General features: G+C 71.7%; 55 protein-coding genes (2 of these 55 cut by a window edge). 23 read left to right on the top strand and 32 right to left on the bottom strand.

Annotated features, from left to right (window positions below):
- A protein-coding gene (argH, locus tag RPQ07_RS30295) for an argininosuccinate lyase (protein ID WP_313947397.1) crosses the window boundary here: on the bottom strand, positions 1–1,027 show its 5' portion. The gene continues 401 nt to the left of window position 1, outside the view; the window shows 1,027 of its 1,428 coding nt (coding positions 1–1,027); the start codon lies at positions 1,025–1,027; its stop codon lies beyond the left edge, outside the window.
- 92 nt (positions 1,028–1,119) lie between these two features.
- The gene (locus RPQ07_RS30290) at positions 1,120–2,313 is read right to left on the bottom strand and encodes an argininosuccinate synthase (RefSeq protein WP_313947396.1); all 1,194 of its coding nucleotides are present in this window, start codon (positions 2,311–2,313) and stop codon (positions 1,120–1,122) included.
- 160 nt (positions 2,314–2,473) lie between these two features.
- Here RPQ07_RS30290 and RPQ07_RS30285 point away from each other — a divergent pair, with 160 nt between their 5' ends.
- The 5 genes from RPQ07_RS30285 (at position 2,474) to RPQ07_RS30265 (ending at position 7,694) form a co-directional block, all read left to right on the top strand.
- Complete coding sequence (locus tag RPQ07_RS30285) at positions 2,474–3,883, top strand: hypothetical protein (RefSeq protein ID WP_313947395.1); 1,410 nt, start codon at positions 2,474–2,476, stop codon at positions 3,881–3,883.
- Positions 3,884–3,891: 8 nt separating this feature from the next.
- On the top strand, positions 3,892–4,485 hold the full coding sequence (locus tag RPQ07_RS30280) for a pyridoxamine 5'-phosphate oxidase family protein (RefSeq protein ID WP_313947394.1): 594 nt from the start codon (positions 3,892–3,894) through the stop codon (positions 4,483–4,485).
- Between the two features lie 166 nt (positions 4,486–4,651).
- A complete protein-coding gene (locus RPQ07_RS30275) occupies positions 4,652–6,019 on the top strand; it encodes a ferredoxin reductase family protein (protein WP_313949082.1) in 1,368 nt (455 codons plus the stop codon).
- Positions 6,020–6,057: 38 nt separating this feature from the next.
- A complete protein-coding gene (locus tag RPQ07_RS30270) occupies positions 6,058–6,924 on the top strand; it encodes an FMN-binding protein (RefSeq protein WP_413777853.1) in 867 nt (288 codons plus the stop codon).
- Positions 6,924–7,694 carry an FAD:protein FMN transferase gene (locus RPQ07_RS30265; RefSeq protein WP_313947392.1) on the top strand — a complete coding sequence of 257 codons (771 nt, stop codon included), beginning with the start codon at positions 6,924–6,926 and terminating at the stop codon, positions 7,692–7,694. Before RPQ07_RS30270 ends, RPQ07_RS30265 begins: the two co-directional genes overlap by 1 nt.
- Before the next feature lie 19 nt (positions 7,695–7,713).
- Here the strand turns inward: RPQ07_RS30265 and RPQ07_RS30260 are convergent, their stop codons facing one another.
- From RPQ07_RS30260 to RPQ07_RS30235, 6 genes are all read right to left on the bottom strand, one after another.
- On the bottom strand, positions 7,714–8,250 hold the full coding sequence (locus RPQ07_RS30260; RefSeq protein ID WP_313947391.1) for an arginine repressor: 537 nt from the start codon (positions 8,248–8,250) through the stop codon (positions 7,714–7,716).
- 7 nt (positions 8,251–8,257) lie between these two features.
- Positions 8,258–9,466, bottom strand: a complete 1,209-nt coding sequence (locus RPQ07_RS30255) for an acetylornithine transaminase (protein WP_313947390.1) — start codon at positions 9,464–9,466, stop codon at positions 8,258–8,260.
- Positions 9,463–10,362 carry an acetylglutamate kinase gene (argB, locus tag RPQ07_RS30250; protein ID WP_313947389.1) on the bottom strand — a complete coding sequence of 300 codons (900 nt, stop codon included), beginning with the start codon at positions 10,360–10,362 and terminating at the stop codon, positions 9,463–9,465. Before argB ends, RPQ07_RS30255 begins: the two co-directional genes overlap by 4 nt.
- Entirely contained in the window at positions 10,359–11,510 is a 1,152-nt protein-coding gene (gene argJ / locus RPQ07_RS30245; protein WP_313947388.1) for a bifunctional glutamate N-acetyltransferase/amino-acid acetyltransferase ArgJ, read from the bottom strand. Before argJ ends, argB begins: the two co-directional genes overlap by 4 nt.
- A gap of 88 nt (positions 11,511–11,598) precedes the next feature.
- Positions 11,599–12,627, bottom strand: a complete 1,029-nt coding sequence (gene argC, locus RPQ07_RS30240; protein WP_313947387.1) for an N-acetyl-gamma-glutamyl-phosphate reductase — start codon at positions 12,625–12,627, stop codon at positions 11,599–11,601.
- Between the two features lie 80 nt (positions 12,628–12,707).
- Entirely contained in the window at positions 12,708–13,199 is a 492-nt protein-coding gene (locus RPQ07_RS30235; RefSeq protein WP_313947386.1) for an RrF2 family transcriptional regulator, read from the bottom strand.
- A 103-nt stretch (positions 13,200–13,302) separates the two neighbouring features.
- Here RPQ07_RS30235 and RPQ07_RS30230 point away from each other — a divergent pair, with 103 nt between their 5' ends.
- Positions 13,303–14,052, top strand: a complete 750-nt coding sequence (locus RPQ07_RS30230) for an SDR family oxidoreductase (protein ID WP_313947385.1) — start codon at positions 13,303–13,305, stop codon at positions 14,050–14,052.
- Between the two features lie 21 nt (positions 14,053–14,073).
- Here RPQ07_RS30230 and RPQ07_RS30225 read toward each other — a convergent pair whose 3' ends face one another.
- A complete protein-coding gene (locus RPQ07_RS30225) occupies positions 14,074–14,478 on the bottom strand; it encodes a DUF5997 family protein (RefSeq protein WP_313947384.1) in 405 nt (134 codons plus the stop codon).
- Between the two features lie 58 nt (positions 14,479–14,536).
- On the opposite strand from RPQ07_RS30225, the gene RPQ07_RS30220 reads away from it, so the two are divergent.
- On the top strand, positions 14,537–15,331 hold the full coding sequence (locus tag RPQ07_RS30220) for a LysR substrate-binding domain-containing protein (RefSeq protein ID WP_313947383.1): 795 nt from the start codon (positions 14,537–14,539) through the stop codon (positions 15,329–15,331).
- Between the two features lie 39 nt (positions 15,332–15,370).
- On the opposite strand, the gene RPQ07_RS30215 is transcribed toward RPQ07_RS30220, so the two are convergent.
- On the bottom strand, positions 15,371–15,742 hold the full coding sequence (locus RPQ07_RS30215) for a hypothetical protein (RefSeq protein WP_313947382.1): 372 nt from the start codon (positions 15,740–15,742) through the stop codon (positions 15,371–15,373).
- Positions 15,739–17,517, bottom strand: coding sequence for a cytochrome c oxidase subunit I (gene ctaD, locus RPQ07_RS30210; protein ID WP_313947381.1), 1,779 nt, complete (start codon positions 17,515–17,517; stop codon positions 15,739–15,741). The genes RPQ07_RS30215 and ctaD overlap by 4 nt, the downstream gene beginning before the upstream one ends.
- 445 nt (positions 17,518–17,962) lie before the next feature.
- Here ctaD and RPQ07_RS30205 point away from each other — a divergent pair, with 445 nt between their 5' ends.
- Positions 17,963–19,006 (top strand): alpha/beta hydrolase, encoded by a 1,044-nt coding sequence (locus RPQ07_RS30205; RefSeq protein ID WP_313947380.1) that lies wholly within the window; start codon positions 17,963–17,965, stop codon positions 19,004–19,006.
- 124 nt (positions 19,007–19,130) lie between these two features.
- A complete protein-coding gene (locus RPQ07_RS30200; protein WP_313947378.1) occupies positions 19,131–19,586 on the top strand; it encodes a carboxymuconolactone decarboxylase family protein in 456 nt (151 codons plus the stop codon).
- On the opposite strand, the gene RPQ07_RS30195 is transcribed toward RPQ07_RS30200, so the two are convergent.
- The gene (locus RPQ07_RS30195; protein ID WP_313947377.1) at positions 19,546–20,844 is read right to left on the bottom strand and encodes an MFS transporter; all 1,299 of its coding nucleotides are present in this window, start codon (positions 20,842–20,844) and stop codon (positions 19,546–19,548) included. The genes RPQ07_RS30200 and RPQ07_RS30195 overlap by 41 nt on opposite strands.
- 56 nt (positions 20,845–20,900) lie before the next feature.
- Between RPQ07_RS30195 and RPQ07_RS30190 the strand changes: the two genes are divergently transcribed.
- The 4 genes from RPQ07_RS30190 to RPQ07_RS30175 all read left to right on the top strand — a co-directional run bounded on the left by RPQ07_RS30190 (position 20,901) and on the right by RPQ07_RS30175 (position 23,685).
- The gene (locus RPQ07_RS30190) at positions 20,901–21,473 is read left to right on the top strand and encodes a CGNR zinc finger domain-containing protein (RefSeq protein WP_313947376.1); all 573 of its coding nucleotides are present in this window, start codon (positions 20,901–20,903) and stop codon (positions 21,471–21,473) included.
- Between the two features lie 80 nt (positions 21,474–21,553).
- Complete coding sequence (locus RPQ07_RS30185; RefSeq protein ID WP_313947375.1) at positions 21,554–21,907, top strand: YciI family protein; 354 nt, start codon at positions 21,554–21,556, stop codon at positions 21,905–21,907.
- 37 nt (positions 21,908–21,944) lie between these two features.
- Positions 21,945–23,180 (top strand): RNA polymerase sigma factor, encoded by a 1,236-nt coding sequence (locus tag RPQ07_RS30180; protein WP_313947374.1) that lies wholly within the window; start codon positions 21,945–21,947, stop codon positions 23,178–23,180.
- A 97-nt stretch (positions 23,181–23,277) separates the two neighbouring features.
- Complete coding sequence (locus RPQ07_RS30175; RefSeq protein ID WP_313947373.1) at positions 23,278–23,685, top strand: PPOX class F420-dependent oxidoreductase; 408 nt, start codon at positions 23,278–23,280, stop codon at positions 23,683–23,685.
- Positions 23,686–24,008: 323 nt separating this feature from the next.
- Here the strand turns inward: RPQ07_RS30175 and RPQ07_RS30170 are convergent, their stop codons facing one another.
- Complete coding sequence (locus RPQ07_RS30170) at positions 24,009–24,584, bottom strand: histidine phosphatase family protein (protein ID WP_313947372.1); 576 nt, start codon at positions 24,582–24,584, stop codon at positions 24,009–24,011.
- A gap of 94 nt (positions 24,585–24,678) precedes the next feature.
- Complete coding sequence (locus RPQ07_RS30165) at positions 24,679–26,112, bottom strand: PLP-dependent aminotransferase family protein (protein WP_313947371.1); 1,434 nt, start codon at positions 26,110–26,112, stop codon at positions 24,679–24,681.
- Here RPQ07_RS30165 and RPQ07_RS30160 point away from each other — a divergent pair.
- A complete protein-coding gene (locus RPQ07_RS30160; protein WP_313947370.1) occupies positions 26,111–27,007 on the top strand; it encodes a DMT family transporter in 897 nt (298 codons plus the stop codon). The two genes, RPQ07_RS30165 and RPQ07_RS30160, sit on opposite strands and share 2 nt — an antisense overlap.
- A gap of 83 nt (positions 27,008–27,090) precedes the next feature.
- Positions 27,091–27,282 (top strand): DUF1918 domain-containing protein, encoded by a 192-nt coding sequence (locus RPQ07_RS30155; RefSeq protein WP_313947369.1) that lies wholly within the window; start codon positions 27,091–27,093, stop codon positions 27,280–27,282.
- 39 nt (positions 27,283–27,321) lie between these two features.
- Here the strand turns inward: RPQ07_RS30155 and RPQ07_RS30150 are convergent, their stop codons facing one another.
- Positions 27,322–28,569: a glycoside hydrolase family 10 protein gene (locus RPQ07_RS30150; protein WP_313947368.1), complete on the bottom strand. Its 1,248-nt coding sequence runs from the start codon at positions 28,567–28,569 to the stop codon at positions 27,322–27,324.
- Positions 28,570–28,740: 171 nt separating this feature from the next.
- Here RPQ07_RS30150 and RPQ07_RS30145 point away from each other — a divergent pair, with 171 nt between their 5' ends.
- On the top strand, positions 28,741–29,601 hold the full coding sequence (locus RPQ07_RS30145) for a 3-hydroxybutyryl-CoA dehydrogenase (protein ID WP_313947367.1): 861 nt from the start codon (positions 28,741–28,743) through the stop codon (positions 29,599–29,601).
- 139 nt (positions 29,602–29,740) lie between these two features.
- Positions 29,741–29,998, top strand: coding sequence for a hypothetical protein (locus tag RPQ07_RS30140; protein WP_313947366.1), 258 nt, complete (start codon positions 29,741–29,743; stop codon positions 29,996–29,998).
- A gap of 113 nt (positions 29,999–30,111) precedes the next feature.
- Here RPQ07_RS30140 and RPQ07_RS30135 read toward each other — a convergent pair whose 3' ends face one another.
- The 9 genes from RPQ07_RS30135 to infC form a co-directional block, all read right to left on the bottom strand.
- A complete protein-coding gene (locus RPQ07_RS30135) occupies positions 30,112–30,642 on the bottom strand; it encodes an NUDIX hydrolase (RefSeq protein ID WP_313947365.1) in 531 nt (176 codons plus the stop codon).
- A 51-nt stretch (positions 30,643–30,693) separates the two neighbouring features.
- On the bottom strand, positions 30,694–32,034 hold the full coding sequence (locus RPQ07_RS30130) for a transcriptional regulator (RefSeq protein ID WP_313947364.1): 1,341 nt from the start codon (positions 32,032–32,034) through the stop codon (positions 30,694–30,696).
- 449 nt (positions 32,035–32,483) lie between these two features.
- On the bottom strand, positions 32,484–35,012 hold the full coding sequence (pheT, locus tag RPQ07_RS30125; RefSeq protein ID WP_313947363.1) for a phenylalanine--tRNA ligase subunit beta: 2,529 nt from the start codon (positions 35,010–35,012) through the stop codon (positions 32,484–32,486).
- Positions 35,012–36,139: a phenylalanine--tRNA ligase subunit alpha gene (pheS, locus tag RPQ07_RS30120; protein WP_313947362.1), complete on the bottom strand. Its 1,128-nt coding sequence runs from the start codon at positions 36,137–36,139 to the stop codon at positions 35,012–35,014. Before pheS ends, pheT begins: the two co-directional genes overlap by 1 nt.
- Positions 36,140–36,253: 114 nt before the next feature.
- A complete protein-coding gene (locus tag RPQ07_RS30115; RefSeq protein WP_313947361.1) occupies positions 36,254–37,375 on the bottom strand; it encodes an ATP-binding protein in 1,122 nt (373 codons plus the stop codon).
- Between the two features lie 100 nt (positions 37,376–37,475).
- A complete protein-coding gene (locus tag RPQ07_RS30110) occupies positions 37,476–38,315 on the bottom strand; it encodes an RNA methyltransferase (protein ID WP_313947360.1) in 840 nt (279 codons plus the stop codon).
- 110 nt (positions 38,316–38,425) lie between these two features.
- Positions 38,426–38,812, bottom strand: coding sequence for a 50S ribosomal protein L20 (gene rplT / locus RPQ07_RS30105; protein ID WP_114037952.1), 387 nt, complete (start codon positions 38,810–38,812; stop codon positions 38,426–38,428).
- A gap of 112 nt (positions 38,813–38,924) precedes the next feature.
- The gene (gene rpmI, locus RPQ07_RS30100) at positions 38,925–39,119 is read right to left on the bottom strand and encodes a 50S ribosomal protein L35 (RefSeq protein ID WP_313947359.1); all 195 of its coding nucleotides are present in this window, start codon (positions 39,117–39,119) and stop codon (positions 38,925–38,927) included.
- Positions 39,120–39,236: 117 nt separating this feature from the next.
- Entirely contained in the window at positions 39,237–39,905 is a 669-nt protein-coding gene (gene infC, locus RPQ07_RS30095; RefSeq protein ID WP_313947358.1) for a translation initiation factor IF-3, read from the bottom strand.
- A gap of 401 nt (positions 39,906–40,306) precedes the next feature.
- On the opposite strand from infC, the gene RPQ07_RS30090 reads away from it, so the two are divergent.
- Positions 40,307–40,669 carry a DUF1844 domain-containing protein gene (locus tag RPQ07_RS30090; protein WP_313947357.1) on the top strand — a complete coding sequence of 121 codons (363 nt, stop codon included), beginning with the start codon at positions 40,307–40,309 and terminating at the stop codon, positions 40,667–40,669.
- On the opposite strand, the gene RPQ07_RS30085 is transcribed toward RPQ07_RS30090, so the two are convergent.
- On the bottom strand, positions 40,660–41,412 hold the full coding sequence (locus tag RPQ07_RS30085; protein ID WP_313947356.1) for an SseB family protein: 753 nt from the start codon (positions 41,410–41,412) through the stop codon (positions 40,660–40,662). The two genes, RPQ07_RS30090 and RPQ07_RS30085, sit on opposite strands and share 10 nt — an antisense overlap.
- Before the next feature lie 95 nt (positions 41,413–41,507).
- Here RPQ07_RS30085 and RPQ07_RS30080 point away from each other — a divergent pair, with 95 nt between their 5' ends.
- Positions 41,508–42,407, top strand: a complete 900-nt coding sequence (locus RPQ07_RS30080; protein ID WP_313947355.1) for a serine hydrolase — start codon at positions 41,508–41,510, stop codon at positions 42,405–42,407.
- A 106-nt stretch (positions 42,408–42,513) separates the two neighbouring features.
- On the opposite strand, the gene mycP is transcribed toward RPQ07_RS30080, so the two are convergent.
- Both mycP and RPQ07_RS30070 read right to left on the bottom strand, forming a co-directional pair.
- Positions 42,514–43,689 carry a type VII secretion-associated serine protease mycosin gene (gene mycP / locus RPQ07_RS30075; protein ID WP_313947354.1) on the bottom strand — a complete coding sequence of 392 codons (1,176 nt, stop codon included), beginning with the start codon at positions 43,687–43,689 and terminating at the stop codon, positions 42,514–42,516.
- Positions 43,686–44,471 carry a hypothetical protein gene (locus RPQ07_RS30070; protein WP_313949081.1) on the bottom strand — a complete coding sequence of 262 codons (786 nt, stop codon included), beginning with the start codon at positions 44,469–44,471 and terminating at the stop codon, positions 43,686–43,688. Before RPQ07_RS30070 ends, mycP begins: the two co-directional genes overlap by 4 nt.
- A gap of 1,445 nt (positions 44,472–45,916) precedes the next feature.
- Between RPQ07_RS30070 and RPQ07_RS30065 the strand changes: the two genes are divergently transcribed.
- Positions 45,917–47,119, top strand: a complete 1,203-nt coding sequence (locus RPQ07_RS30065; RefSeq protein ID WP_313947353.1) for an amino acid deaminase/aldolase — start codon at positions 45,917–45,919, stop codon at positions 47,117–47,119.
- A 58-nt stretch (positions 47,120–47,177) separates the two neighbouring features.
- On the opposite strand, the gene RPQ07_RS30060 is transcribed toward RPQ07_RS30065, so the two are convergent.
- The 4 genes from RPQ07_RS30060 to RPQ07_RS30045 form a co-directional block, all read right to left on the bottom strand.
- Positions 47,178–48,113 carry a DUF2510 domain-containing protein gene (locus RPQ07_RS30060; RefSeq protein ID WP_313947352.1) on the bottom strand — a complete coding sequence of 312 codons (936 nt, stop codon included), beginning with the start codon at positions 48,111–48,113 and terminating at the stop codon, positions 47,178–47,180.
- Positions 48,114–48,181: 68 nt separating this feature from the next.
- A complete protein-coding gene (locus RPQ07_RS30055; protein WP_313947351.1) occupies positions 48,182–48,967 on the bottom strand; it encodes a 3-oxoacyl-ACP reductase in 786 nt (261 codons plus the stop codon).
- Between the two features lie 6 nt (positions 48,968–48,973).
- Positions 48,974–50,341, bottom strand: a complete 1,368-nt coding sequence (locus tag RPQ07_RS30050; RefSeq protein WP_313947350.1) for an aldehyde dehydrogenase family protein — start codon at positions 50,339–50,341, stop codon at positions 48,974–48,976.
- Between the two features lie 8 nt (positions 50,342–50,349).
- On the bottom strand, positions 50,350–51,714 hold the full coding sequence (locus tag RPQ07_RS30045) for a glutamine synthetase family protein (protein ID WP_313947349.1): 1,365 nt from the start codon (positions 51,712–51,714) through the stop codon (positions 50,350–50,352).
- Between the two features lie 78 nt (positions 51,715–51,792).
- Here RPQ07_RS30045 and RPQ07_RS30040 point away from each other — a divergent pair, with 78 nt between their 5' ends.
- From RPQ07_RS30040 to RPQ07_RS30030, 3 genes are all read left to right on the top strand, one after another.
- Positions 51,793–52,521 (top strand): FadR/GntR family transcriptional regulator, encoded by a 729-nt coding sequence (locus RPQ07_RS30040; protein ID WP_313947348.1) that lies wholly within the window; start codon positions 51,793–51,795, stop codon positions 52,519–52,521.
- A 134-nt stretch (positions 52,522–52,655) separates the two neighbouring features.
- Entirely contained in the window at positions 52,656–54,101 is a 1,446-nt protein-coding gene (gene eat, locus RPQ07_RS30035; protein WP_313947347.1) for an ethanolamine permease, read from the top strand.
- 38 nt (positions 54,102–54,139) lie between these two features.
- The gene (locus RPQ07_RS30030; protein WP_313947346.1) at positions 54,140–54,820 is read left to right on the top strand and encodes a gamma-glutamyl-gamma-aminobutyrate hydrolase family protein; all 681 of its coding nucleotides are present in this window, start codon (positions 54,140–54,142) and stop codon (positions 54,818–54,820) included.
- Between the two features lie 87 nt (positions 54,821–54,907).
- On the opposite strand, the gene RPQ07_RS30025 is transcribed toward RPQ07_RS30030, so the two are convergent.
- Positions 54,908–55,680, bottom strand: the 3' portion of a protein-coding gene (locus tag RPQ07_RS30025; protein ID WP_313947345.1) for a LysR family transcriptional regulator. Its footprint extends 166 nt past the window's final position; 773 of the gene's 939 nt are visible here — the last part of the coding sequence; its start codon lies off the right edge, out of view; the stop codon is at positions 54,908–54,910.

The following is a 55,680-nucleotide window of genomic DNA, read 5'->3' as shown; positions in this document are numbered from 1 at the left end:
GCTGGTCGCAGGAGTCGAAGACCGGCTCCTTGTCCTCCTGGAGGTCGCGGTTGTACGCCAGCGGCAGCGCCTTGAGCGTCGCCAGCAGGCCCGTGAGGTTGCCGATGAGCCGCCCCGACTTGCCGCGCGCCAGCTCCGCGATGTCCGGGTTCTTCTTCTGCGGCATGATCGACGAGCCGGTGGAGAAGGCGTCGTGGAGCGTGACGAAGGAGAACTCCTTCGTGTTCCAGATGATGATCTCCTCCGCGATGCGCGAGAGGTTCACGCCGATCATCGCGGTGATGAAGGCGAACTCCGCCACGAAGTCACGCGACGCCGTGCCGTCGATCGAGTTGCCCGCCGACCCGTTCTCGAAGCCGAGGTCCTTCGCCACCGCCTCCGGGTCGAGCCCCAGCGAGGACCCGGCGAGCGCGCCCGAGCCGTACGGGGAGACGGCCGTCCGCTTGTCCCACTGCCGCAGCCTCTCCGCGTCCCGGGAGAGCGACTGCACATGAGCGAGGACATGGTGGGCGAACAGCACGGGCTGGGCGTGCTGAAGGTGCGTACGGCCGGGCATCGCGACATCGGGATGCGCCTCGGCGAGGCCCACCAGCGCGTCCTGGAGTTCGGCGACGAGGCCGCCGATGATCCGGGCGTGGTCGCGCAGATACATCCGGAACAGCGTCGCGACCTGGTCGTTGCGGGAACGGCCGGCGCGCAGCTTGCCACCGAGGTCGGGACCGAGCCGCTCCAGCAGCCCCCGCTCCAGCGCGGTGTGGACGTCCTCGTCGGCGATGGTGCCGACGAACGAACCGTCCGCGACGTCCGTCTCCAGCCGGTCGAGCCCCGCGAGCATGCGCGTCAGCTCGTCCTCGGTGAGCAGCCCCGCCTTGTGGAGCACCCGGGCGTGCGCGCGGGAGCCGGCGATGTCGTAGGGCGCGAGACGCCAGTCGAAGTGCACCGACGCGGACAGCTTCGCCAGCGCCTCTGCCGGGCCGTCGGCGAACCGGCCGCCCCAGAGCCGGACGTCACCGTTGTTGCTGCTCACAGCTGAAGCTCCTCAGGAGGATGGATGAACCACTGCCTCCCCGCCGCGGAGGAACGGGGAGGCAGATGTCGCGTGCACGGGGAACCAGGGAATCAGGCGAGGTCGCGCTTGGCGGCGATCTTCGCGGAGAGTCCGAAGAGCTCGATGAACCCCTGCGCCTTCGACTGGTCGAACGTGTCGCCCGAGTCGTAGGTGGCGAGGTTGAAGTCGTACAGCGACTCCGTGGACTTCCGGCCGGTGACGACGGCGCGGCCGCCGTGCAGCGTCATCCGGATGTCGCCCGTCACGTGCTGGTTGGCCTCGTCGATGAAGCCGTCCAGGGCGCGCTTGAGGGGGGAGAACCACAAGCCGTCGTAGACGAGCTCGCCCCAGCGCTGCTCGACCTGCCGCTTGTACCGGGCCAGCTCGCGCTCGACCGTGACGTTCTCGAGCTCCTGGTGCGCGGTGATCAGCGCGATCGCGCCCGGGGCCTCGTACACCTCACGGGACTTGATGCCGACGAGCCGGTCCTCGACCATGTCGATCCGGCCGATGCCCTGGCCGCCGGCCCGCTCGTTGAGCTGCTGGATGGCCTGGAGGACGGAGACGGGCTTGCCGTCGATCGCGACCGGGACGCCCTCCTTGAAGGAGATGACGACCTCGTCGGCCTCACGCTGCTCGGCGGGGTTGGAGGTGTACTCGTAGATGTCCTCGATCGGACCGTTCCAGATGTCCTCCAGGAAGCCGGTCTCGACGGCCCGCCCGAAGACGTTCTGGTCGATGGAGTACGGCGACTTCTTGGTGGTCGCGATCGGGAGCTGCTTGTCCTCGCAGAAGGCGATCGCCTTGTCCCGGGTCATCGCGTAGTCACGGACCGGGGCGATGCACTTCAACTCGGGGGCGAGGGCGACGATGCCGGCCTCGAACCGCACCTGGTCGTTGCCCTTGCCGGTGCAGCCGTGGGCGACCGTGGTGGCGCCGTGCTTCTTGGCGGCGGCGACGAGGTGCTTGACGATCGTCGGCCGGGAGAGGGCGGAGACCAGCGGGTAGCGGTCCATGTAAAGGGCGTTGGCCTTGATCGCCGGGAGGCAGTACTCCTCGGCGAACTCGTCCTTCGCGTCGGCGACCTCGGCTTCCACAGCACCGCAGGCGAGCGCGCGCTTGCGGATGACGTCCAGGTCCTCGCCGCCCTGGCCGACGTCCACGGCAACGGCGATGACCTCGGCGCCCGTCTCCTCGGCGATCCAGCCGATGGCGACGGAGGTGTCCAGACCGCCTGAGTAGGCGAGTACGACGCGCTCGGTCACGGGTTTCTCCTTACGATGCATTCGGTGATGGGTATAACTATGCAAGGCACCGTATGTTTTGTCAAAGAGGTTCCACCCCTCGCCCCTGACCTGCGGTAATCAAGATGCCCCCAGCGCCTGCGGCCCCTTACTCTCCACGCAACGGACCTGGGGAGGGGCCATGGAAGCGGTGGACGTGAGCGCCGGGCAGAGGGCGGCGCGCCTGGCCGCCGGGGCGCGCCCGGCCGGCGCAGGAAACGGTGAGGACCCGGCCGCCTGGCTCGCGTTCGACCTCGGTGTGCGATCGTCCGGCCGGAACGGCTACGGCACCGACGACGCCGTACGCGCCAGGCCCGAGACCGCGCTCTGTCACAGGGACGGCCGGCGCCGCCGAGCCGCGCTCGTCGAGGCCGCCGGCGATACCGCCCTGCTGCCCCTGGTCGCGATCCGGTGCGCGGACTGGGCCGAGCCCGTCAGGGAGACCGCGCGCGATCTGCTGTCGGCCGCGCTGGCATCCGATCCCGGGACCGTACTGCGCACCCTGACCCCGCTCATACTGCGGCTCGGCGGGCGCGAGCAGGGCCGGTGGGCACGGGACCGGTTCGAGGAGGCACTGCGGAGGCAGCCGTACGCGGTCACCGCCCGGCTGCTGGACAGCGGCGACCGGGCCACGCGACGGCTGGCCGCCGGCATTCTGCTGGATGCGCAGGCCCTGGGCGCGGTGGAACTGGCCGGGCGGGCCGCCGTCGAGCGGGACACGGCGCTCGCCGGGCGCTGGGCCGATGCCGCCGTCGCCACCATGGACGCGGCGGACCACGACGAGGTCGTCGCCGTGCTGCTCGGCGGCCGGCTGCCCTTCGTACGGTCGGCCGGTGTCACGTCGCTGCACCGCACGGGCCGCGGCGCCGACGCGGCATCCTGGCTGACCGACCGGTCGGGGCTCGTACGGGCCTGCGCGCGCTGGGCCCTGCGGCAGAGCGGGACCGATCCGCACGCGCTCTACCGCGGTCTGTGCGCCGACCCGGCGACCGTGACCCCCGGCGCCGCGATCGGGCTGGCCGAGTGCGGGGACAAGGCCGACGCCGACCGGCTGACGACCCTGGCCCGGCACCCGGACGGTGCCGTAAGGGCCAGGGCGCTGGCGGGACTTCGCCTGCTCGAGGCGACCCGGACGCCGTTGATGCGGGCGCTGCTCGACGACCCCCACCCGGGCGTCGTACGGGAGGCGTCACTGGCCCTCCTGCCGTCCGCCGGCACCCTCCCCGAGGCCTGGCTGCGCGAGCGGCTGGCTCCCGGGCGGGCGCGGGCCTCCCGGATCGCGGCCTTCCGGCTGCTCAGTGCGCAGGGCGGGACGGCCGCGCTGCGGGCCGCCGTGGACCTGCTGGCCGACGAAGACGCCACACTGCGCCGCAGGGGCGGGGAACTGGCGCTGAGATGCCTGTTCCCCTACCCGGATCCGCGACTGCCGCGTCACGACCCCGAGGTCGGGGAGCTGGTGGACCGCAGTGCGGCTCTGATGAGCAACTACGTACGGGACAGGGTGCGTTCACACCTCGGACTCGGCCGCTCGGAGCCGTCCGCAGGCGGATAATCTTCCGTATGGGACAGCGTTACGCACGTATCGACGGCCGTATCCGCACCTTCATCGAGCAGCAGCCGGTGTTCTTCACCGCCACGGCGCCCCTGGCCGCCGACGGGCACGTCAACCTCTCCCCCAAGGGCCGCAGCGGCAGCCTCGTGGTCATCGACGAGCAGACCCTCGCCTATCTGGACTTCGGCGGCAGCGGCGCTGAGACCGTCGCCCATCTGCGGGAGGAGGGCAATGGCCGGATCACGCTGATGTGGTGCGCGTTCTCCGGCCCGCCGAAGGTGCTGCGGGTGCACGGCACCGGGGAGGCCGTGTTCCGCGACGACCCCCGCTGGTCCGCGTACATCGGCCACTTCGCGGAGGTCGACGGGCCGTCCGCCCGCGCGATCGTGGTCGTCCACGCCCGCCGCATCAGCGACGCCTGCGGCTTCGCGGTGCCCTTCATGGACTACCGGGAGGAGCGCACCCAGCACGCGGAGCACTTCGGCCGGAAGACGGACGAGGAGTTCGCCGCGTACTGCGCGAAGAAGGACCACGTGGGGGTGAGCCTGGACGGGCTGCCGGCGCTGCCGCTGCCTCTCGCGGCCCGGACGGACACCGTCTGACGCGGGACACCGTCCGGGACAGGGGCCCGGACGCACGGCCCCCACACGTTACCGACGCCCGCGCCCGCGTCACGGCAGAACCCGGAACCCCACCGGTTGAACTCCCGCCGCTCCGCATCCGTATCCAGGTACGCGAACGAGGCGCAGCCGAGGAGCAGTCGTGACGATGTTGCAGAACGGTCGGGCCGCCAGACGCCAGACCATGCGGGCGATCCGGCCCCAGCGTGACCCGGCGGTGGTGTTGTTGGCCATCGCTTGGGTGGGGGCGGCGGCCGTGCTGTCCCTGTGGTGGCAGAACACGGCCGTGGTGCACATGGACACCGCCGAGTGGCTGGTCGGGGCCGGCCGGCTCACCGGTCTGCTCGGCGGATACATGATCGCGCTGGTGGTCCTGCTGATGGCGCGCGTTCCCGCGCTGGAGCGGCGGGTGGGTTCCGACAGGGTGACGCGATGGCACGCGATGAGCGGCCGTTATGCGATCTGCCTGATCGTCACGCATGTCGTGATGACCGTGTGGGGCTACTCCGTGCAGGCCGACACGGGTGTGGTCGAGCAGACCGTCACCGTCGTCGTCGACTTCCCCGAGATGATCAAGGCGACGATCGGCACCGGTCTCCTGCTGTTCATCGGCTTCGTCTCGGCCGGCATGGTGCGGCGGAAGATGGCGTACGAGACCTGGTACTACCTGCATCTGCTGACGTATGTCGCGGTGTATCTGACCTTCTGGCACCAACTCGCCACCGGGGCCGAGTTCGTCGCCGACTCCACGGCCCGCACCGTCTGGTACGCCCTGTACGGGACCGTCGGCGCGCTGCTGCTCTGGTACCGCGTGCTGGCGCCGGTCCGGCTGAACCTCTGGCACCGCATGCGGGTCGAGTCGACGGTGGACGAGGCCCCCGGGGTGGTCTCCGTGCTGATCAGCGGCCGCCGGCTGCACCGGCTCGGCGCCGAGGCGGGGCAGTTCTTCCGCTGGCGCTTCCTCACCAAGGGCCTGCGCTGGAGCGCCAATCCGTACTCGCTCTCGGCCCCGCCCCGGCCCAATCTGATGCGGATCACCGTCAAGGCCGTCGGCAAGCACAGCACGGCGCTGTCCCAGCTGGAGCCCGGGACGCGGGTCTGGGCGGAGGGTCCGTACGGCGCGATGACCGCCGGCCGGCGCAGCCGCAACAAGGTGCTGCTGATCGCGGGCGGCGCCGGAATCACCCCGCTCCGGGCGCTGTTCGAGACGCTGCCCGGCGGGCCGGGGGATCTGACGCTGCTCTACCGGGCCAGCAAGACCCAGGACCTGGCGCTGTGGAGCGAGCTCAAGGAGATCGCCCGCAACCGCGACGCACAGCTGATGTACGCCGTGAACGGTCCGGACGGTGCCCGGCCCGAGATCACCGCCGAGCGGCTGAAGGAAGTCCTGCCCGACATCGACAGTCACGACGTATACCTCTGCGGACCGCCCGGTCTCGCCGAGGAGTCCTACCAGGCACTGCGTGAAGCCGGAGTGCCGTCCCGCCGGATCCACCACGAGTCCTTCGAGATGTGAGGCCGTCCGTGAAGAGGAAACACCCGCTGCGCCGGGTCATGATCGGCATCGCCGCCACGGCGTCCGGCGTCGTGCTGCTGCTGGCGCTCAAGCAGCCGGGCACCACGGTCGCCGAGGCGTCCGCCGGTTCCCAGGTTCCGCCGGGCGGTTCGGCATCGGCCGCCGGTGGACAGACGGTGCTCGGGGACGCCGCCGGTACGCAGTACGGCGACGTCCAGGTCCAGCTGACCCTCAGCGGCGGCAGAATCACCGGCGCACAGGCGGTGAAGGCGCCCGACGCCGACGCCAACAGCCGCCAGATCGCCGCCAGCGCCATCCCCAAGCTCAACCAGGCGGTGATGGCGGCCCAGAGCGCCGACATCGACGCGGTATCCGGCGCCAGCTACACCAGCAAGGGCTACATCACGTCACTCCAGAGCGCGCTGGACAAGGCCGGGGCGGCCGCCCCGGGCGCGGGGGCCTCGGGCGGTACGGGAAGCGGCGAGGCGGCGGCACCGCCGCCCGCGGCGGACCCGGGAGCCGGCGCTGACACGGGAGCCGGCGCGGATCCCGGCGCGGGAGCGGATTCCGGCTCCGGCGCAGGTGGGGATTCCGGCTCCGGCGCAGGTGCGGGAGCCGGCGACGCGGCGCCGAAGACCGTGCTCGGCGACGTGGCCGACACACAGTACGGCCCGGTGCAGGTCAAGATCACGGTCAGCGGCGGCAGGATCACCGCGGCGGACGCGGTGAAGGCACCGGACAGCGACGCCAACAGCCGCCAGATCGCCGCCAATGCCGTACCCAAGCTCAACCAGGCCGCGGTCACGGCGCAGAGCGCCGGCATCGACGCCGTATCCGGCGCCAGCTACACCAGCAAGGGCTACATCACGTCCCTTCAGAGCGCCATCGACAAGGCGGGCCTGTGATGTCCGGCGGGACGCGGCTGCGCCACGTCGAGCACTCGATGGGCACGGTCTTCTCGTTCGACATCCGGATGGCCGCCGCCGACTCCCCGCGGGTGCGTGCCGGGCTCGCGGCCGCCGTCGCCGGTCTGCACCGCGTCGACGAGATCTTCTCGACGTACCGCGAGGACAGCCAGATCAGCCGGCTGGCCCGGCACGAGATCACGCTCGACGACTGCGTCACCGAGGTCGCCGAGGTCTTCCGGCTGTGCGAGGAGGCCGAGCGCGAGAGCGACGGCTGGTTCACCGCCCGCTACGCCGGCGGCGTCGATCCGACCGGCGTGGTCAAGGGCTGGGCCGTGGAGTGCGCCGTCCGCATGCTCGCCTCCTCCGGCGCGGACGCGGTCTGCCTCAACGGCGGCGGTGACATCCAACTGCACGGGGGCCCCTGGCGGGTGGGGGTGTCGGACCCGCTGCACCCCGGTGAGCTCGTCACCGTGATCGAGGCCGACGACGGTCTGGCCGTCGCCACCTCGGGCCCGGCCGAGCGCGGCTGCCACATCCTCGACCCGCACACCCGCCGGCCCCCGGCCGACGGCATCGCCTCGATGACGGTCGTCTGCCCGGGGCTGACGGAGGCGGACGCCCGGGCGACCGCCGCGTACGCGATGGGCGACCGGGCCCGCGGCTGGCTGGAGGACCTCGCCGGCACCGAGGCCTTCGCGGTCCTCGCCGACGGCAGCACCTGGCAGACCAGCGGATTCGCCCGCCACTGCGCGCAGTTGCCCGCCTGACGGCCCGATCGGGCCCCCGTCAGCGGTCGTTCTGGGCCAGGCGCAGCAGATGGTCGGCGAGCGCCTGGCCGCCGAGCGGGTCGCGGCTGATCAGCAGCAGGGTGTCGTCACCCGCGATCGTGCCGAGGATGTCGCGCAGTTCGGCCTGGTCGATGGCCGAGGCGAGGAACTGGGCCGCCCCGGGGGGTGTGCGCAGGACGACGAGATTGGCCGACGCCTCCGCGGAGATGAGCAGTTCACCGGAGAGGCGGCGCATCCGCTCCTCCTTCGCCGACTCCCCCAGCGGCACGTGCGGGGTGCGGAAGCCGCCCTCGCTGGGTACCGCGTAGATCAACTCACCGCCGGTGTTGCGGATCTTCACGGCGCCGAGCTCGTCGAGATCCCGGGAGAGCGTCGCCTGGGTGACGCTCAGCCCGTTGTCGGCGAGGAGCTTGGCCAGCTGGCTCTGCGAGCGCACCGGCTGCCGGTTGAGGATGTCCACGATCCGGCGGTGGCGGGCCGTACGGGTCTGCGGCACGGCCGGCCCGCCGTGCTCGGTGTCCTGCGCATCGCTCATCGTCGTCTCATTCTCCGGATCGTCCTTCCCCGCCTGCCGCGTCGAGAACACCGGGCAGTGCCCGGATGAACGCGTCCACATCGGCCTCGCCGATGGTCAGGGGCGGCATCAGCCGTACGACATCGGGGGCCGGGGCGTTCACCAGGAAACCGGCGCTCTGAGCCGCCTGCTGCACCTGGGGCGCGAGGGGCTCGTTGAGCACGATACCCAGCAACAGGCCCGCACCACGGACATGGGAGATCAGAGGATGGCCCGGCCGGTCCGCGGAGCCCTCGATTCCGTCGCGGATCCTCTCGCCGAGGCGCTTGACCTCGTCGAGGACTCCGTCGGCCGCCAGTGTGTTCAGGACGGCGAGGCCCGCGGCGCAGGACACCGGGTTCCCGCCGAAGGTCGTGCCGTGGTGACCGGGCTTGAGCAGGTCCGCGGCCTCACCGAAGACCACGGTCGCACCGAGCGGCAGACCTCCGCCGAGCCCCTTGGCGAGGGTGACGATGTCCGGCTCGACCCCCTGGTGGGCCTGGTGTTCGAACCAGTGGCCGGTGCGGCCGATGCCGGTCTGGACCTCGTCGAGGACGAGGAGCGTGCCGGTGGCCCGGGTGATCTCCCGGGCGGCCTCCAGATATCCCTTGGGCGGTACGACCACGCCGTTCTCGCCCTGGATCGGCTCGATGACGACGAGTGCGGTCTCCTGGGTGACGGCGGCCCGCAGCGCGTCCGCGTCGCCGTACGGGACGTGGGTGACATCGCCCGGGAGCGGCAGGAACGGCTCCCTCTTGCCCGGCTGGCCGGTGAGGGCGAGGGAGCCCATCGTCCGGCCGTGGAAGCCGCCGTCGGTGGCCACCATGTGCTGACGGCCCGTCAGGCGACCGATCTTGAAAGCGGCTTCGTTGGCCTCGGCGCCGGAGTTGCAGAAGAAGACGCGTCCGGGACGCCCGAAGAGCTGGATGAGGCGTTCGGCGAGCGCCAGCGGCGGCTCGGCGGTGTAGAGGTTGGAGACATGGCCGAGGGAGGAGATCTGCCGGGTCACGGCCTCCACGACGGCGGGGTGCGCGTGGCCGAGCGCGTTGACGGCGATGCCGCCGACGAAGTCGGTGTACGCCGTGCCGTCGGCGTCCCAGACCGTGGCGCCCTCTCCGCGGACCAGCGACAGCTGGGGCGTGCCGTAGTTGTCGGTCATCACGTCCCGCCACCGCTGGGCGAGTTCCTGGTTGGTCATGGTTCCCCCTGTCCGTCGGGCACGACCATCGTGCCGATGCCCGAGTCGGTGAAGATCTCCAGCAGGATCGAGTGCGGCACCCGGCCGTCGATGACGCGGGCGGTGTTGACACCGTTGCGAACGGCGAACAGGCAGCCCTCCATCTTGGGGACCATGCCGCTCGCGAGCTCCGGCAGCAGCTTCTCCAGCTGACCGGCGGTGAGTCTGCTGATCACCTCGTCGCTGTTGGGCCAGTCCTCGTAAAGACCCTCGACGTCGGTGAGGACCATCAGCGTTTCGGCACCCAGCGCCGCAGCGAGTGCCGCAGCCGCCGTATCAGCATTGACGTTGTAGACATGTCCGTCGTCCTGTGAGCGGGCGATCGAGGAGACGACCGGGATCCGGCCGTCGGCGAGGAGTGCCTCGATCGCGCCGGTGTCGATCGCGGTGATCTCGCCGACGCGTCCGATGTCGACCAGTTCGCCGTCGATCGTGGGCCGGTGCTTGGTGGCGGTGATGGTGTGGGCATCCTCGCCGGTGAGGCCGACGGCGAGCGGACCGTGCTGGTTCAGCAGGCCGACGAGCTCGCGCTGGACCTGGCCGGACAGGACCATCCGTACGACGTCCATCGCCTCCGGCGTGGTGACCCGCAGACCCGCCTTGAACTCGCTGACCAGCCCGTGCCGGTCGAGCTGGGCGTTGATCTGGGGGCCGCCGCCGTGCACGACGACCGGTTTGAGGCCGGCCTGTCGCAGAAAGACGACGTCCTGGGCGAAGGCTGCCTTGAGGTCCTCGTCGACCATCGCGTTGCCGCCGAACTTCACGACGACGATCTTGCCGTTGTGCCGGGTCAGCCAGGGCAGGGCCTCGATGAGGATCTGCGCCTTCGGCAGCGCGGTGTGCTTGCGGGTGCTCATGACGAGTACGCGCTGTTCTCGTGGACGTAGTCGGCCGTCAGGTCGTTGGCCCAGATGACGGCGGACTCGGAGCCGGCTGAGAGGTCGGCGGTGATCCGCACCTCGCGGTAGCGCATGTCGACGAGGTCGCGGTCCTCGCCGACTCCGCCGTTCTTGCAGACCCACACGCCGTTGATGGCGACGTTCAGCCGGTCGGGCTCGAACGCGGCGCGGGTGGTGCCGATCGCCGAGAGCACCCGGCCCCAGTTCGGGTCCTCGCCGTGGATGGCGCACTTGAGAAGGTTGTTGCGGGCGATGGACCGCCCGACCTCGACGGCGTCGTCCTCGGTGGCGGCACCGGTGACCTCGATACGGATGTCCTTGGAGGCGCCCTCGGCGTCACCGATGAGCTGACGGGCCAGGTCGCCGCAGACCGTGCGCACTCCCTCGGCGAACGCGTCGTACTCCGGCGCCGTCCCGGACGCGCCGGATGCCAGCAGCAGCACGGTGTCGTTGGTGGACATGCAGCCGTCGGAGTCGATCCGGTCGAAGGTGAGCCGGGTCGCGTCCCGCAGTGCCGTGTCGAGCGTGGAGCTGTCGAGGTCGGCGTCGGTGGTGAGCACCACGAGCATGGTGGCGAGCCCCGGCGCGAGCATGCCCGCGCCCTTCGCCATCCCGCCGACGCTCCAGCCCTCGCCCTCGTACACGGCGGTCTTGTGCACGGTGTCGGTCGTCTTGATCGCGATGGCCGCCTTCTCGCCACCGTGCTCACCGAGCTGCGCCGCGGCCTTCTCGATGCCCGGGAGGAGCTTGTCCATCGGCAGCAGCACACCGATGAGGCCGGTGGAGGCCACCGCGACCTCGCCGGCGCTGTGGCCGAGGACGTCGGCCGCCTTCTCCGCGGTGGCGTGGGTGTCCTGGAAACCCTGCGGGCCCGTACAGGCGTTGGCGCCGCCGGAGTTGAGAACCACCGCGGTCACCTCACCACCCTTGAGGACCTGCTCGGACCACAGGACGGGCGCGGCCTTGACGCGGTTGGAGGTGAAGACGCCCGCGGCGGCGCGACGCGGCCCGTTGTTGACCACCAGGGCCAGGTCCGGGTTGCCGCTCTCCTTGATCCCGGCCGCGATGCCCGCCGCCGTGAATCCCTTCGCTGCCGTGACGCTCACTGCTTCTCCTCGTTCGCTTCTCCGCCCGTGCGGCACGCGGACGCGGCTGCCGGGTCGCTCTGCAGCCGGCCGGCTGCGTGTCTGCCGCTCACGGAGCGACTCCCGTCAGGGAAAGACCGGTGTCCTCGGGAAGCCCGAGGGCGATGTTCATGCTCTGCACCGCACCGCCGGCGGTGCCCTTGGTGAGGTTGTCGATGGCGCTGATCGCGATGAGACGGCCGGCGGCCTCGTCGTACGCAACCTGGATCTGGACGGCGTTGGAGCCGTACACCGACGCGGTGGCGGGCCACTGCCCCTCGGGAAGGAGGTGGACGAACGGCTCGTCCGCCAGGGCCTTCTCGTAGGCGGCCCGTACGTCATGGGCCGTGGTGCCCGGCTTCGCCTTGGCGGAGCAGGTGGCGAGAATGCCGCGGGGCATCGGCGCCAGGGTCGGGGTGAAGGAGACGGTGACCGGCTCGCCCGCGGCGGCGCTGAGATTCTGGATCATCTCGGGCGTGTGCCGGTGTCCGCCGCCGACGCCGTACGGGCTCATCGAGCCCATCACCTCGGAGCCCAGCAGATGCGCCTTGGGCGACTTGCCGGCACCGGAGGTCCCGGACGCCGCGGTGATCACGGCCTCGGGCTCGGCGAGTCCCGCTGCGTACGCGGGGAACAGCGCGAGCGACACAGCGGTGGGATAGCACCCGGGCACCGCGATCCGCCGGGCACCGGCCAGCAGGGTGCGCGCCCCCGGCAGCTCGGGAAGTCCGTAGGGCCAGGTCCCCGCGTGCGGTGAGCCGTAGAACTTCTCCCAGTCGGCGGCGTCCACGAGCCGGAAGTCGGCGCCCATGTCGACGACGAGAACGTCGTCCCCGAGCTGCTCGGCGACCTCGGCGGACTGCCCGTGCGGGAGGGCGAGGAAGACGACGTCGTGCCCGGCCAGCACATCGGCGGTGGTGGGCTCGAGGACCCGCCCGGCGAGGGGCAGCAGGTGAGGCTGGAGTCCGCCGAGCCTTTGACCTGCGTTGGAGTGCCCGGTGAGCGCCCCGATCTCGACGTCCGGGTGGCCGAGAAGGAGACGCAGCAGTTCCCCGCCCGCGTATCCACTCGCTCCGGCCACTGCTGCGCGTACTGCCATCGGGTCCTCCTCGTCGATGGCATGACTATACGTATCACCGCAGCTTTATGCAAAGGATTCTGGTGATCAGCCGCTGCCCCTCAGCCGTCGGCACCCCTGTCCGCGTTGAGCCACGCACCGATCGTCGGCAGCGCTTCGGGTCCGCTGTCCCGCTCGACCGACCCCGCGAGGTCGGCCACCGAGACGCTCGCCAGCGACGCTCGCCAAGCAGCGTCCGCCGCACCCATCGCGCGGGCGATGGGACACGCCTTCGCGCACTCCTCCGGCGGCGTCCCGAACGGCCCCCGCTGACGGATCTCCGTGCACACGAACGCCGGGTTCGCCCCGTCGACCGCCTGCACCACGTCCAGGAGCGTGATCTCACCGGCGGCCCTGGTCAGTACGTATCCACCCGTCTTGCCCTGCACGGACTTCACCAGACCCGCCCGGGACAGGGCCTGCATCTGCTTCGCCAGATAGCTGGGCGAGACGTCGTGCAGCTCCGCCAGACGCGCCGCCGGGACCGGCTCGGTCGCCGCGGTCAGCACCACGCAGCAGTGCAGCGCCCACTCCACGCCGCCGGACAGTTTCATGCACCCTCCAGTTGACTCGGACAAAGACTATCCGAGTAGTATCCCGGACATCAGTTATCCGAGTTTGCGCACACAGCGAACCTGTTCACGGAAGGACACCATCATGAAGATCACCGTCATCGGAGCCACCGGGCTGATCGGCTCGCAGCTCATCTCCAGGCTCTGCGACGCCGGACACGAGGTGACCCCCGCGTCCCTGTCGACCGGCGTCGACCTGCTCACCGGCGAGGGGCTCGACCAGGCGCTCGCGGGGGCTGACACGGTCGTCAACGTGACGAACTCGCCCACGTTCGACGAAGCCTCACCGGACTTCTTCCGCACCACCATGGGGAATCTGCTGGCCGCCGGCGAGCGCGCGGGCGTCGGTCACCAGGTGATCCTGTCCATCGTGGGCGTCGACCTGGTGCCGCAGCTGGACTACTACCGCGCGAAGACGCTCCAGGAGGAGCTGCTCCGGAAGGGGCCCACGGCGTACTCGATCGTGCGCGCGACCCAGTTCTTCGAGTTCATGAACGCGGTCATGTCGTGGACCTCCGACGACCGGACGGTCCGGCTGCCGTCCACCCGTATCCAGCCCATCGCGGCGGCCGACGTCGTCGACGCCCTCGCCGACGTCGCCACGGCCCCGCCGCTGGGCGGCTCGGTCGATGTCGCGGGTCCGGATGTCTTCACCCTCGACGAGCTCGGCCGCCTCACGCTCGCCGACCGGCAGGACGACCGCACCGTCGTCACCGACGAGCAGGCGGGCATGTTCTCCGCCACCGACGACGGCGTTCTTGTCCCGGGGCCCGGCGCCCGCCTGGCCGCAACCCACTACAAGGACTGGCTCAGCACCTCTCGCCCGTCCGTCTGACCGGCGATCGCCCGGAGAAGGTCAGGGACGCGGACCGCGAGGCTGCTCGGCTCGCTCCGCGTTCTTCTCCTTGATGCGCACCGCTTCCTTGCGGACCTCGGCCTGAGTGGCACGTTCCTTCTGGAGCCACTCGGGAAGGTCCTCCTTCAGCGCGTCGATCTGCTCCGTGGTGAGCGCGTCGGTCACTCCGCCCCGGGCGAGGCCCGCGATGGAGATGCCGAGCTTGGCCGCGACCACCGGCCGGGGGTGCGGGCCATTGCGCCGCAGCTCCTGCAGCCACTCGGGCGGGTCTGCCTGGAGGGCGTTCAGCTCGGTGCGCGAGACGACACCCTCCTGGAACTCGGTGGGGGTGGCCTCGAGGTACACACCCAGCTTCTTCGCCGCGGTCGCGGGCTTCATCGTCTGGGTGGTCTGGTGCGACGTCATGGTGACCAGGGTATCGAGCGTGTGCGCCCCCTCCGACCACGACCGGTAGCCTGGCCCGGTGACAGGCTCGGAAGCATCCCCTTCGTTCCGGCTGGCGTATGTCCCGGGAGTGACGCCCACGAAGTGGGTGCGGATCTGGAACGAGCGACTGCCCGACGTCCCCCTGACTCTCGTCGCGGTCTCCCCCGCCGAGGCCTTCGACGTGTTGCGCGGCGGCGTCGCCGACGCCGGGTTCGTGCGGCTGCCGGTCGACGGAGCGGACCTCAGCGCGATCCCCCTCTACACCGAGACGACCGTGGTCGTGGTCCCGAAGGACCACGTCGTGGCAGCGGTCGACGAGGTGTCCTCCGAGGATCTGGCCGACGAGATCGTGCTGCACCCCCTCGACGACACCCTCGACTGGGAGCAGCCGCCCGGCCGGCCCGCCTACGAGCGGCCCGCGACGACGGCGGACGCCATCGAGCTGGTGGCGGCCGGGGTGGGGCTGCTCGTCGTGCCGCAGTCACTGGCCCGTCTGCACCACCGCAAGGACCTCACGTACCGGCCGGTGTCCGGCACCCCCGAGTCGCGCATCGCGCTGTCGTGGCCGGAGGACCGGACCACCGATCTGGTGGAGGACTTCATCGGGATCGTCCGCGGGCGGACGGTCAACAGTTCCCGCGGTCGTACTCGGACACCGGCGGAGCCGAAGAAGCGCGCCGAGGCGGGAGACGCACGACGCAAGCCCGCGGCCAGGTCGGGCGGCGGCAGATCAGGCGGTACGTCGACGGGCAAGGGCCCGCGGAGCGGTTCCGGCGGCGCCAAGGGCGGGTCGAAGGGCGGCAAGCGCGGAAAGCCGCGCCGCCGTTCCTAGCCCGACTCCCCGACCCTCCTCGCCACTACCGCGAACTCCTCAGCCACGGACGGTCAGCAGCACCACGCACAGCCACAGAACCGCGAGGCCGGTGAGCGCGGCGACCACCCGGCACAGCAGACGCTGCCGCAGCGCGTCGTACCGCTCGCTGTACTCCGTGCGGAGCTCACCGGCGCGCGCCGTGACCGCTTCCAGCGCCTTCCGGGACACCGCGATGTGTTCCTCGGCGTACAGGCGCACGACCTCGTCGTACTGGGCGGTGGTCAGCCACGGCATACGTCCGGCGAACATCTCGGCCGACACCGCGGCTTCCCGCAGCCGGCTCTGGGCCAGCAGATAGCCCTCCACCTGCGAGATGCCGGCATCGATGTCGAGCGACGGCTGCTGCTGCCGCGACGGCCCGCCGGTCACGACCGGCCCTTGTCGTTCCCGTCGTCGTCACCCAGCGGCGACGCCACGCCCTCCCCGGGCTCGATGACATCCCGGCGGCCCTCGGCGTGTGCGGGATCGAGACTGGCGACTTCGGGGTGATGGAGGTCGAAGGCCGGTGATTCCGAGCGGATCCGCGGCAGGGTGATGAAGTTGTGCCGGGGCGGCGGGCAGGACGTGGCCCATTCGAGCGAGCGACCGAAGCCCCACGGGTCGTCGACCACGACCTTCTTGCCGTACTTGGAGGTCTTCCAGACGTTGTAGAGGAAGGGAAGGATCGACAGGCCCAGGACGAACGAGCTGATCGTGGAGATGGTGTTCAACCCGGTGAAGCCGTCGACGGCGAGATAGTCCGCGTACCGCCGCGGCATCCCCTCCGCTCCCAGCCAGTGCTGGACCAGGAACGTGCCGTGGAAGCCGAGGAACAACGTCCAGAAGGTCATCTTGCCGAGCCGCTCGTCCAGCATCTTGCCGGTGAACTTCGGCCACCAGAAGTGGAAGCCGGCGAACATCGCGAACACCACGGTGCCGAACACGACGTAGTGGAAGTGCGCGACGACGAAGTACGAGTCGGAGACGTGGAAGTCCATCGGCGGCGAGGCCAGGATGACGCCCGTCAGACCACCGAACAGGAAGGTCACGAGGAAGCCGATGGTCCACAGCATCGGTGTCTCGAAGGACAGTGAGCCCTTCCACATCGTGCCGATCCAGTTGAAGAACTTCACACCGGTGGGCACCGCGATCAGGAAAGTCATGAACGCGAAGAACGGTAGGAGTACCCCGCCTGTCACATACATGTGGTGCGCCCAGACCGTCACCGACAGACCCGCGATCGCGATCGTCGCACCCACGAGGCCGATGTAGCCGAAGATCGGCTTGCGGCTGAAGACCGGAATGATCTCCGTCACGATGCCGAAGAACGGCAGCGCGATGATGTACACCTCCGGATGGCCGAAGAACCAGAAGAGGTGTTGCCACAGCAGTGCTCCGCCGTTGGACGAATCGAAGATGTGGGCGCCGAACTTGCGGTCCGCCTCCAGTGCGAAGAGCGCGGCGGCGAGAACCGGGAAGGCGAACAGCACGAGGACAGCGGTCAGCAGCACGTTCCAGGTGAAGATCGGCATCCGGAACATCGTCATGCCGGGTGCGCGCATACAGATGATCGTGGTGATGAAGTTGACCGCGCCGAGGATCGTGCCGAAGCCGGAGAAGGCCAGGCCCATGATCCAGAGGTCGGCGCCGATGCCCGGCGAGCGGACCGCGTCCGACAGCGGGGAGTAGGCGAACCAGCCGAAGTCGGCCGCACCGTTCGGCGTGAGGAACCCACCCACCGCGATCGTCGAGCCGAAGAGGTACAGCCAGTACGCGAACATGTTCAGCCGCGGGAACGCCACATCGGGCGCGCCGATCTGCAGCGGCATGATCCAGTTCGTGAAACCGGCGAACAGCGGCGTCGCGAACATCAGCAGCATGATCGTGCCGTGCATCGTGAACGCCTGGTTGAACTGCTCGTTCGACATGATCTGCGTGCCCGGCCGGGCCAGCTCGGCGCGCATGAAGAGCGCCAGCACCCCGCCGATCAGGAAGAAGACGAACGACGTGGTGAGGTAGAGCGTGCCGATCGTCTTGTGGTCGGTCGTGGTCAGCCACGTCACCACCACTCTGCCGGACTGCTTGCGCCGCAGCGGCAGCTCGTCCTCGTACGCGTCGTCGTCCTTGGACAACACTTCGAGCTCAGGCCCGGACCCTGAAGCCACACGAACTCCCACTCAATCGGCAGCCTTCACCATGCACAGACCGCACCCCCTGAGCAGGCCGCAAATTTCCTCAAAGGCGCACGAAGCGCAATCTAGCGGGCTTACGTCCCGCCTACCTCCATGACATCCACGGGCCGGGCAGTGTCCGGGGCCGCGCGGTTGCCTTCCCACCGGGCCGCCGACCCCGCCGACTAGGCCCTGTTGCCCGCGCCGACCCGCTCGGGCACCGGCAACCGTGCCCTGATGGGGGCGGCCAGAGACCACCCGATCGGCGGCACCCACCGGGCTGCCGACGGCGCCCCGCTACCCACTGACGGCGGATGTGCCGCGGGCGTCACCCGGACGGGCGGCCCTCTTCACCCGCTTGCCTCGCGGGCCGCGCCGCGCCGGCCGTACTCGGAAACGCTGATGGTCCCCCAACCCGTAGCGCAGAAGAGGGAACAGCATGACCATGCCTTCCACCGCCGACCTCATACGCCGGCGCTTCCCGCACGTCTCCGCCGCCGTGCTCACCGTGGCGCTCTGCACCGTCGCGGTACCGGCCTGGGCCGACTCGGGCCCTGCCGGGACGACGGGCGGTGACACGGACGCAGGTGCCAGACCCACCGTGGTCCTGGTGCACGGCGCCTTCGCCGACGCCTCCGGCTGGAACGGGGTCATCGAACGTCTCCAGGCGGACGGCTACACGGTCCTCGCCCCGCCCAATCCCCTGCGCGGGCTGACCAGTGACTCCACCTACATCGCCAGTGTCCTGAAGAACATCAAGGGCCCGATCGTGCTCGCCGGCCACTCCTACGGCGGCGCGGTGATCAGCAGCGCGGCCGCCGGCAACCCGAACGTGAAGTCGCTGGTCTACGTCTCCGCCTTCATGCCGGACAAGGGCGAGGTCCTCGGACAGCTGGCCGCCAAGTTCCCGGGCAGCGAGCTGAACCCCGCCCTGAGTCCGACGCCGTTCGAGACGGCGAGCGGCAAGGGCACCGATCTGTACATCCAGCCCGCCAAGTTCCACGACACATTCGCGGCCGACCTCCCGGCGAAGACCACCGCGGTGATGGCGGCGGCCCAACGCCCCATCGCCGCTTCGGCGTTCACGGACAAGGCCCCCGCCGCGGCCTGGCGGACCATTCCGTCATGGGCCCTGGTCGCCAAGCAGGACAAGAGCATCGCCCCCGACCTGGAGCGGTGGGAGGCCGAACGCGCCGGCTCGCACACGGTCGAGATCGACTCCTCCCACGTCGCGATGATCTCCCACCCCGATGCGGTCACCGACCTCATCCGCGACGCGGCCGGCTCCTCGTCGGCGTCGTCTTCCTCGTCTTCCGCGTCGGCCGGGAAGCCCGCGCTGGCCGACACGGGTTCCCGTTCACTGGCTCTCGCGGGGCTCGGTGCCGTGGCCGCCGCGGCCGTGCTCACCGGCGCGGGGCTCGTGCTGGTCACGCGCAAGCGGCGGGACACACCGTCCGACCCGGACGCGTCCACCGCGCGCTGACCTGCGGTGATCCTCTGCGCCCGCAGCCCGTTCTCCGACCACGGAAAGTATCTCTCCCGGACCGGTCACATCCGTACTCCCGGATCCGTCAGTGCGGTGACGACACCTACTGAGGAGAACGACGATGCAGGCACGTATGAAGAACCCGGCCCAGGTCATCCCCTCCGCGATGCCCGCCATGCTCGATCTGCTCGGCGCCGCCAAGCAGGGGGGCGTTCCGCAGACCACGCTCGACCTCGTCCACCAGCGGGCCAGCCAGATCAACGGGTGCAGCTACTGCGTCGTCGGTGGTGCGGCGAGCGCCAAGAAGAACGGCGAGACCGATGAGCGGCTGCACGCCGTGGCGGCCTGGCGGGAGGCGCCGTTCTTCACCGACGACGAGCGGGCGGCGCTGGCGCTGACCGAGGCCGTGACGCGGCTCAGCGACACGTCCGACGCGGTGCCGGACGCGATCTGGGACGCGGCCGCCGATCACTTCGACGAGAAGCAGCTCGCGTCGATCATCCTCATGATCGGCGTGACGAATCTCTTCAACCGGCTCAATGTGACGACTCGTCAGCCTGCCGGAGCGACCTGGTAGCCGGCGGCTGCGGGGCCCGGTCCGTGCCGGACGGCAAGGACCGGGCCCGCCCGGCAGCAGGCCCGGACGTCAGGGACGGACGGGATACGCGGGCGGCGCCGGGCCACCCGGCGAAGGCGGCCCCCGCGAGGAGGTGCACACCCGCCGCCGCGAGCAGCGCGCCGGTGAGCGACCAGGTGGCCAGGGGCCCGGCGAGTGCCGCGCCGACGGCGAAGCCGGTGAGTTTGAGGCTCGCCCCCGTGGTGAAGATCTGCCCGCGCAGCCGCTCGGGCGCCTCTCGGTGGCGTATCGCGAACAGGGCGGTCAGCTGAGGGCCTTCGCCGATGCCCGCCAGGACGACAGCGGTCAGGACGAACGCCGGCCGGCACGTCGCCGCGAGCGCCGGAGCGACGGCCAGGACGACCGTGCTCCCGACGAGGACCGTGTCCGCTCGCAGCCGTTCGGGCCTGCGGGCGAGCAGCGCGTTCGCCGCGAGCGCGGAGAGGGCGAGACCCGACAGCAGGAACGCCCCCTGGCCGGCCCAGCCGAAAGCCCGCTCCCCCAGCAGCGGGGCGCAGGCCACCAGCATTCCCGCACCCGCGCAGGAGATCACCGAGGTCGCCGTGGCGCGCGCCAGCGGCCGGCTCCGGGCGATCACCCGGAAACCGGCGGCGAGGCCGGCGGCCATCGTGGGGGGCGTCGCTGCGCGGTCCGGGCGACGGCCTGCGGGCAGGGCGAGGGCCGCCGGCAGCGCGAGACAGATCAGTACGGCGGACGCCACCACTCCGGGACGTGCGCCGGCCACGTGGGCCACCGCACCGGCCAGGGCCGGCCCGAGCAGGCCCGCGGCGTCGAAGGTCATCGCGTCGAGAGCGTTCGCCCGGGGCAGGCCGTGCGCGGCGACGACCCGCGGCAGCTGGGAGGTCCAGCCTCCGCCGAGGGCAGGGCACAACAGCCCGGCGCCGACCGCGATCAGCACGGTCAGGGCGATGGGCAGCGTGCCGAGGCACAGCGCGACGACGGCGAGGGCTGCGGCGTAGCCGACGAGGGCCGCCGCCAGCAGTCGGCCCGGGCGGGTGGATCTGTCCAGCAGTACGCCGAGCAGCGGGCCGCCCAACGCCGCCGCGATGGTGATGCCCGCCAGGAGCGACGCGGCAGACGCGGCCGACCCCGTGACCGCGAGACCGGCGAGCAGCAGGGCGGGGCCCGCCATCTCGTCGCCCGTCCGCGCCGCCACCGCTCCCGCCGCGTACGTCCACAGTGCGTAACGCTTTCGCATGCGCTGGACGTTACGCAGGTAACTCAATCCTGCGCCAGGTGCGTTACATTCGAAGGGTGGAGCCTACGAACAGTGACTGGTCGGCCCGGCATTCGGTGCAGGCCGTCGCCCAGCGGACCGCCGCCCTCGTCAACGCCTTGTCGCACGAGGGGGTTTCACCGCAGTCCGTGTCCGCGGTGCTGCGCGCACACGGCGAGGGCGACGCGGTGGAGCTCTCCGGGAGCGATGTCGAGGAGATGCGGGCGGCCGCGCTTCAGGTGCGGGAGGTCTTCGCCGCCGACGGGACCGACGAGGCGGCGGCCCGCCTCAACCGTCTGCTGTCCCTGAGCACCGGAGCGCTGCGCCTCACCTCGCACGGCGGCCGCTCCCCCTGGCATCCGCATCTGGACCGCGACGACGACGGCCCCTGGGGCGAGTGGCTGCTGGCGTCGTCCTGTCTCGCCCTGACCGTCCTGGTCTGGGACCGGCAGCGTCCGCCCGGCGGTGTGTGCGCCTCTCCCGCCTGCGGCAATGTCTTCCTCACACAGGGAAGCGGGCCGGCCCGCCGCTACTGCTCGCGTCGGTGCGCGACCCGCGAACGGGTGGCCGCCCACCGTCGGGCGAAAAGGATTCCGGAACCGGCGCGGTGAGATGTCGAAACGGCGGAAGGCCGTTCGTGTAGAGGGTGAGAGGCGGGCGGCCGGCCCGCCGCACACCGAGGAGAGACACCATGAAGCAGTACCTGCTCAGCATCTACCAGCCCGACGGTGAGCCGCCCGGCCCCGAGATCCTGGAACCGATCATGCGGGATCTCGAGGCCGTCAACGCGGAGATCAGGGAAGCCGGGGCGTGGGTCTTCTCCGGCGGTCTGTACCCGCCGAGCACCGCCACGGTGGTGCGGCTGAAGGACGACGACCTGCTCATGACGGACGGACCGTACATCGAGGGCAAGGAGCACATCGGCGGGTTCACGGTCATCCAGGCCCCCGACCTCGACGCCGCCCTGGAGTGGGGCCGCAAGCTCGCCCGGGCGATCACGCTTCCCATCGAGGTCCGTCCCCTCCAGCACGGAAGCTGTGCCTAGTGCCTCGACCGGCCGACGCCCGCCGGGAGCGGCACTTGTGACCTCCGGCGGGCCCGAGGTGACCGGGGCGGTGATCGAGCGCCACTTCCGCGAGGAGTACGGGCGCGCGGTCGCCGTCCTGGCCCGGGTCTTCGGCGACATCGACATCGCCGAGGAGGCGGTCCAGGACGCGTTCACCACCGCGGTGCAGCGCTGGCCGGCAGCGGGGCTGCCGCCGAGTCCGGCCGGCTGGATCATCACGACGGCCCGCAACCGCGCGATCGACCGGCTCCGCCGGGAGTCCCGGCGTGAGGACCGGCACGCGCAGGCGGCTCTGCTGCACGCCCATGACGTACCGGCCGAGGAGGGTCCCGTGCGTGACGACCGGCTGCGCCTGATCTTCACCTGCTGCCACCCGGCGCTCGCACCGGCGTCCCGGGTCGCGCTGACGCTGCGGCTCCTGGGCGGACTGACCACGGCCGAGATCGCCTCGGCGTTCCTCGTCACCGAACCGGCCATGGCGCAGCGCCTGGTGCGCGCCAAGGGCAAGATCCGGGACGCGGGCATTCCCTACCGTGTGCCGCGTGACGCCGACCTGCCGGACCGGCTGCGGGCCGTCCTGGCGGTCGTGTACCTCGTCTTCAACGAGGGATACACGGCCACGTCGGGCGAGCAATTGGTCCGCGAGGACCTGTGCGTCGAGGCGATCCGGCTGGGCCGGCTGCTGGAACAGCTGATGCCGGACGAGCCGGAGGTCAAGGGACTGCTCGCGCTGATGCTGCTCATCGAGTCCCGCCGCCCGGCCCGGACTTCCCCGGCCGGGGATCTCGTGCGGCTGGCCGACCAGGACCGCGGGAGCTGGGACCGCGCCTTGATCGACGAGGGCCAGGCGCTCGTACGCCAGTGCCTTCGGCGTGACCGGCCGGGGCCGTACCAGATCCAGGCCGCGATCCAGGCGGTGCACAGCGACGCCGCCGTCCCGGCCGCCACCGACTGGCGGCAGATCGTGCTGCTGTACGACCAGTTGCTGGCCCTGGCCCCCAACCCGGTGGTCGCGCTCAACCGCGCGGTCGCGGTGGCCGAGGTCGAGGGGCCGGAGACGGCGCTGGCCCTCGTCGACGCCGTGGACCTGGACGGCCACCGGCTCCACCACGCGATCCGCGCCGATCTGCTGCGCCGGCTGGGCCGCGACGTCGAGGCCCGCGCGGCGTACGAGAAGGCCATCGCGCGTACGGAGAACGCGAAGGAACGCGCGCTGCTGGAACGCAATCTCCGGGCGGTGTCGGGCGGTTGAGGTCCTGAGCACGGCTGGGCGTGTGCGTCAGGTTCGCTGGCCGGGTCTTCGCGGCCGGGTCTTCGCCGCCGCGCCCGTGATCAGTAGGCTCCCGATCATGTCCGCTTCCCTGAGCCCAAGCGCCCACGCGATACTCGACGCCCCCAACCCCGCGGTGCTCGCCACCGTCCAGCCCGACGGCAGCCCGCAGACCTCGGTCGTCTGGGTCGCCCGGGACGGCGACGACCTGGTCATCTCCTCCCAGGCCGGCCGCGTGAAGGACCGGAACATCGCGGCCGATCCACGGGTCAGCCTGACCGTCTACGACCGCGAGGACCCGCTGCGGTACCTGGAAGTGCGCGGGACCGCCACGATCACCGAGGACACCGAGCGCAGGCTGGCCGCCCGCCTGGCGGAGGAGTACGAGGGGAAGGGCGCCGGCGAGGAGTACCTGGAGCTGCCGCCGGAGGTCGTACGCATCGTCATCCGGATCACGCCGCGACGTGTGGTCGGCACGGCCGCCTAGAACGACCGGGGCCGGGCGACTGGGGGCTGGCGCCTTGGCCTGCGCGGCCTGGACCTGGGCGACTTGGACCTGGCTGCGCGGCTCGGGTCCGAGCGGCTGCCCTGTGCGGCCCGGGCCTGCGGGCTGGGTCCTGGGCACCCTGTCCTGCGCGGCCTGTCCGGCGCGGCCCGGGGCCGGGCGACTTGAGGCTGAGGGCTGGGCACCCCGTCCTGCGCGGCCTGTCCTGCGCGCCCCGGCTCCGGGTGACTTGAGGCTGAGGGCTGGGCACCTCGTCTGCGCGGCTTGTTCCGCGCTTCCGCAAGTCGCCGATCCGCGCCCCGGGCTCAGGCCGCCGTCTGGAGGCGCAGGCTCCAGCGGCCCGCGGTGCCCGCCAGGGTGACCGTCGACAGCGAGCGCACCTCCACGTTCCAGTACGACGTCGGCGGCGCCTGGAGGGCGTAGACCAGGGCCGCCCGGACCACCGACGGTTCGGCGACGGCGACGATCGTGCCGCCGTCCTCGGCCGGCCGGGTGTCCAGCCAGCCCCCTATCCGCGAGATGAAGGCGAGCAGTGACTCCCCGCCGTGCGGTGCGGAGCGCGGATCGCCGAGCCACGCGTCCACGGCGCCCGGATCCACGGCGGTCACCTCCGCGAGGGTGTATCCGCGCCAGCGGCCCATGTCGCAGTCGCGCAGGGCCGGCTGCGCCATGGGCGCGAAGCCGAGCGCCTGCGCCGTCGCACGGCTGCGGACCGTCGGCGAGCAGTACCGCAGCTCGGAAGCGTTGAGCTGCACCAGGGCATGCGCGGCGAGCTGCACCTCGTGCCAGCCGGCTTGGTCGAGCGGCCGGTCGTCGTCGAAGCGCTCGGCGAGCAGGGCGGAGCTGCGGGCGGCAGCCACCAGCGTGATCCGAACACTCATGGCGAGATGGTGAGCGGGAAAGCCGCGCAGGTCAAGAGGGGAAATGGACAGCCGCCCGCCGACCCCAAGCCTTTGCCCACAGCATGAAGAAAGGTCAGGTCAGCTCGTCGCAGGCGGTGCGCAGCCGGCGTACTCCCTCGGCGATCTCCGACGTTCCGGCCACCCCCGCGAAGCTCAACCGGAGGTACCCGGCGGGGGGTTCGGCACAGAAGTAGGGGCGGCCGGGGGCGAGTGCGACACCCGCGCGGAGGGCCGCGGAGAGCAGCGCGGACTCGTCCGCGCCGTCCGGCAGCCGCAGCCAGAGGTGGTAGCCGCCGGCGGGGATGTGCGGCAGGGACAATTCGGGCAGTCCGGCCCGCAGGGCCACCGCCATCGCCTCGCGGCGTGCCGTCAACTCGGTGGACACCGTGCGCAGATGACGACTCCAGGCCGGCGCTCCGACCAGTTCGAGGGCCGCCTCCTGGAGCGGGCGGGGCACGAAGAAGGTGTCGACGACGTGAATGGCCCGCAGGCGTTCCGACACGGGCCCGCGTGCCGCCAGCATGCCCACGCGCAGACTGGCCGAGGTCACCTTGGTCAGTGAGCTGACGTGGACGACGACACCGTCGTGGTCGTCGGCGGCGAGCGGGCTCGGCAGCGGACCGGCGTCGTCGTGGGCCATGCGGCGGGCGAAGTCGTCCTCGACGACGAAGGCTCCGGCCTCGCGCGCGATGCGCAGGACCTCGGGGCGGCGCTCGGCGGACAGCACGGCACCGGTCGGGTTCTGGAAGAGCGGCTGGCAGATGAAGAGCCGGGCGCCGGTGGCCCGGAACGCGGCGGCGAGCAGGTCCGGTCGCACGCCCTGCGCGTCCACGGGCACGGGAACCGGCCGCAGCCCGGCCGCGCGCGCGATGGCCAGCATGCCCGGATAGGTGGGCGATTCGACGAGGACGGGTGCTCCGGGCGGCGCGAGCGCCCGCAGGGCGGTGGTCAGCGCGGACTGTCCGCCCGCGGTGATCAGGACGTCCGCGGCCCCGATGCTGCCGCCGAGACCGCGGGCGAACCATTCGCGCAGCTCGGGCAGCCCGTCGGCGGGCGGCCGGCTCCAGGCGCCCGGGCGGCGTCCCGCGCGGGCCAGCGCGTCGGCCATCGCCCGCTCCGGCTGAAGCGACGGATGCAGATAGCCCCCGTTGAACTCGACGACACCCGGCGGCGGTGCGGCGAGGGTGGCGAGGACCCCTGAGGCGTCGACGGTGCGGGGCACGAGCTCGGTCGCGGCGTCGGCGCTGAGGGCGACCTCCTGCCAGGACGTGTCCCCGGGGGCGGGCGCGTGCGTGCGGGGCTCCGTCCGGAATGCCCCCGCGCCGGGGCGGGTGACGACCAGCCCTTCGGCCGCGAGCTGCGCGAGGGCGCGGGAGACGGTGACCGGGGAGACCCGAAAGCGCTCGACGAGCGCCCGGCTCGATGGCAGCTTCCCACCCGGCGAGTAGCGGTCGAGCTCTCGCTTCAGCACATTCGCCAGGTCAGCAACACTGCTACGCTCTTGCATGACAGCACAGGATAGCGCTACTCGCACAATGCCGATAGCGGTCGGTAACGGAACCCTCCTCGCCGCGCTGGGCGTCGTCGCCTTCTCCCTCACCTTTCCGTCCACGGCCTGGGGCCTCGAGTCGTTCGGCCCCTGGTCGCTGGTCGGGGTGCGCAGCGTGCTCGCCGCACTGATCGCGGGAGCCTTTCTGCTGGCGCTGCGCGTACCGCTTCCCGAGCGCCGCCACTGGGGCCCGCTGGCCGTCGTCGCCGGGGGTGTGGTCGTGGGCTTCCCGCTGCTGACCACACTGGCCCTGCAGACGTCCACCACGTCCCATGCGGCCGTCGTGGTGGGTCTGCTGCCGCTCACCACCGCCGCCTTCGCCGCGGTCCGCACCGGGCGCCGCCCCTCCCGCACCTTCTGGCTGGCCGCTCTGGCCGGGGCGGCCGTGGTGATCGCGTTCACCGTCCAGCAGAGCGGCGGAGCGCTGCACACCGGCGATCTGTATCTGTTCGGCGCCCTGCTGGTCTGCGCCGCCGGATACACGGAGGGCGGCAGGCTCGCCCGGCAGATGCCCGGCTGGCAGGTGATCGGCTGGGCCCTGGTGTTCTGTCTGCCCCTGGCGCTGGCGGGCTCGGCCGTCGCGCTCGCCCACGAGCCGGTGCGGATGACGGCCCACGGGGTGATCGGTCTCCTGTGGGTCGCCGCCGGTTCGACCTTCTTCGGCCTGTACGTCTGGTACCGGGGCATGGCGTCGATCGGCATCGCCAAGGCGAGCCAGATCCAGCTGGCGCAGCCGCTGCTCACCCTCGTCTGGTCGGTGGGCCTGCTGGGTGAGGAGATCTCCCCCGCCGCACCGGTGGCCGCGGTCGCCGTCCTCGTCTGCATCGCCGTGACCCAGCGGGCCCGCAGCTGAGACGGGCCGGCAGCTGAGGGTGCAACTCCGGGACCCGGCCGTAAACTCGAACCAGAGACCACCCCTGCGAGGAGGTCACCACGATGCATGCCAACGTAGGCGACAAACTGCTCGTGCACGGCAGGACCGTGGGACAGCACGACCGGACCGCCGAAGTCGTCGAGGTGCTGGGACAGAAGGGCACGCCGCCCTACCGCGTCCGCTACGACGACGGTCACGAGGCGCTCATGTCCCCCGGCCCCGACACCGTCGTCAAGCCGGACGAGCACGCCTGACGGGGCCGCCGCCCGAAAGCACGCCTGAGCCGCCGCCGCTCAGCGCGGCGGCAGCACCCTGGTCGGATAGTGGTCGGCCACGACCCTGGCCATCGCCCCGATCCGATCCGTCATGACTTCCTTGGCCGAGAAGAAGCAGTGGCCGCGGACCCCGTTGTACGTCTTCGCCAGCGTGAGGTGGCGCGAGAGCTCGGCGGGGTCCTGCCACGGCGCGGGCTGAGCCGGGTCGCCCGCCTTGTAGAGGGCCTCCCCGATCACGAGATCGACACCGGTGCCCCGGACGACGTCGTTCCACCAGGGCAGCAGCTTCGCGTAGTCGGCGGCGGCGAACCCGATGTTCCAGTAGACCTGCGGGGAGATGTAGTCGATCCAGCCCTCCTTCACCCAGCGGCGGGTGTCGGCGTGGAGGTCGTCGTAAGTCTGCACTCCGGCGCGGGTGTCCGAACCCAGCGGGTCGGTGGCGCCGTTGCGCCACACCGCGAAGGGGCTGATGCCGAAACCGACGCCCGGCCGTGTCTCCTTGATCCGTGCTGACATCTCCCTGACGAGCCGGTCGATGTTGTCGCGCCGCCAGGCGGCCTTGTCCGGGAAGCCCGCGCCGTACCGGGCGTAGGTCGCGTCGTCGTCGAAGACCTGGTCGACGACCGGATACGGATAGAAGTAGTCGTCGAAGTGGACGGCGTCGACGGCGTAGCGCTTCACGGCGTCGGTCATCGCGTCCTGGACGAAGGCGCGGACCTCGGGGATGCCGGGGTTGTAGTACAGCTTCCCGCCGTAGGGCAGGACCCAGTCCGGGTGGACGCGGGCCGGGTGGCCGGCGACCAGCCGGGACGGGTCGGTGTGAACCGCGACACGGTAGGGGTTGAACCAGGCGTGCAGTTCGAGTCCGCGGGCGTGGGCCTCGCGCACGGCGGTGCCGAGCGGGTCCCAGCCGGGGTCCTTGCCCTGGACGCCGGTGAGGTAGACCGACCAGGGCTCGTACGGCGACGGCCACAAGGCGTCCGCGCTCGGCCGGACCTGGAAGACGACGGTGTTCAGCCTGCGGGCGACCGCGGTGTCGAGATGGGCGAGAAGTTCGTCACGCTGCCGGCTCGCCGTGAGACCCGGACGTGAGGGCCAGTCACGGTTGGTGACGGTCGCCAGCCACGTGCCGCGGAACTCCGGCTCGGCGAGGGGCCGCGGGCGCCTCGGCCGCGGAGGAAAGGCTGCCGCGTCGCCCGCCGTCGCCATCGCGGCAAGCACGCTCACGGCCGTCGTCACGAAACCTCTTCTACCAATACGCCCCATTTGTCGCCTTCGGTGTCATCGTCGCCGGTGGTCGTTTCCGCACAGCATGCCCGCCCCTGACGGTCACGCACCTCCGCATCCGGAGTAACGTCGGGGCGTCGAGGCGGGCACCGGAACCATGCGGACGCTCCGCCGCACTGATTCAGCGAAAGGCACGAGGTGACGGACTCAATGGCCGACATTGCACGCGTCGGAGTGGTGGGCTGTGGCCAGATGGGCGCAGGCATCGCGGAGGTGTGCGCCCGCAGTGGGCTCGAGGTGAAGGTCGCCGAGACCACGGGCGAGGCCCTGGAGATCGGTCGTACCCGGCTGTACAACTCGCTGTCGAAAGCCGCCGAACGCGGCAAGATCAGCGAGGAGGAGCGGGATGCCACGCTGGAGCGTCTGAGCTTCACCACCGACCTCGGGGAGTTCGCCGACCGCGACCTCGTCATCGAGGCCGTCGTGGAGAACGAGCAGGTCAAGACCGAGATCTTCCAGATCCTCGACCAGGTCGTGACCCGCCAGGACGCCATCCTCGCCTCCAACACCTCCTCGATTCCGCTGGTCAAGCTGGCCGTCGCCACCTCGCGGCCCGACCAGGTCATCGGCATCCACTTCTTCAACCCGGCTCCGGTCCAGAAGCTGGTCGAGCTGATCCCCGCGCTCACCACCTCCGAGGAGACGATCAAGCGCTCCGAGGCCGTGGTCCAGCAGGTGCTCGACAAGCACGCCATCCGTGCCCAGGACCGCTCGGGCTTCGTGGTGAACGCGCTGCTCATCCCCTACCTGCTCTCCGCCATCCGGATGTTCGAGTCGGGCATCGCCAGCCGCGAGGACATCGACAACGGCATGGAGCTGGGCTGCGCCCACCCGATGGGCCCGTTGAAGCTCTCCGACCTGATCGGCCTGGACACCGTCGCGTCCGTCGCCGACTCGATGTACGCGGAGTTCAAGGAGCCCCTGTACGCGGCGCCGCCGCTGTTGCAGCGGATGGTGGACGCGGGGCGCCTCGGCCGTAAGACGGGCTCCGGCTTCTACCCGTACTCCTGATTCACACGGAGTGTGAGGGGCGTGCTCGCATATGCCGTGCGCACACGCTCCCGCCCTGTGACCATGGAGAGTTGACTCGGTTCCGCTCAGCCAAGGGTTCGCTGTACACGCCGTACACCTTCTGCAGAGGAGCCGATCCGTGACCACCGACCCAGATCACTTAGTGGTCGTCGAGGAGTTCGCCGAACTGCGCCGCAGCCTCGATGTCGGCCTCGCCCGGATCGACGGGCATCTTGCGCTGCTCGCGCAGCGCAACGACCAGATCGACCGGGAGCTGACCGATCTGGCCGCGCGCGTCGGGGCGTTGGAACATGCCAGGTGGCCGTTGCCGGCCGTGGCCGCACTGACGGCGCTCGGGGCGCTGGCGGTGGCGGTCTGGCAGGCGCTGGCCCGCTAGCCACGCCGGGAACGGGGGGTCGGCAGCCGTCGGCTCCCCGAGCCCGTCGAGGCCGTAGGCGCCGTCCGGGGCCCGTCGTGGCGAGTGCGGCTCCGGCTCCGGCTCCGGGAACGTCAGCCCAGCCGCAGATGGTGGAGCATCAGCAGCCCGGCCGCCATGTTGGCGGCCGGGACCTCACCGCGCGCCACCATGTCGGGCACGAGCTTCAGCGGGACCCACTCGCGCCGCGAGGATTCGAAGTCGTCCGCGGGGTGACCGGTGTACGTCGCGTCCTCGGCCCAGTAGAGATGGTGCCGGGCGTCGGTGAGGCCGTTCGACGGCTCCACGGTCATGAGGTGCTGGAGAGGGCCGGGACGCCACCCGGTCTCCTCCTCCATCTCGCGGGCCGCCGCGGTCTCGATGTCCTCGCCGTCCTCGACGACCCCCGCGGCGAGCTCCCAGCCCCAGGTGTCGGTGATGAACCGGTGCCGCCAGAGCATCAGCACCTCGTTGGCCGCGTTGACCGCCGTCGCCACGGCGACGGGCCTCAGCCGTATCAGGAAGTGATCGAGATGCCGGCCGTCGGGGAGAACGACGTCGGCCAGGTTGACCCTGAACCAACGGTTCTCATACACAGTTTGTTCGCTTAAGTTCGTCCACTGCATCTTTCTGCCACCTTCCGACAAGTAGATGGCAATATCGCAGCAGGAGCTCGGTCAGAGGGGAACGCGCAGCGCCCCGTCGATGAGTTCGGCGGCCTCGTCGGCGTTGGCGCATCCGCTCAGCACGAGATGCTCCCGCACCACGCGCAACCGGTCCCGCAGCCGCTGCGACTCCATGCCCCGAGCCCGCTCCGCCATCTCCACCGCGGTACGGGCCGCGCGGTCGACCTCGCCCTGGCGGAGCTCGATCTGACAGAGCATGGCGAGCCGGTGCACCCGGCCGCGGTCGTGCGCGGGCGTGTCGACGGCGGCCGTGGCGTGCTCACGGGCCGCCTGGAGGTCACCGAGGCTGAGCAGGGCCTCGGCCACCTGGACGTTGACCAGTCCGGGCTGCACATAGCCGGTCTCGTCGGGCTCGTGCCCCGGATGAATGCGCCCGGCCTCCAGCTCGGCGCGCCGTATGCAGCGAAGAGCGCTGCTTCCGTCTCCGAGGTGCGCATACGCCTTGGCCTGCATCGCGTACAGATCGGCTGCCAGGGCGGGGGTGATCCGGTCACCGGCGGACCGCAGTGCCGCCTCCGCGAAGGCCACCGCCTGCCGGTGCTCGGCCATGAACAGCGACTGGTTGACCAGCAGCGCTATCACGTACGCGCCAAGTCCCCTGTCCCCACTGGCCTTTGCCAGGCGCAGGGCCTGGTGGAAGTAGCGCTGCGCGAGACCGTGGGCGTCCGAGTCGTAGGCACAGATTCCGGCGACCGCCACCAGACCGCCCGTCGCTCGGTGCAACTGGCGGCCGAGGGCGTCGCTGTAGCCGCCGCGCAGCAGCGGCGCGGTCTCGGCGTTGAGGAATCCGACGATGCGGGCGCGGGTCGCGATGCCGCCCGCCCTGCGGTACATCAGCTCGTAGTGCGCGCGGGCGGCGCGCAGCATCGTGATGTCGGCCATGCTCACGCGCGTCTGCCCGGAGCGGGACACGTCCGCGTCCTCGGGAGGGTTCTCCCACTCCCACACCGGCATCACGGCGGGTGTGCCGGTGACCGCCGGGGCCTCGATGATGTGACGTCGCTGCTGCTCGTCGCAGCGCCACAGCGCGGTGGCCCGCTCCACGAAGCCGGACAGCGGCGAGCCGGGGGGCATGACCGAGTCCCCGTTGACGCCGAGACCGATGTCGCCGAGCGTGATGGCGCGGTGCAGCCGGCCGGCGAGCACCTCACAGATCAGGTCGGGAACCTGGCCGCGCGGGCGCTGTCCCTTCAACCACCGTGCCACGGCCGTGTGTTCGTACCGGAGCGAGAGACCCCGGGCGCGGCCGGCCTGGTTCACATGTGCGGCAAGGCCGGCGTGGGAGATGCCCGCCTCGTCGAGCAGGGCGTCGAGCAGGGTGTTGGGCTGCATGAGGCCCCTCCGTTGGCTCGGTGCGCCCAGCCTAGTAGAGGACGATTCGCACGGGGTGTGAACGGAGTGCCCCGATCTGTGCCACGCGCGCTCTGCCGCCGTACGGTTCGCGCCGGTTGACTGAAATGCCTCTCATGGAGGCGGCCGGACCGCCGGCTCCCCCTCGTACAGTGCGGCGGTCCTCGTTCGCGTCGTCTGCCCTGCTGATCTGCCCGACACTCCGCGGCAGGGCGGGCGGCGCCGGCCGCACGGCAATCCCTTGGTTGCCTTTCGCTGCACTGGTTGCAGAAGGCGAGCGATTGGAGGATTCCGGCCCGGGTACGGCGCCTGCACGGCGTACCCATGACAACACCGGCGAGGCAGGTTCCCCAGCCTCGCCGGTGTTGGCGTTCTCTCACGGTTTCCCGCGGTTGTCGTGCCGGCGTCCGGGGCGGGCCCCGGTACGCGCGTCAGGCTCCGCGCAGGACCGCTCCCGTACGCTCCGACGCGAGAGCCACCGCCGCGTCGCGCGCGGCCGAGGCCTCCTCGACCGTCAGCGTCCGGTCGGGCGCACGGAACTTCAGCGCGTACGCCAGCGACTTCTTGCCCTCACCGATCTGCTCGCCGGTGAAGACGTCGAACAGCCGGATGGACTCCAGCAGTTCGCCCGCGCCGTCGGTCAGCGCCTTCTCCACGTCGGCGGCCGGGACCTGCCCGTCCACGACCAGGGCGACGTCCTGGGTCGCGACCGGGAAGGTGGCGATCCGCGGAGCCGGTACCGTGCCCGCGGACGCCTGCTCGACCAGGTCCAGGTCGAGCTCCATGGCGCAGGTGCGGGCGGGCAGTCCGAGTGCCTTGAGGACACGCGGGTGCAGCTCGCCGGCGTGGCCCGCGATGCGCTCCTCGCCGTCCACCACCACGACCAGCTCGGCGCAGCGGCCCGGGTGCCACGGGCCGTACTGCCCCTGGCGCACGGTCAGTTCGGTCCTTGCCTCGGCGGCGATGGACCGGGCGGCCTCGACCGCGTCCGCCCACTCGGCCGGACGGCCCTTGCCCCACCAGCCGGCCTGCTCGCGGGCGCCCGCGAGGACGACCGCCGCGTGCCGCGGCTGTGCGGGCAGCACGGCGTCCAGCTCGGCGATCTCCTCGTCGGTGGGCCTGCGGTCCACCGGCAGCCGCAGCGCGACACCGGGCGTCCGACCGGCCTGGAAGACCAGTCCGGTCTCGAAGAGCGCGAGGTCGTGGCTGCCGCGCCCGTCGTTGCGGCGCAGCGCGCCGAGCAGCCCGGGCAGCAGCGTCGAGCGCAGCGCGGGCTCCTCGTCGGAGAGCGGGTTGACGAGCTTGACCAGGCGCCGCTTCGGGTCGTCCGCCGCGAGACCGAGCTGGTCGAGGACCTGCTCCCCGATGAACGGGTAGTTCAGCGCCTCGACATAGCCGGCGCCGGCCAGCGCACGGCCGAGTCGGCGGTGCAGCCGCTGGCGCTCGGTGAGCCCGCGTCCCGGCGGCGGCTTGGGCAGCGTCGAGGGCAGGTTCTCGTAGCCCTCCAGCCGGATGACCTCTTCGGCGAGGTCGTTGGGCGCGGCGAGGTCGGGCCGCCACGAGGGGACGGTGACGACGAGCTCGTCCTGGCCGTAGACGTCGCAGCCGACCTCCTGGAGGCGCCGGACGACGGTCTCGCGGCCGTAGTCGACGCCCGCCACCTGGTCGGGGTGGTCGGCGCGCATGGTGACCGTACGCGGGGCGGACGGCGCGACGACGTGCGTGACGCCGGCCTCCGCGGTCCCGCCGGCGAGCAGCACCAGCAGGTCGACGGTGCGCTGCGCGGCGGCCGCGCCGGCCTCCGGGTCGACCCCGCGCTCGAAGCGCCGGGACGCCTCGGACGCCAGCTTGTGCCTGCGGGCGGTACGGGCGATGGAGATCGCGTCGAAGTGCGCGGCCTCGATGACGACCTCGGTCGTGCCCTTGACCTCGCCCGTCTCCGGGTGGGTCTCCGCGTCCGCGATCTCGGTGTTGGCTCCGCCCATCACGCCGGCGAGGCCGATGGGTCCGCGGCTGTCCGTGATGACGAGGTCGCCCGCGTCGAGGACGCGCTTCACCCCGTCGAGGGTGGTGAGCTTCTCGCCGGCCTCGGCCCGGCGCACGCCGATCGGCCCGTCGAGACGGGTGCGGTCGTACGCGTGCAGCGGCTGGCCGAGCTCCAGCATCACGTAGTTGGTGATGTCGACGGCGAGCGAGATCGGGCGCATGCCCGCCTTCTGGAGGCGGCGCTGGAGCCAGATCGGCGACCGGGCCTCGGGGTCGAGCCCGACGACGGTGCGCGCCGTGAAGCGGTCGCAGCCGACGGGGTCGGAGACGTTGACCGGGTAGCCGTAGGCGTTCGGCCCGGGGACGTCCAGGAGGGCCGGGTCGCGCAGCGGCAGGCCGTACGCGGTGGCGGTCTCACGGGCGACGCCGCGCAGGGACAGGGCGTAGCCGCGGTCGGGCGTGACGGCGATGTCGAGGACCTCGTCGAACAGCTCGAGCAGCTCGGTGGCGTCGATGCCGGCCTCGTACTCGGGCGGCAGCACGATGATGCCCTTGGTGCCGTCGTCGCCCATGTCCAGCTCGCTGCTGGAGCAGATCATGCCGCGGGACATCCGGCCGTACGTCTTGCGCTCGGCGATCTGGAAGTCGCCGGGCAGGACGGCGCCGGGCAGGGCCACGACGACCTTGTCGCCGACGGCGAAGTTCCGGGCGCCGCAGATGATCTCCTGCGGCTCGCCCGTGCCATTCGCCTGGCCGACGTCGACCGTGCAGTGGCGGATCGGCTTCTTGAACTCGGTCAGTTCCTCGATGGTCAGGACGCGGCCGACCACCAGCGGGCCCTTGAGCCCGGCGCCCAGCTGCTCGACGGTCTCGACCTCGAGGCCGGCGGCGACAAGCCTGGTCTGTACGTCACGGCCGGTCTCCGTCGCCGGCAGGTCGACGTACTCCCGCAGCCATGAAAGCGGGACCCGCATCAGATCTCCATCCCGAACGGCCGGGTGAACCGGACGTCACCCTCGACCATGTCTCGCATGTCTTCGACGTTGTGGCGGAACATCAGCATTCGTTCGATGCCGAACCCGAAGGCGAATCCGCTGTACTTCTCCGGGTCCACGCCGCAGGCGACGAGCACCTTCGGGTTGACCATTCCGCAGCCGCCGAGCTCGATCCAGCCCTCGCTGGAGCAGGTGCGGCAGGGCCGGTCGGGGTTGCCGACGGACTCGCCCCGGCACACGTAGCAGAGCATGTCCATCTCGGCGGACGGCTCGGTGAAGGGGAAGTAGTTCGGGCGCAGCCGGGTCTTCATGCCGGCGCCGAAGAGCGCCTGGACCATGTGGTCCAGGGTGCCCTTGAGGTCGGCCATGGTCAGACCCTCGTCGACGGCCAGCAGCTCGATCTGGTGGAAGACGGGGGTGTGGGTGGCGTCCAGCTCGTCGGTGCGGAACACACGGCCGGGGCAGACCACGTAGACCGGCGGCTCCCGGTCGAGCAGGGAGCGGGCCTGGACCGGGGAGGTGTGCGTACGCAGCACGACGCCGGACTCGTCGCCTTCGGTGCCCGCGGGCCCCTGGACGAAGAAGGTGTCCTGCATCTGCCGCGCCGGGTGGTCCGGCGTGAAGTTCAGGGCGTCGAAGTTGAACCACTCCGCCTCGGCCTCCGGGCCCTCCGCGACCTCGTACCCCATGGAGACGAAGACGTCCGCGACGCGCTCCATGAGCGTGGTGAGCGGGTGGCGGGCGCCGGCCGGGATCCGGTCGTACGGCAGCGTGACGTCCACCGCCTCCTCGACCAGCACGCGGGTGTCGCGCTCGGCCTCCAGCTCGCCCTGACGGGCGGCGAGCGCCTTGTTCACGACGCCGCGTGCCTGGCCGACACGCTTGCCCGCCTCGGCCTTCGCCTGCGGGGGCAGCGCGCCGATCTCACGGTTGGCGAGCGCGAGCGGCGAGGTGCCGCCGGTGTGCGCGACCTTCGCGTGGGCGAGCGCGTCGAGGTCGCCGGCGGCCGCGAAGGCGGCGAGCGCCTCGTCCCGCATGCGCTCGATCTCTTCCGGTTTCAGTGCCTCGACCTCGACAGGGTCGTACGACTTGTTCGGTGCCGACATCTCTTCCCGTGCTTCCGATTGGCTGATGGCGCGGCCTTGCTCGACGAATGAGGACGCAAAGGTGCCAAAAGCCGAGTCTAAAGGTCGCTTGGACGCTGCGAAGCCCGTGGGCGCCTACGCCAGATAGGCAGGGGCGCCGACGGGCAGAATAAATCGGAACTCGGCGCCGCCGCCGGGACCGCGGCCCACCGTGATCGTGCCGCCGTGCGCCTCGACGATGCCCTTGACGATGTAGAGGCCCAGTCCCGTCCCACCGCGCTTGCTCCCCCGCCAGAAGCGGGTGAAGACACGGCCCATCGACTCCTCGGGGATGCCGGGGCCTTCGTCGCTCACGGTGACGGCCGTTCCCTTCTCGTCGTCCTTCGCCGATGCCGGCGCCACCTCGATGGTGACGGTTCCGGCGCCGTGGCGCACCGCGTTTTCGAGCAGGTTGCCGAGCACCTGGTCGATCTTGTCGGGGTCCGCCCACAGATCGGGAAGATCATGGCGGATGCGCAGCAGGAAGCGGTCGGCGCGCTGGCCGCTGGCTATGTGGGCCTGGACGTGCCGGCCGACGGCCGCGGACATGTCGACGGGCTGGCGGCGCACCTCGAGGCGTCCCGAGTCGATACGGGAGATGTCGAGCAGTTCGGCGATGAGACGGGTGACCCGGTTGGCGTCGGCGTCGACGGTCTCCAGCATCAGCCGCTTCTGGTCGTCGGTGAAGCGTTCCCACTTGGCCAGCAGCGTCGCCGTGAAGCCCTTGACGGAGGTGAGCGGGGAGCGCAGTTCGTGGGCGACGGTGGCGATCAGCTCGGCGTGGCTGCGTTCGGTGCGGCGGCGGGCCTCGGTGCCGCGCAGGCTGACGACGAGCCGGCGTATCGGCCCGGTGGGGCGCTCGCGGACGTACCGGGCGGAGACCAGTACCTCACGGCCGCCCGGCAGCAGGAGGTTGCGCTCGGGCTGGCCGACCCGGGTGGCGAGTCCGCCGTACGGATCGGTCAGGGTCCACCAGCGGCGGCCCTTGAGGTCCTCCAGCGGGAGAGCCTGCTCCAGGGGGTGCCCGAGGGCGTCGCGCCGGGCCACGGCGGTGATCCTGACGGCGGCGTCGTTGAAGCAGATCACCCGGCCCGTCTCGTCGGCCACGACCAGTCCGTCGGCGAGATCGTCGGGGTCGATGCCGAACCACCCGGGTCCGTCGGAAGGACCCCGCAGAGCCCCGTGCGTCTCCGCGGGCCCGCTCGTCCCGACAGCCATATCCCCGTACCCCACCTCTCCGCCGGCGCAGTGGGTCCCCGAGCCCGTCACCCTACTAGCTGAAGGTGACGGAGCGGACCCCCTGAGCGAGTACCGCCGGTCAGCGGGTACTGCCCGCGCGCTGGGCACGCGCCGAGGCATAGAGACATACGGCCGCGGCGGTCGCCAGGTTCAGGCTCTCGGCCTTTCCGTGGATGGGCACCCGGACGACCGCGTCGGCGAGCGCGCGGGTCTCCTCGGGCAGCCCCCAGGCCTCGTTGCCGAAGATCCAGGCGGTGGGTCCGCCCATGGTGCCGGCGTCGAGTTCGTGGTCCAGGTCGTCCTCGCCGGCGCCGTCGGCCGCGAGGACCCGTACGCCCGCGTCCCTGAGTCCCTGGACGGCCCGCTCGACCGGAACGCCGGTCGCCACGGGCAGATGGAAGTGGGATCCGACGGACGCGCGGACGGCCTTGGGGTTGTAGAGGTCGACGGAGGCGTCGGTGAGGACGACGGCGTCGGCACCGGCGGCGTCCGCGCAGCGCAGGACGGTGCCGGCGTTCCCGGGGTCGCGCACATGGGCGAGGACCGCGACCAGGCGGGGCCGCGCGGCGAGGACGGCCTCGAACGGCGAGTCCAGGAAGCGGCAGACACCGACGAGCCCCTGCGGGGTGACGGTGGTCGAGATGTCGGCGATCACCGACTCGTCGGCGAGGTGCACCCGGGCTCCGGCGTCGCGTGCCGCGCCGATGATCTCGGCGTACCGCTCGGCCGCGTCGAGGGTGGTGAACAGCTCGACGAGGGTGGGCTCCCCGTCCGTGCGGTGCGCGGCCGCCTCGCGTACGGCCTGCGGTCCCTCGGCGAGGAACAGCCGCTCCTTGCCGCGGAAGTTCCGCTTCGCCAGCCGCCGGGCGGCGGCGACGCGCGTCGAACGCGGGGAGATCAACTCGGGGGCGGCTGCCATTAACTCACCTTCGGGTGCGCGGGAGGGCGGTACGGACGGCGGGCCGGACGCACACGGACCCGCAGGCCACAGGGCCTGCGGGTCCGGTCACATCCGGTACGACGCGCCGGTCAGGCGGCAGCCTTCGGGGCGTTGACGTCGCTCGGGAGCGCCTTCTGGGCGACCTCGACGAGCGCGGCGAACGCGTTGGCGTCGTTGACCGCGAGCTCGGCCAGGATCTTGCGGTCCACCTCGATGTTGGCGGCCTTCAGACCCTGGATGAGGCGGTTGTACGTCATGCCGTTCTGGCGGGCAGCGGCGTTGATGCGCTGGATCCACAGCTGACGGAAGTCGCCCTTGCGCTTCTTGCGGTCGTTGTAGTTGTAGACCAGGGAGTGGGTGACCTGCTCCTTGGCCTTGCGGTACAGGCGCGAACGCTGACCGCGGTAGCCGGAGGCCGCCTCGAGGATCGCCCGGCGCTTCTTGTGGGCGTTGACTGCCCGCTTGACGCGTGCCACTTGTTAACTCCTTGTAGCGGGGCTGGGATTCACAGTTCGACTCATCCAGCCCGGAAACGAATTAGGTCCCGGTCTCGGCGTCCCGTCCCCGGTCACCCGGGGACGGAGGACGTCACTTGCCGAGAAGCTTCTTGATCTTCTTGGCGTCGGCCGGAGCCATCTCCGCGTTGCCGGAGAGGCGACGCGTCAGCGTGGACGGCTTGTGCTCGAGCAGGTGGCGCTTGCCGGCGCGCTCACGGAGCACCTTGCCGGAGCCGGTGATCTTGAAGCGCTTCTTGGCACCGCTGTGCGTCTTGTTCTTCGGCATCGCGCCGTTCTCTCCTCATCAGTGGCGCTCCCCCGGTGCGGACACCGGCGTGCGGGAGCGTCAGTCGTGGTTGCTGGTCCGAGCGAACCCGGGGCGCCTGGGTGGCGCCCCTGCGGGTCACGCCTCGGAAGGCGTCTCGGTGGGGCTCTCGGCCTCGGCCTCGGCCTCGGCAGGTGCGTCGGCCGGAGCCTTGGCGCTGCCGGCCTTGCGTGCGGCCTGGGCCTCACGCGCCTCGGCCATGGCCTCGGTCTTCTTCTTGTGCGGGCCGAGAACCATGATCATGTTCCGGCCGTCCTGCTTCGGGTTCGACTCGATGAATCCGAGGTCCTCGACATCGGAAGCGAGACGCTGGAGCAGGCGGAAACCAAGCTCGGGTCGGGACTGCTCACGACCACGGAACATGATCGTGATCTTGACCTTGTCCCCCTGCTTGAGGAACCGGACGACGTGACCCTTCTTGGTGTCGTAGTCGTGCGGGTCGATCTTCGGCCGGAGCTTCATCTCCTTGATGACCGTGTGCGCCTGGTTCTTGCGCGCCTCACGGGCCTTCATGGCCGACTCGTACTTGAACTTCCCGTAGTCCATGAGCTTGCACACGGGCGGACGGGCGGTCGCCGCGACCTCGACCAGGTCGAGGTCGTACTCCTGCGCAAGTTCAAGGGCCTTGGCAAGCGGAACAATCCCGACCTGCTCGCCGCTGGGACCGACAAGTCGCACTTCGGGAACGCGAATCCGGTCGTTGATGCGGGGCTCGGCGCTGATGGATCCTCCTCGGTAGCACCACACGACTGTCTGGCAGACAGCCGCGTAACGTCTGTTTTCAGTGAGACCAACCGCACCGGAACACGAAAAATGCCCCGGACGGGACACAGGCGGGAGCTCCTCGAATACCGGAACACCGCCGCGTCGACCGCGGGGCGTACATCGGGCGACTCCATCGTCCGTACGGAACGATGGGCGCCGCCTGACCGGTGACCCGCCGTCCCGAGGGACAGCCAGGTGGGAGATCGGAGCCTCCACTTGTGGGCCGGGCACGCAGGTGTCCGGCCGGTCGTCACACAAGGTTAGCAGCTCTGGCCGGAAGGAGCTAACCGGTGGCCGGGAACCCGTCCCGCGCGAGATGCCGGGACCGCGAGGCCCCGGGGAGGGGGGAAGGGCTGATGAGGGGTGGGCATATCGTGTGCCACATGAGTGACGCGACCACCCCTTCCGAGTCCCCCGACTTCGACGCCATGACCCGCGACATCGCCGAGGTCCCCGCCGTCGAGGTCATCGTCACGGTCGCGGTGAACCTGATGAGCGCCGCCGCCGTCAAGCTGGGCCTGACGGAGGACGACGCAGACCACAAGGACCTGGACGAGGCGCGCAAGCTGGTGCACGCGCTGGCCGGCCTGCTCGACGCGAGCACCACCGAGATCAGCTCCTTCCACGCGGCGCCGCTGCGCGACGGGCTGAAGTCGCTGCAGTTGGCGTTCCGCGAGGCCTCGCTGGTTCCCGACGAGCCGGGCCAGGGCCCGGGCGAGAAGTACACCGGTCCGGTCTACGGCTGACCGGCCGCCGAACCGACGCGTACGAACAGGGGCTCGCCGGGTGGCGTGGCCGCGGCCGGCAGCAGTGCCAGGTCGAGGCCCCGCACCAGGCGGGCCCTCAGTACGTCGTGGGCGGCGAGCGCCTGGGCGACCCGGCGCGCCACCTCCGCGGGCACCGCGTCCGCGGTGAGGACCAGGGCCAGGGTGCCGTCGGCACTGCCGGGGCCGAGGTGGGCGCGGAGCACCGCGGGCTCGGCAGCGACCACCTCGCGGACCGCGCCGGAGACGGCGGGATCGTCGAGCGGGTCCGCACTGGTGCGCCCCTCTGCCAGCGCCAGCAGCGCACCGCCGCTGAGCTGGTACGGCACCGGGCCGGCGAGGTCGAGCACGACGGTGTCGGCCTTCTCGTGGGCGGCCGCCTGAAGTGCCTGGTGCAGCGGTACGGCGACGGGCCTGGCGGTGGGGTCCCAGCGGGCCAGCGAGCCGATCGAGGTGAAGGCGGGCAGAGCGCGGCGCTCCCCCGCGGTCAGCGTCGGCACGGCCATGTCGCTGGTCTTCTCGCGGCGCAGCCCGTTCTCGTCCTCCTCGACCTCGCCGAGGACGGCGACGACGGGGACGAGGAGCCGGGCGCCCCTGAGTGCCTCCAGCACCGGCCCCTCGGCGGTCCGGTCCTCGGCCCACGCGGCGAGCGCCGCCTCCAGGGCCGGATCGGCTGTTCCGTCGTCGTCGGAGAAACCGGGGTCGGGAATGTTCTTGAGCTCCACGCACCGAGCCTAACCCCGGTGCCGCGGGCCCTTTCTCACCGGACCCGTAGGCGGGACACAGCTGTCTGCCAGGTGCGGTCCATAGCTTCCGGCCCATGTCTCCCCGCCATGCCGCGCGCACCCGCCGACCGGTCGTCCTCGCTGCGGTGACGGTGGCGGCCGTGATGGGCGGCTGCGTCGCCGCGGGCGCCTACTCCCTCGGGCGCACACCGGACGCGGTGCCGTCCGCCGCCGTATCGTCGCCCTCGCCCGCTGCGTCCCCGCAGGGGGCGGTGCGGACGGCGGAGGCTGCGGTGGATCTCGATGCTTCGCTCGCCAGGGCGCTGGAACCGGTCGCCCTACGGTCCGGCGCCTCGCTGTCGGTCGCGGTGCTGGACACCGCGAGCGGGGACACGGCGGTCCACGGGCGCGAGGCGTACGACACCGCCAGCATCGTCAAGGTCGGCATCCTGGCGGCTCTGCTGCTCCGGGCCCAGGACGACGGACGGACGCCGACCGCCGAGGAGCGGACCCGGGCGGCCGCCATGATCCGGCTCAGCGACAACGACGCCGCGACGGCGCTCTTCACGGCGGTGGGAGGGGCGGCAGGGCTCGACGCGGCCCATGCGCGGCTCGGCCTGACCGAGACGGCCGCCGAAGCCGCCTGGGGGCTGACGCGGACCACGGCCCGGGACCAACTGGCGCTGCTGCGGGCCGTGTTCGGCACGGACTCGGTGCTGAACGAGGACTCGCGCTCCTTGGTGCGGGCGCTGATGGCGGACATCGCGGCGGACCAGGACTGGGGGGTGTCGGCGGCGGGCACCGGCTGGGCGCTGAAGAACGGCTGGATGCCGCGGACCGCGACCGGGCTCTGGGACGTCAACAGCATCGGACGGGTGTCGGTTGGTGGCCGGGTCCTGCTGATCGCGGTCCTCTCCGCGGGGCACGCGACCAAGGAGGCCGGCATCGCGGTGGTGGAGGCGGCAGCGCGGGCGGCGGTCGGCGCGCTGTCGTGAGGTGAGGGTGGCGGCTGGGTGCCGGAACCGTGCGGGTGGGTGCCGGACCAGTGGGGGTGGCGCCGGAACCGTGCGGGTGCGCGCGAGGCAGCCGGGTCCGGGGGCGTCAGCTACGGGTGGTGCGGCCGCCGCGCCACAGGACGACGGCACCCGCGAGCACCAGCGCCCCGACGCCGCCCGCCACCGGCGCGAGCCAGCCTGCCGGTTCCGCGCTGTCCTTCGCGGGGTCGGGGCCGCCCCCGAAGTACTGCTTGTCGTAGCCCGCCTTCGCCGCCTTCGGATCCGCGGGACGCAGCTTCGCCGCCGCCTTGATCGCGGCCGCCGGGTCGACCATGCCGTGGCCCCGGGCGTCGTCGCGGCCGCCCTTGGGGCCGTTGCGCGCGGTGTCGGCCAGCAGCTTCTTGATCTGGGCGGGCGTCAGGCCGGGGTGCGCCGACCGTACGAGGGCGACGGCGCCCGAGACGAACGCGGCGGCCGCGCTGGTGCCCCAGCCCTGGTAGTACTTCCGGTCCGGATCCGGGATGACGATGTCGACGCCGGGCGCGCTGACGGTGGCGTACCAGCGGCGGGTGGAGAAGGCGGCGTGGGTGCCGAAGCGGTCGACGGCGGTCACGGCGATCACGCCGGGGTAGGCGGCGGGGTACGAGATGTGGTCGCCCTTCTCGCCGCCGTTCCCGGCCGACGCGACGATCACGGAGCCCTTGGCCAGGGCGTACTGGACGGCGGCGTCCTCGCCCGCCTCCGCGTGCGCCGACTCACTGTCGTCGCCGAGCGACATGTTGATCACATCGGCGCCCTGGTCGGCGGCCCAGCGGATGCCCTGGGCGAGCGCGGTGCCGCGGGACTTGCGGGCCTTCTCGCGGGCGGCGTCGGTACCTTCGAGGATGACGCGTACGGGAAGGATCTTCGCCTCGGGCGCGATGCCCATGACCCCGTCCTCCTGGCCCGGACCGTGGCCGTGGGCCGCGACGATGCCGGCCATCGCCGTCCCGTGGCGTGCCCAGGCGCGGTCGCCGCGGCCCGCGCCGAAGCCGATGAAGTCCTTGCCCGGCAGCACGGAGCCCGCGAGGTCGGGGTGTTCGTCGTCGACGCCGGTGTCGAGCACGGCGACCGTGATGCCGTCGCCCTTGGTGGTGCGCCAGGCCTCGTCGGTGTTCATGGCCTCCAGACCCCACTGCTGGGTCCGGATGCCGTCGGCGTGCGCGGGCGCGGCCGGCAGGAGCGTGAAGGCGACGGCCGCGCAGAGGGCGGCGATGCGGTGGCCGCGGCGGGTTCTGGTCACTGCGGCGCCTCCGTGGCCGTGCTGAGGGTCCGGCGCAGGGCGCCGCCGATGCCCTCCGCGAGGCCGGTGGCCTCGTGCCCGAGACCGGCCTGGGCGGGCGCGGAGGTCGCCCCGTTCGCCTTGGCGGCGGCGGCCGGCTGCGGGTCGCCGACGGTGCGGCCGTCGGCGAATCCGGAGACGGCGTAGACGATCACGGGCGCCTCGGTGAGGACGTCAACGGTCCAGCTGGCACGCTGCGGGTCGCCGAACCCGGCGGCGACGGTGCCCTTCGCCGGGAAGGCCCGGGGCATGAGATCGCGCCGCTCGGAGAGCTTCTCCTTCGCGAAGCGGGACTTCAGCGCGGCGACGGACTCCGGGTCGCCGTCGGTGAAGACCAGCCCGACGGTGGTGACGTTGCTGGCCGTCGCGTCGGTGTACGTCGCACGCAGGACGCGGGCGCAGCCGACCTGCCGCAGCGTCGTGACGAGCAGGGGGTCGAGCGCCGACGCGCAGCTGCTGTCGGGTGCGACCGCTATCCGTGTCCACACCCGGTCGGCGCCGCCGGGGCCCGCGCCGTCGCCGCTGAGGGTCCGGGGGAAGAGCGTGTCCACGGGCGCGCTGTGCCAGAGCGTGCGGGCATCCGCGTACGCGGTGTCCCTCGCGGGATCGGCACTCGAGTCCCCCGTGAGCCAGCTGCCGGTGGCGGCACCGCCGATGAGTCCGAGCCCGAGGACGACACAGCCGATGGCGCCGATCGCGCGCAGCGGACGGCGGGCGGGTACGGGACGCAGCCGCGTGGTCATCTCGTTCGGCGTCTCCGGCGGAACCCAGGAGTACGCCGACGGCGTCGCGCCCGGACGCGGGGTGAGATCGACGGCTCCGACCGGCCTCCGCCGCGGTGGGGCGGCGGGCCGGGGCGGCGCCTCGGGCGGCGGACCGCCCACGGGCGCGGTTCGGGGCGCGGTGATGGGCCGCAGCCGGGTGGTGGTCTCGACGGGCGGTGTGTCGGGCCGTGGCGGAGCGGCCGGGGGCTCCATGATCCGGGCGGCGAACGGCGCCGCGCTCTCGCGCTGAGGCTCCTGGGGCCACGGGCCGATCCGCCCGCGCTGGGCCGTGTCCGGCGCGGCATCCGCACCCGGGCGGCTGGACGGCACATCGGCCCGGGGCATCACGGGGTGGCGGTCGCCCGACGCGGGGCGCGGGCTGTGCGAGGGCTCGGACCGTCGTGCCGCCGGGGGCCGCCCGGGCTGCGCGTCGGGCCGGGGCGGTACGGAGTGGCGGTCGGTGGCCGTGGGGGGCGAACCCGGGCGACGGGCCGCGGTCTGCCCGGCGTTCGCACGGGCGGCGGTCTCGGGACCACGAGGCGCGGAGGCGGGCACGCCGTCCGGGCCGGTCGGGGCGACCCGCCGGTCGGCCGTCGCGGGGCGCGGCTCGCTGTCGGGACGGGCCGGCTGCCGTTCTGCCGGCCGCGGCGCGTGCGGGGGAGCCTCGGGGCGACGTGCCTCCGGGGAGCCGGCGGACGACGCGGTCGGCCCCGCTGCCTGCGGCGGAACGGCACGGCGGTCGCCGTCGGAACCGGGGTGTTCGGCATGCGGGCGTGCGGGACGCGGCTCACGCGGAGCCGTGTGCGGAGCTTTCTCGGGGCGGTGCGGGGCGCCGGGACGGCCGTCGGGCATCGGCGGCACCGCATGCCGGTCACCGGAGGCGGGGCGACGGGCCGCCGTGGACGTACCGGGCTGCGCGTCGCCGTGCGGCGGCACGGAGGCCTGGCGCGGATCGCCGTCCCGCGACGGGCGAGGGGCGGGCGGGGCACCCTCGGGGCGACGCGGTTCCGGCGCCCGGGCGGGCGTTGCGGGCGCGGTCTGCGGCTCGGGCGGAACGCGATCACCCTGCGCCGGCGTGCCGGGGGTGTGCTCCGGGGGCAGCAGATTGCGCAGGCCGGACGGGCGCTGCGGGCGCTGTGCCTGGGGGGCTCGTGCGGAATGCGGGGCGTCCTGGTGGCGGGACGCCGGACGGCGGTCCGGGTCCTCGGGGCCGGGAGGGCGTTGCGCCTCCGTACTCATACGGCCCCCCAGGTCCATGTCCACGTACACCAACGGATCGCCTCTCGGGGCAGGCCCGTTCGTCACCGCGTGTGCGTCACTCTACGGGTTGAGGCACCCCCCACGGCACCGAGACCCCGCCTCCGTGGGGATCTGCCCAAAACGTCCCCCTACCCCGGGGTAATCCGTTCTGGCAAGCTCGGGCCATGACTCCCCGCGCCGCTGACCGGGCCCGCTACGACAGGGCCACCGCCCATCTCGACGCTCCGCTGGCCGTCGTCGATCTCGACGCCTTCGACGCCAACGCCGGGGATCTGGTGCGCAGAGCCGGGGGCAAGCCCATCCGTGTCGCGAGCAAGTCCGTGCGCTGCCGGGTGCTGCTGGAGCGGGTGCTGGCGAGGGACGGCTTCGCCGGGATCATGTCCTTCACGCTGGACGAGTCGCTGTGGCTGGCCAGGGCCGGCTTCGACGATGTCCTGCTGGCCTATCCGTCGGCGGACCGCGCGGGCTACGCCGAGCTCGCGGCCGACCCGAAGCTCGCCGCCGCCGTGACCGTGATGATCGACGACGCGGCGCAGCTCGACCTGATCGAGGCCTCCCGCGCCGGGGGCAGGGAAGAGATCCGGGTCTGTCTGGAACTGGACACCGCGCTGCATCTGCTCGGGGGCCGGATCCGTGTGGGTGCCCGCCGTTCGCCCCTGCGGGAGCCGGCCCAACTGGCCGAGCTGGCCCGCTCGATCGCCCGCCGTCCGGGTTTCCGGCTGGTGGGACTGATGGCGTACGAGGGGCACATCGCCGGTGTCGGTGACGCGATCGGCGGCCGTCCGATGCGCTCCCGCGCGATCAGGCTCATGCAGGCGACGGCCCGCAGGGAACTGGCGGCCCGGCGGGCGGCCGTGGTGCGGGCGGTCCGTGCGGTGGCGCCGGACCTGGAGTTCGTCAACGGCGGCGGTACCGGCAGTGTGCAGCACACCGCGGCCGAGGACGCCGTCACCGAGATCGCGGCGGGCTCGGGGCTGTACCTCCCGCGGCTGTTCGACAACTACACCTCCTTCTCCGGCCGTCCGGCCGCGCTCTTCGCCCAGCCCGTGGTGCGCCGGCCCGGAGTGGGCGTGGTGACGGTGCTCGGCGGCGGCTATCCCGCGTCCGGAGCCGCCGGGGCGGACCGGCTGCCGGTCCCCTATCTGCCCGAAGGGCTGCGCTACGACCCGCAGGAGGCGGCCGGCGAGGTGCAGACCCCGCTGCTCGGCTCCCCCGCGGACGATCTGCTGATCGGCGACAAGGTGTGGTTCCGGCACGCCAAGGCCGGTGAGATGTGCGAGCGGTTCGACACGCTTCAGCTGATCGAAGGGGACCGGATCACCGGGACGGCGCCCACCTACCGGGGCGAGGGCCGCACCTTCCTCTGACCGCCGGCTCCGCCCGGTCGGATGGCCGCACGCGGACAGACTCCGCTTACGGGCAGGGTCAGTTGCTCGGTCCGATACTGCTGCCGACGCCTCCGCTCCCCGTGTCACCGTCCGCCCGGATGCTCGCCGCGATCCTGTCCATGTCGGCGAGCTTCGGCGCGTCGGGGCCGGCGTCGAAGGCGAAGCGGACGATGACCATGGCCTCGGTGCCCACGGTCGAGGGGAAGACGAGCGACTGGACGTATCCGCCGGGGCCCTTGCCGGTGACGACCCGCCAGCGCACCAGATGGCCCGCGCGCCCGGCGACGGCGAAGGACTGGGACTTGAGGACGGTGTGGGAGGTGATCCCGCCGTAGATCCGGCTGCCGAGGACGTCCTCGTCGTACGCCTTGTCCGCCGCCGTGACGATGTCCTGCTCGGCGAGGGCTTTCGGCGTGGTGGCGGAGGTCCCGCCGGAGGCGATGGACGAGATCCGGCCGTGCCGGCAGAGCGACGAACCGCCGGCCGGGCATTCGTACGTCAGCTCCGTACGCATGGTCGCGCCCTCGTCGAGGGTGCTGTCGGACTTCTCCCAGCCCTCGGGGATGGGTATCGAGATCCCGTTGAGCTGGTCGCTCAGCACGTCGGCGTCGTCGGCGGACGCTGTCGGGGACGGTGTGTCCTGCGGGTCCGCGGAGGTGCTGACGGGTGCGGTGGCACTCGGCGCCGCGTCCTTACCGCTGTCGTCGTCGCCGGGTGCGAGCAGGACGGCCGCCGTCGCGACGGCGGCCACGAGGACCACACCGGCGACGGCGAACGCCACGAGCCTGCCCTTCGGTTTACCGCCCGGACCGCCGGTCTGCGCCATCGGCACCGTCGGCGGACCGAACCCGGCGGCCGGGGCCTGCGCCTGGACCGCGCGGGTGTGCGCGGTCCAGGCGGTCCCGTCCCACCAGCGTTCGGTGCCGGGAACGCTCGGGTCCGGGTACCAGCCGGCCGGGGTCGTCATGCTCATCCGGCCAGCCTAGGGCCTGTCGTTCGGGTCGTGCCCTGGCCCCTGTCCCGGGCGGCCCGTTCGTGCGTCTACACCGGCGTGACGTACGCCCCGGCGATTCCGCCGTCCACCAGGAAGTCCGTCGCGTTGATGAACGACGAGTCGTCGCTGGCGAGGAACGCCACCGCGGAGGCGATCTCGTCCGCCTCCGCGAACCGGCCCGCGGGGATGTGCACCAGGCGGCGCGCGGCCCGCTCGGGGTCCTTGGCGAACAGCTCCTGGAGCAGGGGGGTGTTGACGGGTCCCGGGCAGAGCGCGTTGACCCGGATGCCCTCACGGGCGAACTGCACGCCGAGTTCGCGGGTCATGGCGAGTACGCCGCCCTTGGACGCGGTGTACGAGATCTGCGAGGTCGCCGCTCCCATGATCGCCACGAACGAGGCGGTGTTGATGATGGAGCCCCGGCCCTGGCGCTGCATGTAGGGGATGGCGGCCTTGCAGCACAGGAACACGGAGGTGAGGTTGACGTCCTGGACGCGCTTCCACGCCTCCAGTCCGGTGCTCAGGATCGAATCGTCGTCGGGCGGGGAGATCCCCGCGTTGTTGAAGGCGATGTCGACGGAGCCGTAGGTGTCGAACGCCGTCCTGAACAGCGCCTCGACCTGCTCGGCGTCGGTGACGTCGACCTGGACGAAGGTGCCCCCGACCTCGTCGGCGGCCGCCTTGCCCGCGATCTCGTCGATGTCGCCGCAGACGACGTTGGCGCCCTCGGACGCGAGGCGGCGGGCCGTCGCCAGGCCGATGCCGCTGCCGGCGCCGGTGATGACTGCGGTACGGCCCACCAGCCGGCGGCAGATGTGTGCGGTGTCGGTCATGAGTGCTCAGGCCTCCGTGCTGATGAAGACGTTCTTGGTCTCGGTGAATGCGGTCAGGGCGTCGGGGCCGAGTTCGCGGCCGAGGCCGGACTGCTTGTAGCCGCCGAACGGGGTCGAATAGCGGACGCTGCTGTGGGAGTTGACGGAGAGGTTGCCGGCGGCGACGGCCCGCGAGACGCGCAGGGCACGGCCGATGTCGCGGGTCCAGATCGAGCCGGAGAGTCCGTAGTCGGTGGCGTTGGCGAGCCGGATCGCGTCGGCCTCGTCGTCGAAGGGCAGGACGGCGGCCACCGGTCCGAAGACTTCCTCGCAGGCGGCCGGGGCGTCGGGGGCGATGTCGGTGAGGACGGTGGGCGCGAACCAGAAGCCGGGGCCGTCGGGGGCGCTGCCCCGGATGCCGGGCAGGTCGTCCGGGACGTAGGAGCGCACACGGTCCAGCTGGATCTGCGAGATCAGCGGCCCCATCTGGGTCTTCTCGTCGGCCGGGTCGCCCACGATCACGGACTCGATGGCGGGGGCGAGCAGGTCGAGGAACCGGTCGTACACCGTGCGCTGCACCAGGATGCGGGTCCGGGCGCAGCAGTCCTGTCCGCTGTTGTCGAGGAAGGACATGGGGGTGGCCGCGGCGGCTGCCCCCAGGTCGGAGTCGGCGAAGACGATGTTGGGGCTCTTGCCGCCGAGTTCGAGCGTCACCCGCTTCACCAGCGGGGCGCTCGTGGCCATGATGCTCTTGCCGACCCGGGTGGAGCCGGTGAACACGATCTTGGCCACGCCGGGATGCTCGACGAGCGCGTTGCCCGTCACGTCGCCCGCACCCGGCAGCACCTGGAGGAGATGCTCGGGCAGGCCCGCCTCCAGGGCGAGTTCGGCCAGCCGCAGAGCCGTCAGCGGTGTGGTCTCGGCCGGTTTGAGGAGGACGGCGTTCCCGGCGGCGAGTGCGGGGGCGGTGCCCCAGGCGGCGATCGGCATGGGGAAGTTCCACGGCGCGATCACGCCGATGACGCCGAGGGGTTCGAGGATGGTGATGTCGAGGCCGCCGGCGACGGGGATCTGGCGTCCGTTGAGCCGTTCCACTCCCCCGGCGGCGAAGTCGAGGAGGTCGCGGACGTTGCCGGCCTCCCAGCGGGCGTTGCCGATGGTGTGACCGGCCTCGCGCACCTCCAACCGGGCCAGTTCCTCGATGTGTTCGTCCACGACGCCGGCGAACCGGCGCAGCAGTCGGGCCCGGTCGGCGGGGGCGGCGGCCGCCCAGCCTTCCTGGGCCTTCGCGGCGCGGGCGACGGCGGCGTCGACCTCGGCGGCGCTCGTCGCCGGGACGGTCTCGATCACCTCGCCCGTGGCGGGGTTGACCACCTCGTGGTGGGCGTGCGTCACAACGTGCCTCACAGACGTTCGAAGGAGCGGCGGAGCTCCCAGTCGGTCACCGCGGCATCGAACGCCTGGAGTTCGACCCGCGCCATGTTGCGGTAGTGCGCGACGACTTCGTCGCCGAAGGCTGCCTTGGCGATGGCGCTGTTCTCCCAGAGCTCGGCGGCTTCCCGCAGGGTGGTGGGGACCTGCTCGTATCCGGCGGTGTACGCGTTGCCGGTGCACTCCTCGGGCAGCTCCAGCTTGTGCTCGATGCCGTACAGCCCGGCCGCGACCAGTCCGGCGACGGCGAGGTAGGGATTGACGTCACCGCCCGGGAGCCGGTTCTCGAAGCGCAGGGAGCGGCCGTGGCCGACGACGCGCAGTGCGCAGGTGCGGTTGTCGTAGCCCCAGGCGACGGCGGTGGGCGCGAAGGAGCCGGGCTGGAACCGCTTGTAGGAGTTGATGTTGGGCGCGTACAGCAGGGAGAACTCGCGCAGGGCGGCCAGTTGTCCGGCGAGGAAGTGGCGCATGACCTGGGACATGCCGCCGGGTCCGTCGCCCGCCATGACGTTGGTGCCGTTCTCGTCCTGGAGCGAGAGGTGGATGTGGCAGGAGTTGCCCTCGCGCTCGTTGTACTTGGCCATGAAGGTGAGCGAGACGCCCTCCTGCGAGGCGATCTCCTTGGAGCCGGTCTTGTAGACGGAGTGCTGGTCGCAGGTGATCAGGGCTTCGTCGTACTTGAAGGCGATCTCGTGCTGGCCGGGGTTGCACTCGCCCTTGGCGGACTCGACGGTCAGTCCGGCCGCGGCCATCTCGTTGCGGATGCGGCGCAGCAGCGGTTCGATCCGTCCGGTGCCGAGCACGGAGTAGTCGATGTTGTACTGGTTGGCCGGCGTGAGGTCGCGGTAGTGGCGGTCCCAGGCCTGCTCGTAGGTGTCCTTGAAGACGATGAACTCGAGTTCCGTGCCGGCATGGGCGGTGAACCCGTGTTCGGCGAGGCGCTCCAGCTGGCGGCGCAGGACCTGGCGGGGTGCGGCGACGACGGGCGAGCCGTCGTTCCACGCGAGGTCGGCGACGAGGAGGGCGGTGCCCTCGTTCCAGGGGATACGGCGCAGGGTGGCGAGGTCGGGGTGCATGGCGAAGTCGCCGTAACCGCGCTCCCACGAGGACATCTCGTAGCCGTCGACGGTGTTCATCTCGGTGTCGACGGCGAGGAGGTAGTTGCAGCCCTCGGTGCCGTGTTCGAGAACCTCGTCGAGGAAGAACGGTGCGGCGAACCGCTTGCCCTGGAGCCGCCCCTGCATGTCGGGGAAGGCCAGGACGACGGTGTCGATCTCACCGCTCGCGATGAGGGCACGAAGCTCCTCGACCCCGAGCGGGGGTTTGCGGTCTGCCACGGGATTACGCCTCCTTGGGTCAGCCGGAAGCCATAAGGTATTACCGAAGACCATTGCCTGGGAAGAGGAAACGGCGACGTGGCGAAGACGAACGATGCGGCCGACCGGCTGACACCCGTGCTGCGCCCCGTACGCGCGGGCAACGGCTTCGAGGAGGCACTGGAGCAGATTCTCCAGTTGCTGCGCCTCGGACTGGTCCCCGGCGGTGAGCGGCTGCCCGCCGAGCGTGAGCTCGCCGAGCGGATGGGCATCAGCCGGGTCACGCTGCGCGAGGTGCTGAAGGTCCTCGCCGACCAGGGCCTGGTGGAGAGCCGGCGCGGCCGCTACGGCGGCACCTTCGTGCTGCACCGCCCGGACGCCCATGGCGAGGACGAGCTGCGCCGCCGCGTGGCGGACGTCGACGTCGAGGACACCCTGCGCTTCCGCGAGGTGCTGGAGGTCGGCGCGGCGGGACTGTGCGCCGCGCACGGGCTGACCGACCAGGACGCGAAGCGGCTGCGTACCGCCCTGGCCTCCACGCACGACGCTCCGCTGGCCGCGTACCGGCGGGCGGACACGCTGCTGCATCTGACCCTCGCGGAACTGTCCGGGTCCCCGACGCTGGCCGCCCGGTACGCCGCGGTGCGGGCGACCCTCAATGATCTGCTCGACTGCATTCCGCTGCTCGTGCGCAACCTCGAACACTCCCAGCAGCAGCACAGCGCGCTGGTCGAGGCGGTGCTGGACGGCGACGCCGACGCGGCACGCGAGGTGATGCGGGAGCACTGCGAGGGCACCGCGGCACTGCTGCGCGGTTTTCTGCCCTGATCGGAGGGCCGACGGGCCTGTACGGGGGCGCCCGCGGGCCGATCCGTAACCTCACCTTTACGCACAGGGGTTGCGCATTCCGGATGGCTGCCGCAAAGGTGTCCGCACAAACCTTTGACTGCCAGGAGCGACTCATGGCCGAAGGCACGACCCCGCGCACCACTTCCTCCGCCGACGACGCCTATCTCCAGCGGCGCACCCTGCGCCGGGGCAGCGCCGGCTGGCTGCTGCTCACCGGACTCGGCGTGGCCTATGTCGTCTCCGGCGACTTCGCCGGCTGGAACACCGGCCTCGCCAAGGGCGGCTTCGGCGGCCTCGCGATAGCCACCCTGCTGATGGGCGTGATGTACGCCTGTCTCGTCTTCGCCCTCGCCGAACTCTCGGCGATCCTGCCCACGGCAGGCGGCGGCTACGGATTCGCCCGCCGCGCCCTCGGCACCTGGGGCGGCTTCCTCACCGGTACGGCGATCCTGATCGAGTACATCCTCGCGCCCGCGGCGATATCGATCTTCATCGGTGACTATGTCGAGTCACTCAACCTCTTCGGCCTGGAATCGGGCTGGCCGGTCTATCTCGCCTGCTTCGTGATCTTCATCGGGATCCATCTGTGGGGAGTCGGCGAAGCGCTGCGCTTCAGCCTGGTCGTCACCGCCATCGCGGTCGCGGCGCTGCTGATCTTCGTGGTCGGCGCGTTCACCGACTTCTCGGCGGGCGGACTCGACGACATCGCCGTGGACACGAACGCGTTCGCCTCGAACTCCTGGCTGCCGTTCGGCCTGCTGGGCATCTGGGCGGCCTTCCCCTTCGGCATGTGGTTCTTCCTGGGCGTCGAGGGCGTGCCGCTCGCCGCGGAGGAGGCGAAGGACCCGGTGCGCTCGATGCCGAAGGCCCTCGCCATCTCCATGGGCGTCCTGGCGGTGCTCGCCACGCTCACCTTCTTCGCCGCGACGGGCGCGAGCGGATCGGACGCCCTGAAGGACGCCGGCAACCCGCTCGTGGTCGCCCTGGAGGGCAGCGGCGACCCGACGCCGCTGAGCCGCTTCGTGAACTACGCGGGGCTCGCGGGCCTGGTCGCGTCCTTCTTCTCGCTGATCTACGCGGGCTCCCGCCAGCTCTTCGCCCTCTCCCGGGCCGGCTACCTCCCGCGCTTCCTCTCGCTCACCAGCCGCCGCAAGTCGCCCTACCTCGGCCTGCTGATCCCCGGCGCGCTCGGATTCGCCCTGGCGGCGGGCACGGGCAACGGCGCGCGGATGCTCAACATCGCGGTCTTCGGGGCGACGATCAGCTACGCGCTGATGGCCCTGTCGCACATCGTGCTGCGGCGCCGCGAGCCGGAGCTTCCGCGCCCGTACCGCACCCCGGGCGGCATCGTCACCTCCTCGGTCGCCTTCGTCCTCGCGCTCTCCGCGCTGGTGGCGACGTTCCTGGTGGACAAGGACGCGGCGTACATCGCGCTCGGCGTCTACGCCGTCGCACTCGCCTACTTCGCGTTCTACTCTCGGCACCATCTGGTCGCGAAGGCACCGGAGGAGGAGTTCGCGGCACTGGCGGCGGCGGAAGCCGAACTCGAACGCAAGTGACGCACGTGACGTAACTGCCAGGAACGAACGGAGCCACCGTGTCCAAGCCGCTCATCGGCGTCACCACCTACCTCAACCCCGCGAAGTGGGGGGTGTGGGAGCTGCCCGCGGCACTGCTGCCCGCGGCGTATCCCCGCATGGTCCAGGCGGCGGGCGGGCTCGCGGCGCTGCTCCCGCCGCACGAGGACCCGGCCTCGGCCGAGGCGGTCGTGGCCCGGCTGGACGGCCTGGTGATCGCGGGCGGTGCGGACGTGGAGCCCGCGCGCTACGGCGCACAGGCGGACCCGCGTACCGGGCCGCCCGCCCGGGACCGGGACGCCTGGGAGCTCGCCCTGGTCCATGCGGCACTGGCCACGGGCACCCCGCTGCTGGGGATCTGCCGCGGGATGCAACTGCTGAACGTGGCCCTCGGCGGAACCCTGGTGCAGCACCTCGACGGGCACGTGGGCGGTGTGGGCGTCTTCGGCACCCACACGGTCAGGCCGGTCCCCGGCACCCGGTTCGCCTCCATCACCCCGGAGGCGACGAAGGTCCCGACCTACCACCACCAGTCGCTCGACGTCCTGGCCCCGGCCCTGACGGCGAGCGCCCACGCGGACGACGGGACGGTGGAGGCGGTCGAGACCGCGGACGGGTGGGTGCTGGGGGTGCAGTGGCACCCGGAGATGGGTGAGGACGTCCGGGTGATGCGGGCGCTGGTGGAGGCTTCGGCGGGCTGACGGCCAGGGGCGCGGGCTGCTTGCGGCCTGCGCCCGCCGACCGGCCTGCGGTTGCCCACGGTCCGGGACCGCCCCCCGACCCGCCGCTCAGCCCTGCGTCAGCGACAGCAGTTCTCTCGCCGGCCCGGTGGGCCGGTGGGAGGACGGCCAGACCGCCCGCAGCGACCGGTCCATGCTCACCCCCTCCACCGGGACCTCCGTCAGCCGCCGTGCCGCCACTTCCTCGGTCACCGCCAGCTCGCTCAGCACGGCGGGACCCGCCCCGCTCACCGCCGCCGCCTTCACCGCCGTCGTCGACGCCAGTTCCAGCAGCGGTTCCGCCAGGCCCCCGTGGCCGGTGAGCGCCGAGTCGAGCACCTGGCGCGTACCCGATCCGCGCTCCCGCAGGATCAGGGGTTCCGCGGCCAGTTCACCGGCCGTCAGAGGGCGCTTGCGCCGCGCCCAGGGGTGTCCGGGCGCCACCACGACCAGCAGCCGGTCCTGGCCGATCACCGCGCCGTCCAGCCCCTCCGGCACCGACAGTCCCTCCACGAAACCGAGGTCCGCGTCGCCCGCGAGCAGTTGCTGCGCCACCGTCGCGGAGTTGCCCGCCAGCAGCGAGACCGCCGTCCCGGGCCGCTGCGAGCGCAGCGCGATGAGCCAGCCCGGCAGCAGATACTCCGCGATGGTCATCGACGCCGCGACCCGCAGGCGCGAGTCGCGCCGCCCCCGCAGCGCCTGCGTCCCCACGTCGAACGCCTCCGCCGCCTCCACGACCCGCCGCGCCCAGTCGGTGACCAGCGCCCCCGCGTCGGTGAGCCGGGAGCCGCGCGGCGAGCGGTCCACCAGGGCGACTCCCAGCTGCCGTTCCATGGAGCGGA

The organism is Streptomyces sp. AM8-1-1 (genome assembly GCF_032229325.1).
GTDB lineage: Bacteria > Actinomycetota > Actinomycetes > Streptomycetales > Streptomycetaceae > Streptomyces > Streptomyces achmelvichensis.
This window is presented reverse-complemented; position numbering and strand designations above follow the sequence as displayed.

Bases quoted from the DNA above. Each gene is read 5' to 3' on its own strand.
- RPQ07_RS30285 (WP_313947395.1), top strand. From the start codon at position 2,474: ATGGAAGCGGTGGACGTGAGCGCCGGGCAGAGGGCGGCGCGCCTGGCC.
- RPQ07_RS30280 (WP_313947394.1), top strand. From the start codon at position 3,892: ATGGGACAGCGTTACGCACGTATCGACGGCCGTATCCGCACCTTCATC.
- RPQ07_RS30275 (WP_313949082.1), top strand. From the start codon at position 4,652: ATGTTGCAGAACGGTCGGGCCGCCAGACGCCAGACCATGCGGGCGATC.
- RPQ07_RS30270 (WP_413777853.1), top strand. From the start codon at position 6,058: ATGATCGGCATCGCCGCCACGGCGTCCGGCGTCGTGCTGCTGCTGGCG.
- RPQ07_RS30265 (WP_313947392.1), top strand. From the start codon at position 6,924: ATGTCCGGCGGGACGCGGCTGCGCCACGTCGAGCACTCGATGGGCACG.
- RPQ07_RS30260 (WP_313947391.1), bottom strand. From the start codon at position 8,250: ATGAGCGATGCGCAGGACACCGAGCACGGCGGGCCGGCCGTGCCGCAG.
- RPQ07_RS30255 (WP_313947390.1), bottom strand. From the start codon at position 9,466: ATGACCAACCAGGAACTCGCCCAGCGGTGGCGGGACGTGATGACCGAC.
- argB (WP_313947389.1), bottom strand. From the start codon at position 10,362: ATGAGCACCCGCAAGCACACCGCGCTGCCGAAGGCGCAGATCCTCATC.
- argC (WP_313947387.1), bottom strand. From the start codon at position 12,627: ATGGCAGTACGCGCAGCAGTGGCCGGAGCGAGTGGATACGCGGGCGGG.
- RPQ07_RS30235 (WP_313947386.1), bottom strand. From the start codon at position 13,199: ATGAAACTGTCCGGCGGCGTGGAGTGGGCGCTGCACTGCTGCGTGGTG.
- RPQ07_RS30230 (WP_313947385.1), top strand. From the start codon at position 13,303: ATGAAGATCACCGTCATCGGAGCCACCGGGCTGATCGGCTCGCAGCTC.
- RPQ07_RS30225 (WP_313947384.1), bottom strand. From the start codon at position 14,478: ATGACGTCGCACCAGACCACCCAGACGATGAAGCCCGCGACCGCGGCG.
- RPQ07_RS30205 (WP_313947380.1), top strand. From the start codon at position 17,963: ATGACCATGCCTTCCACCGCCGACCTCATACGCCGGCGCTTCCCGCAC.
- RPQ07_RS30200 (WP_313947378.1), top strand. From the start codon at position 19,131: ATGCAGGCACGTATGAAGAACCCGGCCCAGGTCATCCCCTCCGCGATG.
- RPQ07_RS30195 (WP_313947377.1), bottom strand. From the start codon at position 20,844: ATGCGAAAGCGTTACGCACTGTGGACGTACGCGGCGGGAGCGGTGGCG.
- RPQ07_RS30185 (WP_313947375.1), top strand. From the start codon at position 21,554: ATGAAGCAGTACCTGCTCAGCATCTACCAGCCCGACGGTGAGCCGCCC.
- RPQ07_RS30175 (WP_313947373.1), top strand. From the start codon at position 23,278: ATGTCCGCTTCCCTGAGCCCAAGCGCCCACGCGATACTCGACGCCCCC.
- RPQ07_RS30170 (WP_313947372.1), bottom strand. From the start codon at position 24,584: ATGAGTGTTCGGATCACGCTGGTGGCTGCCGCCCGCAGCTCCGCCCTG.
- RPQ07_RS30160 (WP_313947370.1), top strand. From the start codon at position 26,111: ATGACAGCACAGGATAGCGCTACTCGCACAATGCCGATAGCGGTCGGT.
- RPQ07_RS30165 (WP_313947371.1), bottom strand. From the start codon at position 26,112: ATGCAAGAGCGTAGCAGTGTTGCTGACCTGGCGAATGTGCTGAAGCGA.
- RPQ07_RS30155 (WP_313947369.1), top strand. From the start codon at position 27,091: ATGCATGCCAACGTAGGCGACAAACTGCTCGTGCACGGCAGGACCGTG.
- RPQ07_RS30150 (WP_313947368.1), bottom strand. From the start codon at position 28,569: ATGGGGCGTATTGGTAGAAGAGGTTTCGTGACGACGGCCGTGAGCGTG.
- RPQ07_RS30145 (WP_313947367.1), top strand. From the start codon at position 28,741: ATGGCCGACATTGCACGCGTCGGAGTGGTGGGCTGTGGCCAGATGGGC.
- RPQ07_RS30135 (WP_313947365.1), bottom strand. From the start codon at position 30,642: ATGCAGTGGACGAACTTAAGCGAACAAACTGTGTATGAGAACCGTTGG.
- RPQ07_RS30130 (WP_313947364.1), bottom strand. From the start codon at position 32,034: ATGCAGCCCAACACCCTGCTCGACGCCCTGCTCGACGAGGCGGGCATC.
- pheT (WP_313947363.1), bottom strand. From the start codon at position 35,012: ATGCGGGTCCCGCTTTCATGGCTGCGGGAGTACGTCGACCTGCCGGCG.
- pheS (WP_313947362.1), bottom strand. From the start codon at position 36,139: ATGTCGGCACCGAACAAGTCGTACGACCCTGTCGAGGTCGAGGCACTG.
- RPQ07_RS30115 (WP_313947361.1), bottom strand. From the start codon at position 37,375: ATGGCTGTCGGGACGAGCGGGCCCGCGGAGACGCACGGGGCTCTGCGG.
- RPQ07_RS30110 (WP_313947360.1), bottom strand. From the start codon at position 38,315: ATGGCAGCCGCCCCCGAGTTGATCTCCCCGCGTTCGACGCGCGTCGCC.
- rpmI (WP_313947359.1), bottom strand. From the start codon at position 39,119: ATGCCGAAGAACAAGACGCACAGCGGTGCCAAGAAGCGCTTCAAGATC.
- RPQ07_RS30090 (WP_313947357.1), top strand. From the start codon at position 40,307: ATGAGTGACGCGACCACCCCTTCCGAGTCCCCCGACTTCGACGCCATG.
- RPQ07_RS30080 (WP_313947355.1), top strand. From the start codon at position 41,508: ATGTCTCCCCGCCATGCCGCGCGCACCCGCCGACCGGTCGTCCTCGCT.
- RPQ07_RS30070 (WP_313949081.1), bottom strand. From the start codon at position 44,471: ATGACCACGCGGCTGCGTCCCGTACCCGCCCGCCGTCCGCTGCGCGCG.
- RPQ07_RS30065 (WP_313947353.1), top strand. From the start codon at position 45,917: ATGACTCCCCGCGCCGCTGACCGGGCCCGCTACGACAGGGCCACCGCC.
- RPQ07_RS30060 (WP_313947352.1), bottom strand. From the start codon at position 48,113: ATGAGCATGACGACCCCGGCCGGCTGGTACCCGGACCCGAGCGTTCCC.
- RPQ07_RS30055 (WP_313947351.1), bottom strand. From the start codon at position 48,967: ATGACCGACACCGCACACATCTGCCGCCGGCTGGTGGGCCGTACCGCA.
- eat (WP_313947347.1), top strand. From the start codon at position 52,656: ATGGCCGAAGGCACGACCCCGCGCACCACTTCCTCCGCCGACGACGCC.